Here is a 57,076-nt window from a genome sequence, read left to right on the forward strand (position 1 = left end):
GGCGCCGTGAGGGTCCCCGAGCCGAGCACCAGGGCGCTGCCCGGGTGGGCGACCGAGGTCATCACCGTCCCCGCCGGCTTGGGCGCGAAGAACTGGTTGATCGTGTTCTGCGCCCCGCCGATCTGGATCAGGTCGCCGCCGATCGGCGTCCCGCCGTAGCCCGCGGGGTTCGACAGGCCCAGGGGGCTGGCGAAGTTGGCCAGGGGCTGCCCCCCCGGGTCCCCCAGGGGCGCGAGATCGCCGCCGTCGAAGGTCAGGTCGATGCGGAAGGCCGCCAGCCCGAGGTTGTTGGCGTCGCACAGCTCGCCGACCAGGTCGAAGCTGACCTGCTGGCCGGGCGAGACGTTCAGGGTGTCGAGACCACCGGAGAGGATCTTGATCTCGAAGTCGCTGGCGGAGGCCGGGGCGACCGCGACGACGGCAGCGACGAGGGTCAGGCTGCGAAGCATGGGATCTGGGGGAGTGGGATGCCGGGGGAGGGTCGGCACCGGGAGACGCGGGGGCGTGGCCTCGGACGGGGACCGAGGCACCCGCCGATTGTGTGCGCTGTCCCCGGGGCCGCTACCGCTCACCTCAGAGCGGGCCTAGCAAGGCGCATTTGTCCGCTCCTGAACCCAGACACCCCGGGTGAATCGCCGCGGATGAACGCCCCGTCATCCCCTGCTCACGTCCCGAGCACGCCCGGGCCCTGGGCGCGCTCGCGACGCCAGCGCGAATGGGAGCGGGCCCGCCGAGTCGCCTCGGCGGGCCCGCTCCGGACTCGGCCGGCCCCTTGGCCGCCCGTGGGTCGCCTGGCTCAGTTCGTGCCCAGGAAGTCCACCTGCACGGCGTTGCTGGTGGTGAAGAGGGTCGGCATGCCGTTGGCGATCAGGAACTGCACCACGACCGTCCCCGCGGCGTTGGGACCGACCAGCGGCAGGTTCAACGCCCCGGTGAAGTCGGTCACGTAGACGTCCTGGAGCACCGGGGGGAAGGCCACCACCGTGTCCTGGATCACGTCGATGAAGATCGGGAAGGCCGAGAGCGAGACCAGCATCACCGCCGGCGAGCTCGCCGGCGCGCCGGACAGGCGCACCGTGGCCGGCTCGCCCGCGCCGAGCTTGCTGCCACAGACCTCGAGCAGCACCCCGGGCGCGCCGAAGCCCAGGTTGGTCTGGCAGTGCTCGATCCGGCGGTAGGCCTGGGTGCCGGCGTTGCGGCTGACGAGCAGGTCGTCGAGGCCGTCCCCGTCGATGTCGAACACCGCCACGTCGTGGGTGCCCTTCAGGTCGTTCTCGGTCAGGCCCACCGCGCCGATCCAGCCGCCGGCGCCGGACAACTCGCGCTCCTCGCGCAGGAGCGCCGCCGTCGACGGCGTGTTCCCGCGGTTGTGGTAGATGTGCAGACGCCGGTTGAAGCCCGAGATCTGCGGGTCCACGTCGGCGATCAGCACGTCGTTGCGGCTGTCCCCGTCCAGGTCGGCCACCAGGCTGTTGGAGGCGAAGGAGTCGTCGCCCCCGACCAGGAAGTCGAAGGCCTGCAGGGGCGACCAGATCACCTCACCGGCGCCGTCGTTGCCCGAGTTGTAGAGCACTCCGTCGTTGCCGTTCTCGCTGACGACGATGTCCAGGCGCCCGTCGCCGTTCAGGTCCCCGGCCGAGATGTTGTAGGCGGAGGCCACGTAGGCGGTCTGCAGGCTCGTGAAGGTCCCCACCGCGCTGTCGTCGTTGTAGCGGATCGTGACCGCCGCGCCGCCGGGCGCGCCGTTGGTCTGCTTGGCGATGTCGCCGTCCCCGTCGCCGTCGAAGTCGGCGATCACGGTGCTGTTGCAGAAGTTCGAGGCGATCATGCCCGGGGTCAACGAGGTCATCGTGGCGTCGGTGAAGAAGCCGTTGCCGTCGTTGATGAACAGCCGGTCGTCAGTGTCGAAGTTGGCCGGCTCGCCGCCGAAGGGGCTCGAGGACGAGGCGTCGTGGTCGCCGAAGGACAGGTCCGCGAAGCCGTCGCCGTTGACGTCACCGGCGGCCACCGCGTTGAAGCGCGCGGCCACGGGGTTGCCGGAGACGAAGTTGATCAGCACCGGGATGCGCGCCTCCTCGTAGCGCAGGCCCAGCCAATTGCCCGAGCCGTCGTCGCCCAGGTTGATGTAGACCCGCGGGTGCGAGAGGGCCTTGGCCTCGGCCACCAGGCCGAAGCCGACCGAGGTCACCACGTCCAGCCAGCCGTCGCCGTTGACGTCCACCACGACCACGTCGCGGTCGGCGGTGGGCGTGTCGAAGCCCGCGTCACCGGGCACGTCGGAGGCCGAGGCGTAGAGGGTCGTGCGGTCGGTCAGGACCCCGCCCTCGTTCATCAAGAGCAGGTTCGTGCGCTTGCCGCTGGCCATGATCGGCTGGACGCGGGCCACGACCAGGTCGGTCAGGCCGTTCTGGTCCAGGTCGCCCCAAGCCAGGTCGGTCTCGAGGGTCGCGTCGGAGATGACCGGCGAGGAGAGCAGCGACGGATCGGGGGCGTACTCGAGCCAGGTGTCGTTGAGCTGCGCGCTGGCGGGGAGCGCGGCGGCGGCCAGGATCAGGCCACTTGTGGGGAGGATCTGCATGGATTCACGTGTAGGGACGGACTTGGGAGACCAGCAATCCTAGCTGATTGCATTTGGGCCTGCCGGCCAGGCGGCGGGCCACCGGCCCGAGCGGGTAGTCTGGCGGGCTTCCGACCCTGGACGACGACATCGAAACCTGACCGGCGCATGACGACTCGCTCAACCACATGCCGCGCCGCAGCACTCGGCGCGGCGCTGCTGCTCGCCGCCCTCGCGAGCTGCGGCGAGGTGGCCGACAGCCCGCCGCCGGTGCCCTTTGCTGACTGGAGCGGCGTCGACGCCGCCGTCGAGCAGATGATCGTCGCGGGCGACCTACAGGGCGCGATCGAGCGCATCGAGCCCTTCGCCGGCCGGCCGCTCCCTCCGCACACGGAGCTGCTCTTCGCCACGGCGCTGCACGGGGCCAAGCGCTACGGCGCGGCCGAACCCCACTTCGCCCGCGCCCTGGCGGCCGAGCCGCCACTGCCCGAGCGCGCGGGCGGCCTGCACCTGCACGCCTGGTGCCTGTTCCAGCTCGGACGTCTCGACGAGGCCCGCGCGCGCTTCGAGGAGCACGCCCTGCTGGACCCCGAGGAGGGCGACACGCCGCTGGGTCTGGGTCGCATCGCCTTGGCCGAAGGGGACTTGGTCGGCGCGCGCCGTGAGCTGGAGCGCGCCGTGGCCCTGCACCGCGCGGCGTCGGAGTCCGGCCGCGCGGACCGGCGCGCCGAGGGCGCGCGGGCCCTGGCCTTCCTGGCCGACGTGGAGCTGGCCGAGGGCAACGCCCCCGCGGCGCGCCAGGCGCTCGAGGCCTCGGTCACCAGCTATCCCTTCCACTTGGGTGCGTGGTCGAAGCTGCACGAGGTGTGCGTCGAGTTGGGCGACGCGGCCGGCGCGGAGAAGGCGCTGGAGGGGCGCGCGCACTTCGAGGGCCTCTTGAACGCCCCGCCCGACGGAGAGGCGCAGTGAGAGCGCTCGCCGCAGCCGCCGCCATCGCGCTTGCGGGTTGCGGCGATTCGCCCCCGGGTGAGTCGGGTGCGCCGGACCTGTCGGGCGGGCCCGACGGCGCGCTCCTGGTCGACGTCGCCCGCGAGCGCGGCCTCGACTTCACCATCACCTCGGGTGCTTCCCCGCCCAGCGAGATTCTCGAGGTCAAGGGCGGTGGCCTGGCCCTGTTCGACTGGCGCGGCGACGGGGACTGGGATCTCTTCGTGCCGAACGGCGCGACGCTCGAGTCCCCCGAGCGCGGCCCCGGCGCGCGCCTGTTCGACATCGGCGAGGGGCTCGCGGTGCGCGACGCCACCGGAGCGGCGCGCGTCGACTTCGACCGCTGGGGCATGGGCGTCGCCGCCGGCGACCTCGACGGGGACGGGCTTTGCGACCTGTTGGTCGCCGCCTTCGGTCCCGACGCGGTGTTGGCGCAGGGCGCGGACGGCTCGCTGACCGAGGTCGCGGGCGCGCTCGAGGGTGACGACGAGCGCTGGTCCTGCGGCGTGGCCCTGGGCGACCTCGACGCGGACGGCGACCTCGACGCCTACGTGGCGCGCTACCTGGAGTTCGACCCCGGGGCGCCGCCTGCGCCGGCCTCGTTCCTGGGCGTCGACGTCTTCGGCGGCCCCATGGGCCTGGCGGCGGTGCCCGATCACCTGTGGGTGAACGACGGCCTCGGGCGTTTCGCCGAACGCTCGCGCGAGGCCGGTATGGCCGACGTCACGCCCTCTCACGGTCTGGGCGCGGCGATTCTCGACCTCGACGGCGACGGGCACCTCGACGTGTACGTCGGCAACGACTCCATGGCCGACTTCGCCTTCATGGGCCGCGGCGGTCTGCACTTCGACGAACGCGCCGCCGACCTGGGTCTGGCCACGAGCTCCGACGGCCGCACCCAGGCGACCATGGGCATCTGCGTGGCCGACGTGAACGCCGACGGCCTGCCGGACCTGTTCACCAGCAACTTCTCCCACGACACCAACACCCTGCGGACGTCTCGACCGAGCGGCCGCTGGCGCGACCAATCGACGACCTCGGGCCTGGGCGCCGTCAGCCGCCCTTTCTGTGGCTGGAGCGGCGCCTTCGCCGACCTCGACCTGGACGGCGCGCAGGAGCTGGTCGTGTTCAACGGCCACGTCTACGCCACCGGCGCAGCCGAGCGCGCCGGTTCGAGCCGCCTGCAGGCTCCGCTCTACTTCGAACGCGAGGGCGAGCGCTTCCGCCGCGTCGAGGGCGAGGGCTGGCTGGCGCAAGCCCACTGCGACCGCGGCGCCGCCCTCGGCGACCTGGACGGCGACGGCGACCAGGACCTCGTCGTGGTCGACCTCGAGGGCCCCCTGCGCCTGCTCGAGAACCGCACGGACTCCGGCGCATTCGTGGTCGTGACCCTGGCCGACACCCGCGACCTGGGCGCACGCGTCGAGCTCGCCGGCGACGGCTGGAGCCAGGTGCGCTGGATCGCATCCGGGCTCGGCTACCAGTCGGCCTCCGCCCCCGAGGCGGTCTTCGGGCTCGGCGAGGCCCAGGGCCCCTTCCGCCTCTTGGTGCAATGGCCCGACGGTTCGAGCATCGAGCAGACCGGGGTCGAACGCGGCTCCAAGCACCAGCTCTCGTCCGCCCGCTGAGGGCGCGGCGGGCCGCTACCCGCCGAGCAGCGCCTTCAGGGCCGCGGCTGCAAAACCCAGGGCCGTGAACAGGATCAGGAGGTAGGGGTTCTCGTCGAACGCCTCCTCGCGCAGGTAGACCGTCGGCAGGAGCGGGTCCCCCACCAGGGGCCGCAGGATCCAACCGAGCTTCACGGCGACGAACACGTAGGCCGCGAGCCAGCTCGCCCGGCCGATCCGGTGGCTACGGTCCGCCGCAACCAGCGGACCGTAGTGCCGCTCCAACGTCACCTGCCCCGCCAGGGACTCGACGCCGAAGGCCGCGATGGTCGCGTGCGACCCGCCCGCCAAGGGTGGTGCCCCGCTTCTCGACTCGAACAAGGCTGGTCAACTCGAGACCCATCGGTTCCGTTCTTCCTGTCGCTCGGGCGACCGAGGAAGCGCGGTGACGAATTTCGCCGGCCGATCGCAATCGATACGACCTGAGGTCGACGCCCACCTGCCCTCCCCCTCACGAGCAGCGAAGTCGAGGCACAACCCGTCGCCGCGGCCACGTGGCCGCTGCCCAGGGGTCAGCTGGCTCCGTTCAGCGTGGCACCTTGACGACCTCGCGAGGATCGAGGGCAATGGCGTGTATGGAGGAAAGATCCCAGGCGGTCTGCATGGCCGCATACCCGTTCCGACCGATCTTCCACAAGATCTTCGAATTCATCATCTCGCCCGCCGCCCGATCCGCTGGCTTGACGCCAACTCGTTCGAAGCTGGAGCTGGAGGCCGGCCCGATCACGGAGGATGTGCTCAGGAAGCTCCTAGCCGCCCGAGTCGTCGTAGCGGACGTAACTGGCGCCAATGCCAACGTCTTCTACGAAGTCGGTGTCGCCCATGCATTGGCCAAGCCCGTGGTGCTCATCCGCGACGTCACCCGCGAGGATGGGCCCTTGTCGCCCCATTCGACCGAACGCCCCTTCGACCTGGCCGAGTACTTCGCCATCGAGTATGACCGGAACGAATGGGCGTGGCGTGAAGAGCTGGCCGCAGCGCTCGAGGCATCCATCGTCGCGGCGATGAAGAGCCCGGCTTCCTCGATCCCCATCCCGTTTCGAGGTTCGGCGCCTCGCTCGGAGCAACAGCCGGCCCTGCTGTCCGAGCGATTGTCCGAGCTCGAGTTGAAGCTCGCCCGGCACATTCGAGAGGGCACAGCTCGAGGCGTCGATCCGCTGGCCTTCACGGACTCCGAGGAGATTGGCGCGACGAGGTTCGCCTTGTCCTCCGACAGCATCAGGCCTCGATTGGCACAGATTCGCGCACGCGATGCCCGCGCGGTCGAACACGAGCTCCAGAAGCTGGCGCGGTACTTCTCGAACTCGGAGGTCCCCAGCGGAGCACAGGACCGGCAACCCGACGAGAGGGCACAGATCCAGGAGTCCGTTTCACAGCTCTCCAACAGGGGTCTGACGAAATCGGAGCGGGAGGACGCCGTACTCGCAATCGTCCACAGCCTGCAGCACGCCGGGCGACTTTCCGCTGCCCGCGCGACGAGGATTGCAACCACAGTCGACGAGCTCCTATGGGGGCAGACGGAGACGAGCCCGAGGCGCGGCGAGCTGACCTGAGCACTCGGAGAGCCGAATTGCGACCTCGACCACCTGGCCAACCGGCGCCAGCGCGGCATCGCGCCTCAACCGGCCGCGATCGGCGGACCGTTCCGACGAGATCGGTCCTAGGCAGCCTTGACCCAGTCCGTCCTCGCCGCTCCCGCGGCGGTGCCGGAATGCGAGCGCACCACCATCCAGGCCCTTCAAGTGGTGCGCCGCTTGCCGCTCACCCGGAGCACACCCGTCGGCGGGGCCGTGCTCGGTGCGAGCAATGTCCGGGGACGGCTTCACCTGGAGCTCGACCACGACCCGGCGCCGCGCGGGGCCGGCGAGAAATGCCGGCCAGTTCGATCCAGCAGCGGCCGCCCGCCAGCCGATGGGGCCTCGGGGACGGCTGGCTCCGCGCGGGGCGCCGCCCCGCGCCCATGCACGATCAGGCCGACGAGCTCGTTCACGTCATCTACTCCAGCGCGGCTCGCGTCCCCTTCGAGGCCGCCGAGCTGACCGCACTGTTGGCCCGCTCCCGGCGGCGCAACGGCGAGCTGGGCGTGACCGGGATGCTGCTGCACGTGGACGGCAGCTTCTTCCAGATCCTCGAGGGGCCGCGGGAGTCGGTCCGCGAGCTCTTCGAGCGCATCGCGCGGGACCCGCGCCACGCGGAGGTCACCACGATCATCGACGAGCCCATCGCCGGCCGCGCGTTCGGGGACTGGACCATGGGGTTCGCGGACCTGGGCTCCCAAGACCTCGCGGAGCTGCCGGGTCTGAACGACTTCTTCCAGGCCTGCTCGTGCCTGGCCGAGATCGACTCGGGGCGCGCGCGCAAGCTCGCCCGCGCCTTCCAGCAGGGTCGCTGGCGTGCCGGCCCCACCCCGCTGGAGCCGCGCTGAGCCGGCCCCGCCCCACGCCCCCGACCAGACCGATGACGCTGCCTTCCATCTCCGTCGCGTTCCAACCGATCGTCGACATCGAGGAGCGTCGCATCGCCTCCTACGAGGCCCTGGTGCGTGGCCCGGCGGGAGAGCCGGCCGCCTGGGTCTTCGACCAGATCTCGGCCGAGGACGTCCACCGCTTGGACGACGCCTGTCGCGACGTCGCGATCGAGTGGGCTGCGAGGCTCGGCATCGAGTGTCAGCTCAACCTGAACTGCCTGCCGCGCAACCTGGTGTCGGTGCCGAGCGCCGTAGAACAGTCCCTGGCCCGCGCCGAGGCCCTGGGCCTCTTGACCTCTCAGCTCGTGCTCGAGGTCACCGAGGGCGAGGTGATCGAGGACCAGGTGAGCTTCGCCGAGGCCATCGGACGCTTCCGCAAGCGCGGCATCTCGATCGCCATCGACGACTTCGGCTCGGGCTACTCCGGCCTCAACCTGCTGGCCGACTTCCAGCCGGACACGATCAAGCTGGACCAGAACCTCTTGCGCGGGATCGAGGGCCGGGGGCCGCGCCAGGCGATCGTGCGGGCGGTGCTGTCAGCCTGCCTCGACCTCGGCATCGACGTGATCGCCGAGGGCGTCGAAACGCTCGAGGAGTTCCGCTGGTGTCAGGCGGCGGGGATCACCCAGTTCCAGGGTTACCTGCTGGGGCGGCCGGGGTTCGAGTGCCTGCCCGAGGTCCACTACCCGCCGTCGCTGGTGCGTGGAGACTCCTCCCGCCGCCGCACAGGTTGAGGGCCGCGCCCGTGGCGAAGCGCCGCGAGGTGGGCGCCTTGAATTGAAGCGAGCGCGGACGCCGCGAACGGCCCCCGCGCTCCATGGTCGCGAGCGGCCCTCTAAAGCGCCTTCAGCGCGTCCTGGATCGGCGCCCAGTCGCGCTCGTCGCCGGTGCTCTCCTGGATGCCGCAGAAGGCGACCTTGCCCTGCTTGTCGACGATCACCGTCGCGCGCTGGCTGATGAAGGGCACGGCCGGGTGCTCGAGGCCGAACTGCTTGGTGACCTGCAGCATCGGGTCGGCGAGCAGGTCGTGGCTGATCTTCTCGGCGTTCTTCCAGGCCTTGTGGGACCAGGTGGAGTCGCGGCTGATGCCGACCACGACCGTGTCGTCACCGGCGAGCACGGGCTCCGCGGAGATCTTGCAGTTCTCCTTGGTGCAGGTCGGGCTCCAGTCGAGGGGGTACCACAGGAGCACCACGTTCTTGCCGCGGTGGTCGGAGAGCTTCCACTCCTTTTCGTCCTGGGTCTTGAGGGTGAAGTCGGGGGCTTCGCTGCCGACGGCAATGGCCATGGGGGTTCCTTCGCGGGGGTCTGGGACGGGGTGGCGGGCCGCCGCCGGAGAGACCGACGGGCGAAAGAAGTTAGGCCGCGTCCCGTGCCCCGACAAGCGCCCGCGGGCCGGGGAGCTCCCCCGCGCCCGGCAGGGCCCGGTTCACCGGACCCGCTGGTCCGCTTCGCGCCGCAGGCCGGCGGGCGTGACGCGCCGCTCGACCAGGCCCAGGAGGCCGTCCACGGCCAGGGCCAGGGCCGCCGCCGGCAGAGCGCCGGCCAGGATCAGGCGCACGTCGTTGAGGTAGAGCCCGGTCACGATCGGTTCGCCCAGGCCCCCGGCGCCGATGAAGGCGGCCAGGGTCGCGACGCCGACGCTGATCACGGTGGCGGTCCGCAGGCCGGCCATGATCGCGGGCATGGCGATCGGCAGCTGGATCCTCACCAGCACCTGGCGCGGGGTCAGGCCCAGGCCGCGGGCCGCGTCGACCAGGTCCGCATCGACCGCGCGCAGGCCGCTGACCGTGTTGCGCAGGATCGGCAGCAGGGCGTAGAGGAACAGCGCCGCGATGGCCGAGCGCACGCTCAAGCCGAGGCCGGGCACCGCGATCATCACCGCCAGGAGTGCGATGCTCGGCACCGTCTGCAGGACTCCGGCCGCACCCAGTGCCAGGCGCGCCGCATGCTCGCGCGGCGCCAGGAGCAGTCCGCCGGGAATCGCAACCAGGGCGGCCAGCAGCACCGCCACGGCCGTCATCGCCAGGTGTTCGAGGGCCAGCGACACCGTGATCGGAAGGCGCGCGCGCACGAACTGCGCCAGGGACGGTCGCGCGGCGGCGGTCGCGCCGGCCGGGGCCAGATCGAGCGTGCGCAGGAAGTCCCGCGCCACCTGGGCGAAGTCGCGACCCTGCACCTCGACGGCATGGTTGAGCCCCATCACGGTCGCCTCGTCCAACTGGAACGCGACGCGCCCAAGGGCCGCGGCGAGCTCGGGATGCTCCGCCAGCAGCCCGGCGCGTAGGAGCGGCGCCGCGTGGTAGGGCGGGAAGAAGCCGAGGTCGTCCGCCAGCACGACCAGGTCGTAGTCGAGCAGCTTGCCGTCGGTGGCATAGGCGTCGATCAGGTCGAGCTCCCCGGCGGCCAGGGCCTCGTAGGCCAGGGAGTGTTCCATGGCGCGCGCATCGCCGAGCGCGAAGCCGTAGCGCTCGAGCAAGCCCGGCAGACCGTCGGCGCGCGAGCCGAACTCGACGCTGAAGCCGCCGCGCAGCTCGGCCGCGATGGGCGCAAGTTGCGAGATGCGCTCGATGCCGCGCTCGCGCGCGATGTCGCCGCGCAGGGCCAGGGCGTAGGTGTTGTCGAAGCCGAAGGGCGACAGGTACTCGAGCCCGAAGCGCTCCCGCAGACCGCCCTGCACCGCGAGGAACGTCTGCAGGGGATCGCCCGACGGCGCGTCCTGTTCGAGCAGCACGGCCCAGGCCGTTCCGCTGTACTCGGCGTACAGGTCGATGGCACCCGTTCGCAGGGCTGTGAAGGCGACCATGGTGCCGCCCAGGTCGAGCTTGCGCTCGACCTCGAGGTCGGTCTGCCCCTCGATCACTTGCGCCATCAACTCGGCCAGCACGCGAGACTCGGCGAAGTTCTTGGAGCCGACGGCGACGGTCCCCGCGGACGCGGCCGACGAATCCTGGCTGCCCCGCGCGCCCACCGCGACCAGACCCGCGGCCAAGGCCAGCCCCAGTGCGCTGCGGCCGAACTCAAACACCGCGCACCTCCGTCAGGAACGACTCCACGAACTCGTTCGCCGGTCGCGCTTGCAGCTCCTGGGGCGAGCCCAGTTGCACGATTCGACCGGCGGACATGACGCCCACCAGATCGGCCAATTCGAAGGCCTCGCGCACATCGTGGGTCACCAGCAACACGGTCTTGCCCAAGGTCCAATGCAACTGCGCGAACTCCCTGCGCACCTCGCGGCGGGTCAGGGGGTCGAGGGCGCCGAAGGGCTCGTCCATGAGGAGCACCGGCGGGTCCAGGGCCAGGGCCCGCGCCACGCCCACCCGTTGACGCTGGCCGCCGGAGAGCTCGTGGGGATAGCGCGCCGCGAACTCCCCCGGTTCGAGCTGCACGAGCGCCAGCAGCTCGTCGACCCGGCGCCGGATCCTGACCCGCGTCTGCCCCTCCAGCTCGCACAAGAGCCCCACGTTCCCAGCCACGGTCAGGTGCGGGAACAGCCCCCCCTCCTGAACGACGTAGCCCAAGCCGCGGCGCAACTGCACCGGATCGACCGCCCCCACCTCGCACCCGTCGACCGAAACGCGACCCCCGTCGGGGCGCTCCAGGGCGTTGATCAGCCGCAGGGTCGTGGTCTTGCCCGAACCGCTGGTGCCGAGCAGCGCGACGATCTGACCCTGCGCCACCTCCAGGTCCAGCCGATCGACGGCCTTGACCTGCGCGCCGTCGGGGCGCACGAAGCGCTTCGAGACCGATTCGAGTTTGATCACCGCTGGGCCTCCGTCGCCCGCGGACCATGGTGGCCCGGCCCCGACGGCGATGCGAGGGTCGGCTCGTCCCCCATCGCTGGCCGGGATCGAAGCCCCCCGCGCGCGACCGGGCGCATGGGCCCGTCGCGGATCTCGGCGACCGACGCGAGCCGCACCAGGGGCTCCTGGTCCCATGGCGCCGGGGTCAGTAGCATCGCCCCCCGAGGATGACGAGTCGGGTACGAGCGTGGGGGCGGACGCCGAGCCGATGTAGCCACTCGGTGGGCCGCAGAGCGACGGGGCCCCCGTGGATGCCCCTCGCCCTCGCCGCCCTGGCCTGGCTTGCACCCACTGCCGCGGCCCAGGACCTGGAGCTCGACGCCCTGCGCGCACGCTGGCGCGCCGAGATCGAGTGGCTCGATCCCGACGGCACGGACCAACTGCTGGTCGGCGGCCTGCACTACGACCTGCTCGACCCCTTCCAGCAGGTGCCCGGCATGTACGTCGGCATGGGCGGCTTCAGCGCCCTGGCCGGGGATCGCGGCGGCTTCCTGGTAGCCGGCGCGACGGTCGGCTGGCGCGCCGCCCTCGACCGCGACTGGACCCTCGACCTGGGGCAGTTCATCGGCGGTGGCGGAGGCGGACCCGGCGGACGCGAGCGCGACGGCGGCCTCTACCTGCGGCCGCACATCGCCTTCGAGCGGCGTTTCGGCCCCACCAGCCTGCGCCTCGAGGTCAGCCACGTCTCCATGCCGGACGGCGGCATCGACAGCACCCAGGTCGCCCTCGGCTTCCAAGGCTTCGACGAGCTGATCACAGCCGGCTACTCGATCGAGGACCTGGGCATGTTGCCCGCCAACGCCTTCGCCGCCGGGCGCATGCCCCTGGGCGGCTCCATCCGCCACATCAGTCCCTCGAGCCGCTCGCGTCGCCTCGACGGTTCGCCCCTGCGGCGGCGCATCCTGCTCTCGAGCCTGGCCGTGGAGCGCGGACTGGGTGAGCGCTGGTACGTGCCCATGGAGCTGTCGGGCGCCTTCGCGGGCGACGTCGCGGGCTACGCCCACTTCCTGACCGGCCTCGGCTACCGCAGCCCCCTGTTCGAGAACCTCGTCGACTGGCGCACCCAGGCCACCCTCGGTGGCGGTGGCGGCGGCGGCGTGGACACCGGCGGGGGCCTGCTCGCCAGCGCGCGGACGGGGCTCGAAGCCAGGGTCGGCAACGACTGGCGCGTGCACCTGATGGGCGGCTACCTGACTGCGGTCGACGGACACTTCGGCGGGCCGACGATCTCCTTGGGAGCCAGTTGGTCCCCGGTGCCCGTGGAGCTGCGCTCGAACTTCGACCGCTCGCGCCTGGCCGAGGAGGGCGTTTGGGCGGAGGACCTGCGCCTGGACCCCTGGACGGTGCAGGTGATGGCCAAGTACTACGACCTGCGCTCGTCGTCGACCCTGGCGAACGGCGATAAGGTCAAGGACCGCACCATCAGCCTGATGGGCGTCGGCACCGAGAAGAACATCGCCGAGAACGTGGACCTGTCCCTGCGCGCCTTCAGTGCCTACGAGGGCGACGTCGGCGGCTACCAGGAGGGCCAGCTCGGCCTGCGCTACACGATCCCGCTCAAGCAGCCGATCGAGGCCGGCGACTTCTACGTCCAGTACCACGCCGGCGCGGCGGGCGGCGGCGACCTCGATGTCGGCTCGGGCTTCATCCACGCCATCGCCATGGGGTGGCGCTGGAACCCGATCCGCGCCTTGCGGATCGGCGTCGAGGTGGGCCGGGTGGATTCGAAGCAGGGCAGCTTCGCGGCCGACAGCTTCGCGGTGACCTTGAGCTGGGGCGTGACGCGCCCGCTGCGGCCGAACTGAGCAGGCCGAGCCGAATCCGCCGCGCCGAACGGGAACGACCCCGACCGGCGGCTGCCGATCGGGGTCGTGAGGAGAGCTCGCTTCGATCGGCGCGAGCCGCCGCGGCTCAGCCGAAGACCAGCTCGAGGCCGCTGGTCAGGCCGATGCCGTCGGGCTTGGTGACGTCGATCAGCGCGCCCTGGGCGAACACCGATTGACCGACCAGGCCCGCATCGTTGGGCACCTGCAGCGAGAAGTTGACTGTGCCGCCGGCGGGCCAGGTCTTGGGCCCGACCTGGGCCACGGGGTTCGGCGGCAGGGCGCTGACCAGCAGCTCACCCGGAGCACCCGAGGCCAGGCCGAAGCCGGGCAGCAGGGTCCCGCCGGGGAAGGCCAGGTCGGGCGCCGTCGAGAAGAAGATCAGACCGACACCCGGACCGGCCGCGCCGTCGACGGTGTTCTCGAGCGTCAGGGTCAGGGAGCCACCGATCGCCGCGCCACCCGAGCTGACCCGCAGGCTGTTGACCGGGTTGATGGCGGTCCCGAAGGGCAGCACTTGACCGGCGGGCGCATTGACCGTGATCGTCCCGACCATGTTCGGCAGGTGCACCGGGCAGAAGTAGTCGTAGAGGTTGCCGGGCTTGGGGTTGGCCGCGAGGAAAGCCGCGTCGAAGGTCACTTCGAAGGGCGCAGTCGGGCCCGTGACCACCGGGCCGGAGTCGAAGATGCCGTCGGAGATCCCCGCGAGGCCGCTGGAGATCTTGTGCGGCCCGATCTGCCAGACCCAGCGCACCGTGTCGCCGGCTTCGATGGTGATGTTCTTGGGGCTGAAGCTGGCCGAGTTCAGGTTGACCTGGTGGGTCGTCTGAGCGAGCCCGGGGGCAGCCAGCAGGGCCAGGACGGAGAGGGAGCGGATCGCGAGTCGCATGGGGCTCGATGGGTGTACGGGACGCGGGAGAGCCGCGGGATGGCCGCGCAATAGCCGCGGAAGGGATGGGGATGAGCTGCGCGGGGGCCGACCCGCGCAGCTCTTCCTCGAAGCCTACCCCAACCGCGGGAGCCCCCTGTCGGGAGCTGATGCGAGTGGCGGCAGGCTCGGAGGACCGCCGGACGGGAGTCCCGCGGGGATGTCGTCTAGTTCACCTATCCCGGGGACGTCCAGCCGCATTCCGCCGGCAACACGTTCCCGTCACGTTGGACGGGACCGCGGACGCAAGCCCGGGTGAGGTCGCTCGTCAGCCCGAGCCGTTCAGCCGATGACCAGTTCGATGCCGTTGGTCAGGCCGATGCCGTCGGCCGTCGTCGTGTCGATCAGGGCGCCCTGGCAGTAGACCTTGACCCCGATCAGGGCGGGGTCGCCGGGGATCGGCAGGGACAGGGTCACCGTGCCCCCCTCGGCCCACAGGCCGGGTCCGAGGACCAGGAACGGATCGGGAGCCGCCAGGGAGACGACGATCTGACCGACCGGGCTGGGCGCGAGGCCGAAGCCGGGCAGGTTCGTACCACCGGGGAAGTTGACGTCGGGCGCGGTGGCCAGGAAGGCGATGCCGAGGCCGGGGCCAGCCAGGGCATCGACCGGGTTCGACAGCGAGAGCGTCAGGGTGTTGCCGATGGTCGCGTTGCCACCGTCCGCCACGAGGCTGCCGGTCGGGTTCAGGCCGTAGCCGTAGGAGCCGATGCTGCCGTCGCCGGTCTCGACCCGCACGCGCCCGACCATGCCGGGCAGGTGCACGATGCAGTAGTACGTGTAGACGTTGCCGGCGACCGGATTGGCGTCCAGGAAGGCCTGGTCGAAGGTCACCTCGAACATCGACGGCGGCGCAACCGGAGAGCCCGAGCTGAAGATCCCGTCGGGGATGCCGGTCATGCCGGCGTTGGTGCCGCTGACCACGTTGTGGAAGTTGGTGACCCACTCCCAGCGAACCGTGTCGCCGACCTGGATCGTCAGATCGTCGGGCAGGAAGACGTTGGAGTAGAGGTTGACGACGTGGGTCGTCTGTGCGGTCGCGGCGCTGGCGAGCCCGGCGACGGCGACGAGCGGGCCCAGGAATCGGCGAAGGTTCATCGTGGCGTAGGGAGAGTCGGGAGCGTGACTGTGCGCCTCGGGCGGGTCCGGGCAGCCCCGTCGAAGATATCCCGCCACGCGCTCCGCGGGGGATCGTGGAGGCGTCCTTGGCTCAATCGGCCGCGATCGCGCGCCAGGCTTGGACGGTCGAGCGGGCGCAGCGGTTCCACGTGAAGCGCCCCGCCAGGGCCCGCCGGCGCTCGCAGGCCGCGGGGTCCGAGGCGCTGGCCACGGCCTCCGCCAACTGGCCCGGAAGGGCTTTGCGATGTCGTAGGGAGGGGGGTGTGGGCACGTACCAGGCCTCCTCTCCCAGGGCCTCGCGCAGGGCCGGAAGATCGGACACGACGACCGGAGTCCCGACAGCCAGGGCCTCCAGGGGCGTGACCGGGGTCAGCTCGTTCGTGGCCAGGTGCACCAGGGCCGAGGCCCGCGCCACCAGCCCCGGCAGGTCCGCCTCGACCGGCTGGTCGATCCAGCGGATCCGCGAGCGCCCCGACGAGAAGGCCAGGCGCCGGCCCAGGTGCTGGGCCGCGTCGCCGAAGCGTCCGCAGAAGACCAGGCGGGCGTGGCCGAGTTCTTCGCACAGCCTGTCGAAGGCGTCCACGACGAGGTCGGGGAAGCGATCCGTGCGCACGGCGCCGAGCACCACCAGGGTCGGCGGGTCGTCGCGGGGCGGGGGCTCGGGCAGGGCGCGGGCCCAGTGCTCGGCGCCGACGGTGACCTGGAAGACGGACTCGGCGCGGCGGTCGAAGCGCTCGACCAGGGCCTCGGTCGCGGCGGTCGAGAAGGTCAGCCAGGCGCGCTCGGCGTCGAGGGTGGCGCGGAAGGCGGCCTCGTCCGGGGAGCCGGGCAGGGGCATCTCGGCCACGCCGCGGACGACCGGACTGCGCGAGACCGGTGGCGTGCCGGGCAAGGCGCGTTGGAAGAGGTCGGGGGCCCCGCAGATCCGATCGGCCCCCAGACCCACGCGGCCGGCGAGGCCGACCAAGCGCCGCGGCAGCCGCCGATCGATGCGCCGAATGCGCTCGATGCCCGCCAGGCCCAGGTGCGGCTCGCCGATCGTGCGCGCCTCGCCGCCGACTTCGAACAGGGTCAGGTTGGGGCGCTCGTCGAGCTGGGCCACCGCGCGCACCAACTCGCGCAGGTAGCGCCCGACGCCCGGCGCGTGGGTGGTGGCGGGGAGGTAGTCGAGGGCGACGTGCACGGCGCGCTCAGTGTGGAGGCCGCAGGCGACTCGATCGTCTAACCAAGCTCCAAAAACCGCTCGACCGCTTCACTGAAGCGATCGACCTCCCCCACCGTCGTGTAGACGTGGGGCGAGACCCGCAGGCCGCTGCAGCCCTCGAAGCCGATCGAGATGGTGTAGATGCGGTGCTCGCTCCACAGGTAGGCCTGCAGCTCGTGCGGCTCGGCTCCCTCGAGCGCCAGGTTGACGATGGAACCCGCCAGGCCCGGCGCCAGGTTCGTGTTCAGGCTCACCCGCGGGTGCTCGGTGAGCCGCGTCGTCCAGCGATCGCGCAGGTAGCACAGGCGCGCGAGCTTGCGCGCCCCGCCGATGGCCTCGTGCAGGTCGAGGGACTCGGTCAGGGCCAGGCGCCCGTCCTCGGGCCGCGTGCCGACCTGCTCGAACTTGCGGATGTCGTCGTCCAGGGTCTCGCTCGAGGCCTGCAGGGACCAGACGCTCGGGATGCGCTCGCGGCGCACGTAGAGCAGCCCTGTGCCGAGCGGCCCGCACAGCCACTTGTGGAGCGACGCGCCGTAGTAGTCCACGTCGAGTTCCGCCAAGCGGAAGTCCATGTGGAAGATCGCGTGGGCGCCGTCGACGATGACCGGGATGCCGCGCTCGCGTCCCAGGGCGGTGATGGCGGTGACCGGGAAGACCTGGCCAGTCAGGTAGACCATGTGGCTGACGAGGATCAGCTTGGTGCGCTCGGTGATGCGTTCTGCGTACATCCGCACGAGCTCGTCGGGGTCGGTCAGGGGCACCGGCGGGTCGAAGGTCACCAGCCGGATGCCCTCCCGCCGCCCGCGTTGAAGCACGGTGTCGAGCATGCGCGGGTAGTCGTGGCTCGTGCAGAGCACCTCATCGCCGCGCTTGAGGTCGTGGCCGAAGAGCAGCGTCATCAGGCTCTCCGACGCATTGCGCGTCAGCGCGACCTCCTCCGCGTCGACGCCGTGGTAGCGCGCCAGCCGCTCGCGCACCGTCTCGACCTGGGGCGACAGGACCCGCCACAGGTGGTGGGAGGGCGCCTCGTGGGTGTAGGCCAAGTGACGCAGCTGGGCCGCCTGGGCGTCCGCGGTGGCCGGACTGACACCGCCGTTGTTGAAGTTCACCATCGACGTGTCGACGGTGTAGCAGTCGCGCACCCAGGCCCAGAAGTCCTCGTCCTGCGCGGCGGCTGCCAGATCGTCGGCGGCTTCGGGCGGGCGCGCCTCGCGCAGGGCCGCGAGGGCGCGGCGCCGGATGGGCGGGCTCGCGAGGGCAGGCAGCGCGGAGGCAGCCGCGGCCGCGGCCGCACTGGCGATGAGGAGCTGGCGACGGTGGAACATGAGGTCGGCGATCGTAGCCGCGACCAGCGTGGGTGGTTAGGTTCGCGCGGATGGCTACGAACGGAGGATCCCCGGGATGGATGCTGGCGCTCGCCTGTTGGGCGGGGCTGTTCGGTGGTTGCGCCAGCACCGCGCCCGCAAGCGCGGGGCCCGATGCCACGACCCCCGAATCCCAAGCACCGCCGCGCCCGCGCTGGCAGGACTTCCTCGAACCCCTCGACGGCCGCCCCCGCACTTTGATCCTCGAACGCCTGCGCGAGGTCGACGGAACCTTCGAGGCGCGACCCGACTGTGTCATCGCCGCGCCCTCAGGCGGGCGGCTGGTCGTGGCCACGACGGGCTACAGCCCCGATGGAGACCCCTGGGACCGTACGGTGCAGGGCGCCGTGCAGACCCTCGACGCTCCGGGGGATCCGCTGCGTGTGCTCGCGCAGGACCTGATCGTCTCGTCGATCGAGCCGAGCCCCGATGGCTCTTATGTGGCACTGCTCGCCCGCGACCGCGACTCCGGCCACTCGACCTGGCGCATCCTCGACACGGATGCCGGCACGCAGATCGGCCCGCCGCTCGACGGCGTGGCGGGAGGCGGCTTCGCGTGGCTGCCCGACCTCTCGGGCGTCGTGCGGGCTACCGAGGTTGGCGCGGAGCTCAGCTTGGTGCGCCGCACCTTCGCGAGCGGTGAGGAGCAGCCCGTCTGGGCCGCTCCCGCGTCCATCACATCCATCGACCTGACTGCTTCCGACGATGGTTCCCAAGTGATCGCCGTGGGTCGCCGCGAGGACGGCAGCACCGGCGCCTGGCTCGTCGACCTCTTCGGCGGACCGAGCCTGGACCTCGCCGCCCAGTTCGCGGAGCAGCCGCGCGAGTGGCGCGCCGTCGGGGCGTCGGGGCCCCTGGCGTTCCTGCTCGCGATCCACGACGACGGGCGCTACGGCGGCCGCGTCGTCGCCGTCGACCGCCGAAGGCAGGGTGCACCGACGCTCGAGATCCTGCGCGTGGACGGGCACCGCATCGAGGACGCGACCCTCGCGGCCGGGCACATCGTCGTCGCGCGCACCGCTCCCTGGGACGGCGCGTCCTCGCTCGCGATCCATTCGGCCAGCGGCGCGGTCGAGCGCATCGTCGAGCTGCCGGGCGTGGTCCGACTGCGCGAGCTGCGGGGCTCGCCCCGCGGCGACCAGTTGGTCGCCCTCTGGAGCGAGACCTCGCGGCCAACGATCCCGATCGCGATCGATCCCCGGACGGGCGCCATGACCGAGGCCATCAGCGGTCGCCCCGCCCGCTTCGAGGTTCGAGCCTCGGTCGAGCGGGGCACGGACCACGGCCAGGCGCAGTTGATCGCCGACTGCTCGGCCGGCTACCCGGCGACCGCGCCGCGGGTCTCGGTGAACCCGCCCTCCGCCGACCGCACCCATCAACTCTGGGTCGCGCTGGGTGGCGCGATCCAGACCGACTCGACCCAGAGCGTCCTCGCCGGCCAATGGGGCGATTCGCTGGATCCCATGGCGGACGCGCTCGTGCGCGCGGACCTGATTCCCATGGCCGATGCCGCAGAACGCATCAACGAGCCCTGAGCTGGGTCCGCCCGCGCGCCGCGCCGACGCGGACCCGCGCCTGTTGAAACACCGATGTTCACGCCTCTGATTGCCCTCGCCCTCTGCGCCACGACGAATCCGGCCCAGGATGCGCCGCTCCCCCGCTGGCAACGCCTGCTCGAACCGCTCGCGGGGCGTCCGACTGCGTTGATTCGCGAGCGGTTGGCGGCGATCGAAGCGGGCCTTCCGGCGCCCCCGGAGGGTTGCGACGCCTTCGTCGCCGGGTCACTCGTGTACAGGCGCGCGCGCGGCGTCGGGCCAGGTGCCGAGGCTTCGCCGTGGAACGTCCTCGACACCGCCACGGGTGCGACCCACGGCGCCGAAGGCCCGACGCTTGGCGGTCCGCGAGTGGTGACAAGTCCGGATGGTCGGACTCTCGCGGTGCTTCACTCGCTGCCCGGGGGTGGTCTCGAATGGGAGCTCGTGGACAGCCGCTCGGCGGAGCGGATCGGCGAGGGCTTCGGGCGCGAGCACATCGAGGAGATCGTGACCCTCGACGTCGCAGTGTTGGCGGACGGCGCGGGCCTGGTCTACGAGGGGCGCGCCGATGGGTGCTCGACGCTCGTCGCACACGACGCATCGACGGGCCTCGACAGGCCCCTGTGGACGGTCCCGGGCGGGGACCCGAATCGACGGCCTGGCGGTCGACCGGTCCGGCGGACATGCCCTGGTCGTGAGTCGCAGCTCTTCCCTGCGCGGCACACCCTGGCTGGTCGACCTCGAACAGGGCGGTGGAATCGATCTGGCGCGGACGATGCTGGGCGAGGCCGACAACTGGCAACTGGTCGGGTCCCTCGGCGACGAGTTGATCCTGATCGAGCAATGGCGCGAGGTCGGCTCGCGACTGCTCGCGATCGTGCCTGGAGCCGATCGGCCGCGAGTGCGCATCGTCGCCTTCGCGGCCGAAGGACTGAGTAACGCTTGCATCGCCGACGGACGCATCGTCGCCCGCGTCGACATGGCCTCGACGAAGAACCCCGCTTTCAGGGTCTATTCGGCCGATGGCAGCCACCAGCGCGAGTTCGAGGCTCCTTCAGCGCGCTTCTTCCAGTGGCAGGGCGGCGAGTCGAATCGCTACGCGAGCTTCTGGCTCTGGAGCGCCGTGATGCCCTCGCGCCGGGTCCTGTTCGATCCACGCGAGGGTCGGCTGCTCGATCCGATGACGTTCGAGGAGCCGCGCTTCGAGATCGACTATTGGGTGCGGGAGCCGCGCAAGTCGTTCGAGGCCGGCCTCCTGGCGCGGCGGGGCGCGGGGGATCGGGAGGGTGCTCCCGTGCTCAGCTCCTTCGACCTGGGCAGTCCCTACTGGAGACTGTGGACGGCGCTCGGAGGCACGGTCCAGTGGCTCGAACCCTGCCGACCGGTGGGCCCCATCGACGAGAGCCTCGGAACCCTCGCCCAGCGCTTGGCCGAGTTGGACCTGATCCCCACCGAGGACGCGGCGGCCTGGATCGCGCGCGAGTAGGTCGCGGGCGTACGCCCGACCAGTGTCCTGGATCAGAAGATCAGCGTCACTTCCCGGGCTCCGATCGCCCCGCCTCGACCGCCAACATCGCGCGCTTGCGCTCGAGCCCCCAGCGGTAGCCCCCCAGCTCGCCGGTGCGTCGCAGGACGCGGTGACAGGGGATCAGCCACGACACGGGGTTGCGGCCGATCGCGCTCGCCACCGCCCGCGTCGCGTCGGGGCGCCCGGCCAGGCGCGCGACCTCGGTGTACGAGGTCACCGCGCCCGTGGGGATCGCGAGCAGCGCTTCCCAGACCTTGAGCTGCAAGTTCGTGCCGCGCAGGTCCAGGTGGAAGGGCCGGCGACGCGCGGGCCGGGGATCGAAGATCGCCGCCAGGTCGTCCGCCACCGCGGCGTGATCCTCGACCAACTCCGCCTCGGGAAAGCGCGCGGCGAGGTCCGCGCGCATCTCGCCCGCGTCGCCGAAGAACAGGGCGCAGATGCCGCGCTCGGTGCGCGCGAGCAGACACGCCCCGAAGGGCGTCGGGGCGACACCGAAGGTGACATGCACCCCGCCGGCGCGGCGCTTCCATTCGCCGGGGGTCACGCCCTCGACGGTGACGAACAGGTCGTGCAGCCGGCCGGGGCCGGAGAGTCCCGACCCGAGGGCGGCGCCCAGAACGCCTTCGCCTCCGGCGAGGGCACCGCGGGCGCGCTCGAGGGTCACGAGCTGCGCCAGGCGAGCGGGGCTCAGGCCGACGTGCTCGCGGAAGACGCGGTCGAGGCGCGCGCGCGACAGCCCCAGGTCCAGGGCGAGGCGGTCCAGGTCGAGGGGCTCGCCGCGCGCGGCGACGATGCGCTCGATGGCCGTGGCGAGTCGGTCGACGGAGGTGCCTGTGTCAGCCATGGCGATCTTCATCAGAGCGAGGATCGGCGCGCCCGGGGAGCCCGGCCACCCGGATCCCGGCGCGAACCCGCGCTCGGAGGATTCAACGGCCGCCGTCGCGGCGCTGCTCGAAGCCCTCCGCGCCGAGCGGCTCCGCATCGAAGCGCTCGAGGGCGTCGACCCGCGCCGAGGGCGGCCCCTTGGCCAGCCAGGCCAGCATCGAGTCCAGGGCCTGCGGCTCACCCTCCAGGTGCGCCTCCACGCGGCCGTCGATCAGGTTGCGTACCCAGCCGCGCACGCCGCGGCCCTTGGCCGCACGGGCGGTGGACCAGCGGAAGCCGACGCCCTGGACCCGCCCGCTGACCAGCACTCGACAACAGACCGTCGCCCCGCCGGCGCTCGGGCCGGAGCCTTGCGACCCTTCGTTCACTCCGGTCTCGGCTCTTCCACTTCGCGCACGAGGTCAGCCAGGGTCCCGTTCGCCTCCAGCTCCGCCGAGGCGGCGTCGAGGCCGCGCAGGGCCCGGCGCAGGCGCGCGTCCAGGAGCGTCGCGGTGGTGACGGCGCTGTTGCGGCCCGACTCGTCGCCCCCGCGCAGGGCACGGCGGGCGTCGAGCAGGTGCGTCTGGTTGGGATCGCGGCCACAGGTCCAACCCTCCAGCTCGCCCAACTCGGTGCGCGCCAGGAGGCCGGCGTCCGCCAGGCGGCTGAGGGTGTCGCGCAGTTGCTCCTCGGGCGTCATCAGCTCGACCACCAGGTCCTCGGTGGTCCAGGGCTTGCCGCCCTCGAGGAAGCGCTCGGTGATGCGGACCAGGGCGCGCATGCCGGTGGCCTCGACCTCGGCGGGGGTGGGCTCGCCGGCGAGCATGCGACGTCCAAAGGCGTTGTGGTTCTGGTCCGCGTAGGCGAACTCGGCGCCCAGCAGCACGACCATCCACGACAACCAGGTCCAGACCAGGAAGAGCGGAATGGCGGCGAAACCGGCGTAGAGCTCGTTGTAGGAGGCCACCCCCACCTGGGAGCCCACGTAGACGCGCTGGGCCACGACCCACAGCACCGCCGAGCAGAACCCGCCGATCGCCGCCGAGCGCAGGCGCACGCGGGTGTTGGGCAGCACCAGGAACAGCAGCGAGAAGAACAGCCACATGCTCGCCAGGGGCGCCAGGCCCATGGCCAGCTCGGTCGCCCGGCCCAGGTTCTGCTCCAGGAAACTCGGCACGCCCTCGGCCTCGCTGCCCTGGCCCAGGGCCGAGGCGGCCCCCAGGGATCCCACGCTGATCGCGAGGATCGGCGCCACGACGACGATCGAGGTGAAGTCGGAGAGCTTGCGAGTCAGGGTCCGCGCGCGGCGTACGCCCCAGATCTCGTTCAGGGCGTTCTCCACCTGGGACAGCAACTTGACCACCGTGAAGAGCACGATGGCGAGGCCCAGGGTGCCGAGGCTGGAAACATTGGTGCCCTCGACGAAGGCCAGCAGTTGATCGATCGCCCGGCGCAGGTCGGCCGTGCCGCCGGAGGCGGCGCCGACATCGCTAGTGGTGACCGCACGCGCACTGGCATCTGCTCCATTCGCCGCAGCGCCTTCCGCCGCAGTGCCCTGCGTGGACGCGACCATCGAGTCCTCGAGGGCGGCCAACTCGGACTCGGCGGCGCTCACCGAGTCGCCCGTGACCTGCGCCGATTCGGGCGACGACGGCTGAGCCTGGGACTCCCCGGCGCCGGACTGGCCTGCGCTCCCGGGCAACTCGATCCCGTTGGGCCCGACCAGCGCGGACTCGCCTGCCTCCAGGTCCATCGCGCCCGCGCCGCGGGCCGGCTCCTCGCCGAAGGTCGACTCGAGCATCGGCTCGACGACCTTGTTGATCAGCAGGTCGTAGGCCCCGAAGCCCTTGGCCACCGAGAAGGCGAAGGCCAGAAAGGGCACCAGCGAGAGGACCGTGTAGTAGGTCAGTCCCGCGGCCCGGAAGCCGTCCTTGTGGACGACGAACCCCCGCCCGGCGATCGAGACCAGGCGAAGCAGGTGCACGCCGAGGGCCGATAGCGTCGGCGCCTCGGTCCAGTCGCGGCGCCACAGGTCGCGGGTGAAGAACCCGATCACCCGCTCGACCGGACTGCGCTTCGGCTCGTCCTTCGATTCCCCGGCCGCGTCGGGCCGCTCAGTCGTCTCCCTGGGCACGGGCCTGAACGTACCCGATCCAGCGTGCTTCCAGATCTTCCAGCTTCATGTCCATGGCGTTCTGGAAGTGCGTTCCCGATCCCTTGCCTTCGAAGGTGCTGGCCACGAACGCGCGAAAGCCCTCGACGTAGGTGCCCTCGTCGGCCTGCAACAGGAACAGCACGAGCGTGAAGGCCTGGGCGTAGGCCAGCTCCGATCCGTCGACGGCGTGGAACTGGGCCTGGTCGAAGTTGAGCACGCGGCTCAACTCGTAGGGCTCTTCGGCCTGGGCGTGGATTCGCAGCCAGATCCGCGCGCGCTCGGTCTCCAGCAGACTGCTCAACCCGTGGGCCTCGACCTCGACCAACGCCGCCGCGATCTCGGCCAGGCCCTCGTCGAACCACCCGGGCGGGCTGCCGCGCCCGTCGTCGACCATCTGGTAGGCGTTCGACAGGAGCTGGTGCATCAGCTCGTGGGCCAGGGTGCTCAGCCCCTCCCACATGGAGCAGTCGCACACGACCCGGTTCTCGGCCGTGCGGAAGTAGGCCGCGCGCCGGTTCATGGGCGGGAAGGACTCCGTGTCCCCGTGCAGGTGGACCTCCATCACCTTCTGCGGGAAGGGCAGCTCGAACAGGCCGCCGAACTCCCGATAGAGCATGTCGAAGGTCAAGACCGTGGCGTCCACGGCGGCCAGGCTGTCCTCGAGCAGGCTGCTGGCCCGGATCTCGTGGAAGCTCAGGTCGATCTCGAACGGCGTGTCCCAGTCGACGATGCGCTCGAGGAACTTCTCACGGGTCAGCCACTTGCGGTCGATGCGCACGCGCCAACCCTCGCTGTTCGACTTGGAGCCCAGGGCCGTGTGGGCCTCCTCGTTGTCCCAGTTGAAGGCCAGCACCCGCCACCAGGCGTAGCGCGCCTCGGCCTCGAGGCCGACCTCCTGGGCCCACTTGGCGATCTGCACCGCGCCCTCGACGTCGCCCAGGGGCGCGCGGCGCAGGCGCTGGGCCAGCTCGTTGTAGAGCAGCGCCGGTGAGCGGACCTCCTCGACGTCCTCCACCTCCCAGATCCTGTCGCGCGTACCGACCCGGAAGATGATCTCGCGATCGCCCTGGTGGATCAGGTAGCCCTCCACTTCGCGTCCTTTCACGGGCACCAAGGTGTCCTCGGCGCGGTCGCGGTCGGCGGCGGGCAGGAGGGTCAAGAGGGCCAGGACGAGGCCGCTGGCAAGGGCGTGGAAGCGCGCGGGGGAAGGCTCGTGCGACATGGAATTCAGTCCGGGGAGACCGGGGGGCCGTGGACCTTAGCCCAGGGCAGGGCGGCGGTCTTGTGCCTGGCACCGTACGAACGCCTACTCCGCGCGCGCGGCGAGGGAACGCAGCCCCGGCTGGTCGGGCCCGAACTCCAGGCGCGCCGGGAGCACCGCCTCGAGGGGCCCGGCGAAGGCCCAGCGCCGCCCCACGCCGAAGGGCACCTCCAGGGCGTGGCGGGTGCCGGCGCCGTCGACCAGGACGCCGGTCCACGTCGCCCGGGGTTGGGGCACGGCGCGCTCGGTCGTGATCGGGCGCTCCAGGCGCAGCAGCAGTGCGGCGGCGCGCTCCTCGCCGCCGATCTCGAGCGGCGCGGCCAGGGCCTGGCCCTGCGGTGCTTCGAACCGCGCCTGCTCCGTCGCCGCGTTCCAGCGCCGCGCCTGCGCGATCTCGTCCTGGCCCAGTCCCAGGTGCGTCACGGCCACCGCGAACAACCGCTCGACCCGCGCCTGCACCACGATGTCCGGCGCCTCGCGCTCGACGAGCTCGACGTCGAAGCGCACGTAGGACTCCGAGACCATGCGGCTGAAGTGGTTGGCCATGAACTTCCAAAGCCACATGCCGAAGGAGTCGCGCAGGAAGACCGCGCGGGGCAGGCTGCGGTCCGTGTTCTCGATCACGCCGTCGACGCTGCCGCTGGGCGAGGGCCAGAACTCGATCGGCAACCACGCCACCTGGAACGTCGGCTCCAGGTCGACCGCCGTCTGGGTCACGAGGTCGCCCAGGTGCATCCGCACGGACCAGCTGTCGCCGGTCCAGTCCGGCGCGCGTTCGATGGGGTCGAAGCCGCGGTAGTTGCTGCGCTCGAGTACCGGCGTGCCCGGGTAGAGCTCGACCAACGCCCCCATCAACTCGCGGTAGGCCACGAAACCGCCCAGGTCGTTCCAGTGGGTCCCGAGCGGGTAGTAGATCTCCTCCGAGCGCGCCGCCTCGCGCAGGGCCGCTCGCGTGTCGACCACGCGCAGGCCCCGCTCGCGCATCGCGGCGATGACCTGGTCGGTGCGCGTGTACTGCACGTCGACCCGGGCCCAGGCGGGCAGGTGCTCGGGGTACACGCCCTGCTTCTCCGGCGCGATCAACAGCACGTACTCGGCGTCCCGCGCGGTGAGCCAGTCGCGCCAGTCCGCGTAGGTCTGCGCCCACTGCTCCACGCGCGCGGGGCCGAGCAGCTCGCCGCGGTGGATCGCGAAGGTGCCCTCACCCTGGTAATAGAGCCAATCGCCCTCGCCGCGCAGCATGCCCTCGGCGGCGGAGATGCCCAGCCCGAACCAGAGCACGGCCGAGTGGGCGCGGATCAACTCGTGGCGCAGGGGGAAGCGATCGGCGAACCAGGCGGCGGTGGCGCCGGGCAGCTCGCCGAGGGCCTCGCGCTCTAGCGCCACGTCCGGCGTCGGGGCGGCCGGTCGCTCTTCCAACTCGACGCTGGTGTCGACCTCGCCCGTGCCGAGCCACAGGGCCAGGGGCGCGAAGCAACCGACGACGAAGACGCCCGCCAGCCAGATGGACTGCAGCGGCGTCGGTCGGCGCAGGGCTTCGGGCAGGTCGCTCATCAGAAGCGGAAGTAGATGAAGGGCTTGTAGGTGTCGGCCGCGGTGAAGGCCATGGCCACGAACCACAGACCGGTCAGTGCCAACAGACCTCCGGCGTCGAGGGCCCAGCAGGCGGCTCGGGCGCGCCCCGCCGAGCGCGCGGCGTCGCGCCAGCGCGCCAGGGCCTCGACCCAGGGCGCCGAGCCGACCGCGCCCAGGACCAGGGCGCAGACCACGCGCGCGTCGACGATCTCGCCCATGCGCCAGACGGCGTCGGCTCCGCTGCCCAGCCCGACCAGCGCGCGCGAGTAGTCCGCGAGCTGCCCCAGGCTCTCCGCGCGGAAGATCAGCCAGCCGAGCATCACCGCCAGCAGGGTGTAGCCGTGGCGCAGCGGGCGCGGCAGAACCGCCACGCGCTGGCCCAGGCCGATGCGCTCGATCACCAGGAACAGCCCGTGGTAGGCGCCCCACAGGACGAAGGTCCAGGCGGCGCCGTGCCACAGACCGCACAGCAGGAACACCAAGGCCAGGTTGCGGTAGGTCCGCGCCGCGCCGCCGCGGTTGCCGCCCAGCGGAATGTAGAGGTAGTCGCGGAACCAGCTCGAGAGGCTGATGTGCCAGCGGCGCCAGAACTCGGTGATCGACTGGGCCACGTAGGGCCACTGGAAGTTCTCGCGCAGGCGGAAGCCGAACATCCGCGCGATGCCGATGGCCATGTCGGAGTAGCCCGAGAAGTCGAAGTAGATCTGGACCGTGTAGGCGGCCAGGCCGATCCAAGCCAGTGCCGCCGAGAGCTCTCCCGCCGGCAGGGCGAAGATGTCGTCGGCGCCGCGGGCGGCCCAGTCGGCGATCACGACCTTCTTGGACAGGCCGATCACGAAGCGCCGCACGCCGCTGGCGAACAGGGCCAGGTCCACGCGGCGCGAGGCGATCTGCGTCGCGACGTCGTGGTAGCGCACGATCGGCCCCGCGATCAGCTGCGGGAACAGGGCGATGTAGAGGCCGAAGGCCAGGGGGTCCTTCTGCACCGGCGCGTCGCCGCGGTGCACGTCGATCAGGTAGGAGAGGGCCTGGAAGGTGTAGAAGGAGATGCCGATCGGCAGGGCGATCTGCGCCCAACCGTCGATCCACGAGCCGACGAAGAAGTTGGCGTACTTGAACCAGCCGAGCAGGCCCAGGTTGAGCGCCACGCCGAGGGCCACGCCCGCCCGGCCCCGCGCCGCGTCGCCGCTCGCGCGCGCGCGGCCGATCACGAGGCCCAGGCCGTAGTTGGCGGCGATGCTGGCGACCATCCACGCCACCAGCTCCTGCTCGCCCCACCAATAGAAGAACAGGCTCGCGAGCAGCAGCCAGGCATTGCCGAAGCGATGGCGCAGGCTCCTGCCCGTGGCGCGGCCGGCAAGGTGCTCGGCGCCGGCCAGGAGCGCGTAGCCCAGGAGCACCAGCGGCAGGAAGCCGAAGAGGAAGATCGGGGTGCTGAAGAGCACGGTGTCAGCCCGCCGTGGGGGCGCCCGAGTGCATGCGCGGGGCGAAGTCGAGCCGGGCCAGCAGCTCGGCCTCGACCTCTTCGAGGGCCTCCGCGCGCTGGTCCACGCGCGCGCCGTCGAAGTGGGTCCGCGCCAGCTTGGGGAACAGGGCGGCGTGGCCACGCTCGGAGGGACCGAGGTCGGCGTAGAGGGCGCGCAGGCCGGCGTCGGGCGCGAGCACGGCCAGGAGCTCGAAGCGCTCCAGGCTGCGCGCCTCGATCAGGCCCGCGATCAGCAGGCGATCGAGCAGGGCGTCGTCGCGGTCGGTGCGCTCCCGACGCGAAGCGGCCAACAGGCCCTCGACGTAGGGACTCGGAGGCCCCGGTTGCAGCGTCCCGCCGCGCTCGTCGATCAGCGCCAGGACCTGGCGGAAGTGGCTCATCTCCTCGACCGCCACCGCGGCCAACCGATCGCACAGGTCGGTGCGGGCCGTGTGGCGGTTGATCAGCGCCTGGGACGAGGCGGCGGCGCGCAGCTCACAGTGGGCGTGGTCGCTGAGCAGGGCCAGGGGCTCGCGGCAGACGGCCTCGGCCCAGGCGGGGGGGGTGACGGATCGCAGGCGCAGCATCGGGGGGGCGACATGGTAGCGAGCCCGCCCGCGGGGCCATCCGCGCGCCCGCGCCGGCCGTCAGCTGTTCGCGCCGGGGCGCCAGAGCACGTCCGCCGTCTGGCCGTCCGGGCCCGCGCCGATGTTCGCCACCCGCGACATCACGAACAGCAGGTCCGACAGGCGGTTCAGGTAGCGAATCACCTCGGGATTCACCCGCTCGCGCTCGGCCGGCAGGTCGGCCAACTCGATCGCCATGCGCTCGGCGCGGCGGCAAACCGTGCGCGCCACGTGCAGGTGCGCGGCGACCAGGGTGCCGCCCTGGAGGATGAAGGACTCGAGCGGCCCGAGGTCGGCGTTGAGCCGATCGATGTGCTCCTCCAGCCGCGTCACGTAGGACTTCGGCACGCGCAGCTTCTCGCCGTCGGGGCCGGGCACGCACAGGTCCGAGCCCACGTCGAAGAGGTCGTTCTGCAGCTCCAGGATCAGCCCCGCCAGGGGGCCGTCGGGGCTGTGGGCCAGGGCCAGGCCCAGGGCCGCACCGGTCTCGTCCACCGTGCCGTAGGTGGCCACCCGCAGGTGGTGCTTCAGCACCCGGCTCCCGTCGCCGAGGCCAGTGGTGCCGTTGTCGCCGGAGCGGGTGTAGATGCGGTTGAGGTGGACGCCCATGGGGGGTTCATCGGCCGGCGAGGCAGCGCGGTCGAGCCGCAGAGCCTAGGAAGTTCCCTTCGCGGGGGTAAGACCCCCTCCGCCGGGCCAAGGCCAGGCCCGGGTCCTTCACACCGCTTCGTCCCGCATCGCCGCCACCATCGGCCAGGTGTCGGCGATCTGGTCGAAGCGCACGACGCGGCCATCCTCGACCTCGTAGACGTGGGCGAAGGCGGACCGCATGGCGCGCTTCGTCACGGCGTGGACCCCCGCGTAGTGGCCCAGGGCCACGACCCGGTGCCCGTCGGCGAGGAGCTCCTCCACGGGCGCGCCAAAGCCCTCCCAGGTCGACGACAGGCCGTGGAAGATCCCGGCCACCACGTCGTCGGCGCCGCGACGTCGGGCTCCGCCCGGCATGCCCGCGCACTGGTTCCAGATCACGTCCGGCGCCAGGACCGCGCGCAGGGCCGCCTCGTCGCGGATGCCGAAGGCCTCGTAGAGCGCACGCACCGTCTCGGTCGGAGTCGGCGCGGGGATGCGGGTGGTCTCGTCGTTCATCGTCGTAGTTCTCCCAAGCGCTCGACCAGACGCGCCAGGGCGGCCACGTCGCTCGGGTCGAGCGCTCCCGTCAGCTCGGCGTCGGCCTCGGCCACGGCGGCCTCGGTCCGCTTGGCGGTCGCGCGCCCGCGGCGGGTCAACTTGACCGCCACGGCGCGGCGGTCGCCCTTGGCCCGGGGACGGTCGACCAGCCCCTCGGACTCCATCCGTGACAAGAGCCCGGACATGGTCGCCACGTCCAGGTCGAGGGCGCGGGCGAGCTGGGTCACGCCCAGCTCGCGGTGCTCCAGGAGCAGCTCGAGCACGTAGACCCGCTGGGGGTTCAGGCCCTCCCCGAGGAAGTGCTTGTAGAAGGCCTGCACGCGGCGCCAACCCAGGTACAGGTTGAAGCAGGGCAGCTCGGCCAGGTCGCCACGCAGGTCGGACTCGTCCACGGCCTACTAACCTAGGACACCCTTTGTTAGCACGCTTACTACTTTTCGCGAATGGGCCGGAAGTAGCTCGGAGTCGACTTGCGGCGATCGACTAGGCTTGTGCTCATGCACCGACTCGCCGGAGTCGCCGTCGGCGGGATCTCGCTCGGGGGCATCGAGACCAGCATCGATCTGCCGGAGCACAAGCTGTGCTTCGACATCGGGCGCTGCCCGCGTTGGGCGGTGTCGCGGCCGCGGGTCTTGATCACCCACGCGCACATGGACCATCTCGGCGGCCTCGCCTACCACTGCGCCACGCGGGCGTTGATGGGCATGGGGCCGCCGGAGTACCTGGTGCCCAGGCAGAACGAAGCGGCCATCGGCGAGCTCTTCGCCACCTGGCGGCGGCTCGATCGCAGCGAGCTCGAGCACCGGCTCGTGCCCCTCGGGCCCGGCGACGAGCACCGCCTGGGGCGGGATCTGGTCGCCGTTCCCTTCCGCACGCCGCACGTGGTGCCCAGCCAGGGCTACGGCCTGTGGCGCGAGCGGCGGCAGCTGCGCGAGGAGTACCAGGGCCTGCCCCAGGAGGAGCTGCGGCGCCTGGCGGTGGACGAGGGGCTCGAGCTGTCGACCCTGGTGAGCTTCCCGGAGGTGGCCTTCACCGGCGACACCCGCGCGGAGGTGATCGAGCAGCAGGAAGTCGTCCGCAAGGCGCGCCTCTTGGTGATGGAGTGCACCTTCCTCGACGACCGCATCGACGTGGACCAGGCCCGGGAGACGGGGCACGTGCATCTGGATGACCTGCTCGAGCGGGTGCACCTGTTGGAGAACGAGGCGCTGCTCCTGACGCACTTCTCGGCCCGGTACTCACCGCGCGAGGTGCAGGCGATTCTCGATGCGCGCCTGCCGGCGGAGGTCCGCGCGCGGACGACGGCGCTGCTCGAGCGCGTGGGCTGATCGGGCGAGGTCTCGTCGCGGCTGAAGCCGGTGTCGGACGGGGGCCTGATGCGGCATGGCCATCGACGCGGAGCCTCGCGCCGAGGGACGACCGCCCCTCGAGTCGCACGCTTGCATTTGGCGCGTCGGTTCGTCGAGCGACGACGTCGACGGCCCTGACGAGTTCTCTCCTGTTGCCTGCGCCCCGCTGTCCCTGAGGACACGCTGGTGCTTGGGTGCGCACCGAGCCCGACACCGTGAAGCGCGTCGTTGCCACTTGAGACGCCGTTGCGCGGGTGACGCGACTTCGCGGCGCCAGGTTCCGTGCCGGATCCGCGCGCCGCGACCCGCTCGAGATGCGCGCCGTTCCAACGGGGGAACTGCAATCCGACTTCATTGCACCGGCACCTGCCGAGCTGCTATCGCGGGCGGACTGCCTGATTCGAGGACGGCCATCCGGCCGAAAGGAACCAACGATGCAACGACCCCCCCGAGTGAAGTCGCTCTTCACCATCGCGTGCCTCACCCTGTCCGCCTCGCCCCTGGTCGCCCAGGAGATTCCGACGCGCGCGTTCGTGCCGACCCAGGACGGCATCGCCGCGCCGGCGCGCGACTTGACCCTGTATCGACCCGGGCGCGTCTTGATCCAGGTCACGCGCGAGGCCGTCGCCGCCTCGCTGCTCGACCGCAGCTGGCGCGGCGGCGAGATGCAGCCCTTCGCCGGTAGCGGCCTGATCGACCTCGACGCCGAGCTCTTCGTGGCCGGCGCCAGCGGCATCACCCGCTCGCTGATCGACACCGCCGACGTGGAGCGCGGCCAAGAGCTCGGCATGGACCGCTGGTACGCGGTCGACGTGCCCGCAGGGACCGATATCGAAGCCCTTGCGGCGCGGCTGGTAGGCCTGGCCGTGATCGAGGACGCCTCGCCCGACTGGCGCGCCTTCCCGGCGGATGTGCCCAATGACCCGCTGCACGCCAGCCACTGGGGCCACAACAACACCGGCCAGATGCTGTCCTACTGCTGGGGTTGCGGCGGGCACGCGGGCGGGAGCCCGGTGGGCACGGCCGGCTTCGACACCAGCGCCGAAGCGGCCTGGGACGGGGCCCAGGGCTACGGCTCGGCCTCGGTGGTGATCGCTATCATCGACTCGGGCGTCGACGCCGGCCACCCGGACCTGCGTCAGGTCGCGGGCTGGGACTACGGCGACGGCGACTCCAACGCCGACGACAACTCGGCGGCCCCCGGCCACGGCACCGCCTGCGCGGGCGTCGCGGCGGCGATCAACGACAACAACCTCGGCACGGCGGGGATCGCCGGCGGCTGCTCGATCATGCCGCTCAAGGTCGCCAACAGCGCCGGCAGCATGTTCTTCTCGGCCATCGCCAACGCGGTCACCCACGCGGCCGACAACGGGGCGTCGGTGGCCTCGCTGAGCCTCGGCGCGGCGATCTCCAACGACTCCCAGACCTCGAGCGCGATCTCCTACGCGAACAGCCAGGGCGTCACGATCCTGGCGGCGACCGCCAACGGCAATCAGTCGTCCCTCGAGTACCCGGCCAACAACGCCCTGGTGATCGGCGTCGGCGCGGCCTCGCCCTGCGGCGAGCGCAAGCGGTCGTCGTCGAGCACCTCGGAGCTGAACCCCGGCGTGGCGGCGGACCCCAACGGCTACACCTGCGACGGTGAGCGCTGGTGGGGCTCGAACTACGGCACCAACACCCAGGACGCGGCGGGCGCCGTGGACGTGATCGCGCCGACGATCCTGCCGACGACCGACATCCAGGGCTCGGGCGGCTACGACTCCGGCAACTACAGCCAGTGGTTCAACGGGACCTCGTGCTCCACGCCCTACGCGGCGGGGGTCTGTGCGCTGATCCAGTCGGCCAACCCGAGCTTCACGCCGGTGCAGGTGCGGGCGCAGCTCGTGAGCACCTGTGACGACGTGACCAGCGTCGAGTCCGGCGCCGGCTGGGACCGCTACACCGGCTACGGCATGGTCAACGCCGCGGCGGCCGTGGGCAGCGGCGGCGGCGGCCCCGGGCCCGGCGCGACCTACGCGAGCCTGCCCTACTCGACCGGTTTCGAGGCCACGTCGCTCGACGCGAGCTGGACGACGGTGCTCGGCGCCGAAGGCCGCATTCAAGTCACGACCGCCAACGGCCCCTTCGCCGGCGCGCGACACCTGACCATGGACGACACCATCGACGCGGGGGCCTACTCCCTGAACGAGGCGCGTCTGCACCTGGACCTGTCCGGTGAGAGCCAGGTCGACCTGGACTTCCAGTGGAAGGAGTTCGGCGACGAGACCCATGCCGAGGACGGCGTGTACTTCTCGAGCAACGGCGGCTCGAGCTTCGTGAAGGTCCACGACCTGAACGGCGGCTCGACGACGGACAACACCTGGCAGGCGGTGTCCCTGGACCTCGACGCCTTGGCGGCGGGGGCGGGTTTGACGCTGACCTCGACCTTCGTGGTCAAGTTCCAGCAGTACGACAACTACGCCATCGCCACCGACGGGTTCGCGTTCGACGAGGTCTCGGTCGCGGCCGGTAGCACCGGCGGCGGGGGCGGCAGCTACGCCACCCTGCCCTACTCGACTGGCTTCGAATCGGGCGCCCTCGACTCCAACTGGGTCACCACCGAGGGCACCGAGGGTCGAATTCTGGTCACGACGGCCAACGCTCCGTACGCGGGCTCGTGGCACCTGACCATGGACGACTCGGTCGACGCGGGCGCCTACTCGCAGAACGAGGCATGGATGCGGCTCGACCTGTCGGGCGAGTCGCAGGTTGACCTGTCCTTCCGCTGGAAGGAGTTCGGCGACGAGACCCACGCCGAGGACGGCGTGTACTTCTCGAGCAACGGCGGCACGAGCTTCACCAAGGTGCACGACCTGAACGGCGGCTCGACCACCAACAACTCCTGGCAGCTCGTCTCCCTGGACCTCGACGCGCTCGCGGCGGGGGCGGGCTTGAGCCTGAGCTCGACCTTCGTGGTCAAGTTCCAGCAGTACGACAACTACGCGATCGCGACGGACGGCTTCGCCTTCGACGAGGTCTCGGTCACCGCGGGCTCCGGCGGCGGGGGCAACCCCAACCGGGCCCAGGTGGGCTACTCGACCGGCTTCGAGACCGGGGCTCTGGACTCGTTCTGGACCACGACCTCGAGCCCGGAGGGTCGCATCCTGGTGACGACGGCCAACGGCCCGTCGGCCGGGTCGTGGCACCTGACCATGGACGACTCCGTGGACGGCAGCCTGTACGGGCAGAACGAGGCTTGGCTCCTGTGTGACTTCACCGGGCAGAGCCAGGTGGGCCTGACCTTCCGCTGGAAGGACTTCGCCGACGAGACCCACACCCAGGACGGGGTGTTCCTGTCCGACGACGGCGGAGCGTCTTTCACGAAGGTCTACAACCTGAACGGCGGGTCGTTTGCAGACAACACCTGGCAGACGATCAACGTCGACATCGACGCGCTGGCCGGGAGCAACGGGCTGTCGCTGAACGGGAACTTCGTGATCAAGTTCCAGCAGTACGACAACTATGCGGCGACGACGGACGGCTTCGCGTTCGATGACATTGCGCTGAACTGAGCCGCGTGGGACGTACGGTGGCGGGACCATTCGTCCCAACCGCGCCAGCGATCTCGCGCTTCGCGAGATCGCCGGCGCGGTTGGGACGAATGGTCCCGCCACCGTACGTCCCACGCCACCGTACGAACGCCTACCGCCCCCCCGGTCAGACCTGCGTCATCCCACCATCGACGGTCAGCTCGACCCCGTTCACGAACGACGCCTCGCTCGAGGCCAGGAACAACGTCGCGTTCGCGATCTCCTCGGGCCGACCGAACCGCCCCAGCGGCACCTTGCCGACCAGGGCCTCCGCCATGGCGTCGAGCGCGCCCTTTTCCATCCCGGTCTTGCCGAAGATCGGCGTCTCGATCGGGCCCGGGCTGACCGCGTTGACGCGGATCCCGAGCGGGCTCAGCTCCGCCGCCAAGGTCCGCACCAGAGACCGCAGCGCTGCCTTGGTGGCGGAGTACACGCTCGCCCCCGCCATGCCGACGTTGCCGGCGACCGAGGTGTTGATCACCACCGACGAGCCCGCCGACATCAACGGCAGGGCCTGCTGCACGACGAAGTACACGCCGCCGAAGTTGATCCCGAACATGCGCTCGAGGCCCTCCTGGTCCTGCTCGGCGAAGGGCGCCATGGCGAAGACGCCGGCGTTGGCGAAGAGGATGTCGATGCGCCCGAAGCGCTCGCCGATGGTGGCGAAGAGCTGCTTGCGGTCCGCGGCGTCGGCCACGTCGCCGCGCACGCCGAGCGCGCGCTCGCCGAGCTCGGACAGGGCGGCGTCGAGGGTCTCTTGGTTGCGCCCGGTGATGACCACCTGGGCCCCCTCGTCGATCAGGCGCTTGGCGGTGGCCAGGCCGATGCCACTGGTTCCACCGGTGACGAGGGCGATCTTGTTGTCGAGCTGCTGCATGGTTGTCTCTGCCGTTGCCCCGTGGGGCGGTTCGTGGTTGGTTGTAGACCGATTGGTCAACTTTTAAACAAGAGCGCACCCGGAGGGGGCACGGTCGTTGTGTCGTCAGCCGGCCCTCAGGCCAGCACGGCGTCGATGGCGGAGCGCGCCAGGCGCCGCGCCTGGGTCGCCTCGAGCTTGCCCTTCGAGCGCGTCACCGCGCCGATCGCGAAGACCGCCAGGAACTCCGCCAGGTCCGAGGCGTCGCGGTCCGCGCGGAACACGCCGCTGGCCTGGCCCTCGGCGATGATCGCGGTGACCAGCTCGCGCACCTCGTCGAAGTGGTCCCCCACCACCTTGGCGATCTCCGGATCGTGGGGCCCCAGCTCGACCTCGACGTTGATCGCGTAGCAGCCGCGGTTGTCCGCTGCGTCGCAACTGCCCAGCATCGCGTTCATCCACGCGTCGAGCTTCGCCTCCGGCGTCGGCTCGCCCGCCAGGGTCGCCTCGATCTTCGCGTGCCCCCGCGCCAGGTAGCGCCGCAGGGTCGTCAGGAACAGGCTGCGCTTGTCGCCAAAGGCCTTGTAGAGGCTGCCCTTGTGGAGCCCAGTCGCCTCGATCAGGTCCGCCATCGAGGTCGCCTCGAAGCCCTTGCGCCAGAACGCATCGAGCGCCGCGTCGAGGACCTCGTCCTCGTCGAACTCACGCGGCCGCCCGAGGCGCCTAGGCGCGCTGTCGGGGGTGGCTGTGTGCCTGGCGCTCATGGGAGCCAAATATGGACCGCCTGGTTCCGAAGTGACACCCGGAATCGAAGATTTCAGTCTGCGGGGCCAACTGCGGGGTCCGGGTCGACCCCGATCCCGAAGTCCGAAGGCTTGGCACCGCTCCCGAGGGCCCGCATCGACTGGTGCCAGGCCCGCGCGTCCCGCCCCTCGAGGGGCGCCCGGGCGAAGACCCGGCGGGCCGACTCCTCGATGTCCTTGCGCGCGCCGGGCGTCCAGGCCTTGGCCCCGAGGGTGCGCGCCACGTTCTCGGTCAGGAACTCCCGGGCCTCCCCGGTCAGAGGGGTGGTGCGCGAGCGCCGCGCCGGCCGCTCGCCGGGCTGGAACAGGCTGAACAGGACCACGGCCACCGCCATGGAGAGGTTCAGCGAGGTGTGCTCGTCGCTGGTCTCGATGTAGACGAGTTCGTGGCAAGTGTCGGCCTCCTCCGCACGCATCCCGTCCTGCTCCGCGCCAAAGACCAGAGCGACCTGGGAGTCCTCGTCCGCCCACAGCTCGGCGAGATCACTGCGCCGCGCCGCGAAAGGCTGGATCGCCCGATGGTTGCGAACCTTGCCCGTGAATCCGATCGCATGGGTCCGATCCGCCAGGGCCTCCGCCAGCGAGTCGTGCACCACGATCCGAGCCGCCGCGTCCTCGACCCCATGGGCCATCTGCTCGAACTCCGGATGGATCAGAATCGCCGGCCGCTCGGGGCGCACGAGGTGCAACCCCGCCGGCCCGAAGTTGAGCACGGCGCGCAGCACGGACCCCACGTTGCGCGGGCCGGCAGGGCGGCAGAGGACGATGCGGTTCACGCGGGTGAGTCTACTCAGCCGAGTCGGCGGAATCCCCGCCGCCGGCGTCCTCGGGCTGACTCTGCAGCACTGCGAGAATGGGGCCGACGAGCTTGCTGTCGACCTCGCGTCCGAGCTCCTGCGCGGTCGACGAGTAGAGCTTGAACATCGCCACCGTTCGGGTACGGAATGCCGCTGGATGGGCAAGGAAAAAGGGCCGGTAGAGTCGAATCGCCTCACTGACCGACCCAAGAGCCTCCTCGTCCTGGTCGGCTCCGCGCAAGATGATTGCACGCTGGGCAAGCGAGCCCGCGAGGTCGGGCGTGAAGGCCTCGGGCCGTGTCTGCGCCAGCTGGCGGTAGAGCGCCACCGCCTCCTCGACCGTCTCGAGGGCCTCCTCCCGCCGCCCCAGCCCGTCGAGGTGGTTGCTCAAGTTGTTGAGCGAGGTTGCGAGGTCGGGCGTGAAGGCCTCGGGCCGCGTCTGCGCCAGCTGGCGGTAGAGCGCCACCGCCTCCTCGATCGTCTCGAGGGCCGACTCCCGCCGCCCCAGCCCGCCGAGCTGGTTGCTCAAGTTGTTGAGCGACATGGCGAGGTCGGGCGTGAAGGCCTCGGGCCGCGCCTGCGCCAGCTGGCGGTAGAGCGCCACCGCCTCCTCGATCGCCTCAAGGGCCGCCTCTCGCCGCCCCAGCCCGCCGAGGCGGTTGCTCAAGTTGTTGAGCGACATGGCGAGGTCGGGCATGAAGGCCTCGGGCCGCTCCATCGAAAGCGATCGAAGGTGGCCGATCGCCTCCTCCTGCAACTTGAGCCCCTCCGCCAAGCGACCTGCTTCAGCCAGGATGGCGGCCTCTCGGTTGAGCACGCCGACAAGACCGGGGAGATGGCGATCTCGGTCTTCCTCGACTAGCCTCCTCCCAATCGCAATCGCGTCGGAGCTGCGCGGTCTATCGTGAGGCGACGGGACCTGATCTGCGCAGATAACACCTTCGCCGCCATCGACCCAGCGGAGAACGTCGCTGTAGCCAGCTTCGAGCCGCGGCGCTTTGCCGACAAGTGCGTCCTGCTCATTGATCAGAACCGCGGATTCTTCGAACAGAACTAGTGGCGCGTCGAGCGAGAAGACCTCCGCGAGACGCGTCGTCTCCTGAGTCAGGGCATTTTTGACCGCGTTCCGCATGTCCTCTATTTGCGATGGCGGAGACCCGGCGGGCAGGCGCGAGAGGACGGCGCGTACGGGAATGGGATCCAGGCCATCGGTCGCCCGCGATGACGCCAGTGCCCGGAGTACGGCTCGAGTCCCGTACAAGCCCTCAGGGCTCGTCCCCATCAGCGCAACGACCTGATCCGACAGGAGTGCGAGCACTGCGCTTCCGAGGTCGGTGACACCGGTTCGAGAGTCGATCAGGAGGTGATCGGCGCCGGTCGCCGCCTCGATGGACTCGCGCAACCAGGCTGCGAACCGAGCACCGCCGGCCTCGGGTCCGAAGAAGAGGTCCTTCCACCTGACCTTGTTCAACTGCTGCCAGTAGCTGCCCGCCGGAGCGGGACCGGCCGAGAGAACCTTCAGGTGCTTGGTCCCGGAGACCGGGCGCAGCCAAGGCTCGATCGACTCCGGCGGGGACTCCCCACGTTGGAATCGGAGAAGTAGGTCGATGAGACCGGGTCCGAGGTCATCGCGATCGTCGAATCCGAGCTTGAACGGTAGGCCGGGCGCCTCTAGGTCCATGTCCAAGGCGACGACCTTGTGGCCGAGTTGGTCCAAGGCCCGCGCGGTCCAGGCGAGCAGCAGCGTTCTGCCCAGCCCCCCCTTGTAGGAATAGAAAGCTGTGGCCTTCACGGATCCCTAAGCGGCAGGCGTGAAGTTGAGGATGCTTTCACGCCTCGAGATCTCCCGGTCAATGCGATCGACCTCAGAGTCACGCCGGACCCCCCACGCGCTTTGTCGGCTCGCGAGGCCATGCCTGCCGTGCACCGGAGTTGCTAGCTCGGCCATGAGCAGGGCGGCCTCTCGCATCAACGCGGGATCGGCCAGCAGGGCTGGCGCGTCGAGCAGCGCTCGCAGGACCAGTTGCGCCTGACCCGTTCCGCTGGCGAGGGACGCCTCACGAAGACGAGCGAGATGGCCACGAATTTGGTCGGAAGTCGCCATCTTGAGGACCTCGAACGCCGCCCTTGCAGCAGCCTCGAGTCGGTCGGGGCCGAGGGCCTCCCGTCGCTCTCGAATGAGGGTCGCAACCAGCGAACTCCAGCTCTCGAACGGCATCTCCCTGACGAGGAACCCTCCATCACGGAAGACCCTCTCGAGGCCACTCGAGGTCAGAGTCTCTCTGTCGGCGGAGTCGTAGGGGGGCCGGAGGAGAGAGACCTCACCGTCGTCGGCACGTACGACTGCCCAACCGTCCGCCGGGGAGGATGCGATCAGGTTCAACATGGCGTCAGACCTCATTCCACTGGATTCCATGCAGATCAGCAAGCTCCCGGACCCGCCGGTGCTGCTCCAGGTCCAGGCCCGTCGACTCCGTCCCTCCTGAGAGCGCCGACTCGAACGCCAGGTTCTGGATCTCATCGGCCCTCTCCTTGGCCAGTCGAATCTCCTCGACTCCTTCCCGAGCTGTGGGCGTGATCGACACCCCTTCGATGTAGTCGTCCTTCGAGCAGATACGGATCGCAAGGGGGACGTTGCTTAGGCCGAGGTACGCGAGCTTGACCGCCGTCAGGTCTCCAGCTTGGTGTGTGGACGCAACCCACTCCGCAAGCCGCTCTTCGACGATGTCACCGCCCGCCGCTCGAAAGAGCTCGTTCGCACCTGTCAGGGAGTCCTCCCCAATCCATACGGGATCGGCTGGCACCCTGCCTTTGTTCGGCGAGATGGACTCGATGAAGCAGTAGTCCCCGTACTTGGAGGCTCCAGCTCCACCAACGTTCAGCGCGCCGTAGTAGAAGTGTCCGCCGCCGCAGTAGTTCGCCTCGAACTCCAGCCTGGGGCCGAAGTGCTCACCCAATGACACGCGCAAGATCTCGTCGACGGGTCGGTTGGTCCTGGTCGCTTCGCCTTCCGCCCAGGTGAACTTGTTCAGCCGCCTCCCCGTCTCGAGGAAGTCTTCGGCGGCAGAGGCCCGGAGGTTGAAGGCCAGCCGACCTTCGGCGTCGACAAGTTGTCTCACCTCCGAGGTCTGGTCGACCTCCGCCGCTCGCTTCGCAAGCCGTCCACCGTTCTCACGCGCGAGTGCGTGGAGGTGGGTGGGGTCTGATTGCTCTGCCACGATAGAAGCTCCTTCCACTTCGGTTCTCCCGCGATCGCAATCTACCTCGTTCCCTACTCGCGCGGCGTGTGCAGGCCCGCCTCGATCAGCTCGTCCGCCTCCGCGCGCAGGGCCTTGGTCCACAGCCAGCCTTCGTGGAGGTCGACGAAGATGTGGAGCAGGATCGAGGGCCAGATCGATCCCGACAGGACGTACAGGACCGACAGGCTCGAGCCGAAGACCACGACCTTCGCCGCTTCGCGCTTGCCTTGGTAGAGGTGCGACGCCCCGAAAGCCAGCGACACGAACACCGCCGCGGCCCAGGCGGCGGGTTGGTCGGGGCTGGGGGGGGCGAACTCGCCGGTGGCCCAGGCGAGGGCGTAGGCCAGAAGGAACCCGCGGAAGATGATCTCTTCGCAGAAGCCGGCGGTGATGGAGAGCCAGATCCAACCGGCTTCCTCGCGCGGAGTCCGCGGCAGGAACGGCGCGGCGGCGGCGCTCTGGGCGAGGGTGCGTTGGCGGCGCCAGGGGTCGGCGAGGATGAAGCGGCCGCGCAGGACCAGGACCAGTGCGGCGGCGAGCGCGATCAGGAAGGCGAAGGCGAGGCCGGGCTCGACGCCGCGGGGCGAGAGGCCCAGGGCGTTCGCGTCGGCGCCGCGCAGCCAGGTGGCGCCCAGGACCAGGCCCGTGACCAGCCACTGGGTCGCGGCCGACTGCTGCACCACGGCGCGGCGCAGCTCGGGGTCGGTGGCGAGGGCCATTCGCATCGCGGGGTCCGCGCCGCCCTTGGCCGAGAGGACGGGCAGGACGACGCCGACAGCGACGGCGAGCAGGTGGTCGGCGAGGGTGAACACGGGGGCGGCTCACTCCCCTTCCGGGAGCTGACGCAGGAAGCGGCGCTGCTCGGCGGTGATCGGCGGGCCGGAGGGGAAGGGCGGGGCAGGGCGCCAGAGGTTGACGCTGCCCGGGGCGACGTCGCCGATGGGCTCGGCGAAGGTGACCCGGCGCTCGAGCTCCAGGTCGTCGTAGCCGGGCAGCACGAGCACGAGCGCGGGGCCCAGGGCCGAGCGGCCGCGCAGGGCCATCTCCGACGCCGCGGCGAAGCGGCCGTCGACCTCGAGGGCCACGGCCAGGGATCGCCCGGCACCGACGCGAAGGGCTCCGTCCGCGGCCACGGTCGGCAGCTCGCCATCCTCGTCGGGGGGCCAGAAGGCCAGGTGCGCTGAAGACAGATCGGCGGCGCCGCCCTCGAGGGTCAGGCGGCCGTCGCCGGCGTCGACGAAGCGAAGCGGCGGACCGGGCTCGTCGCCGTCCTCGGGCTCCGCGAGCTCGGCGCCGCGCGCGTCCAACAGGCGCGGAACGGCCAGCTCCGCCAGCGGGCGCCCGCCCACGCGCACGTCGGCCTCGGGCACAGGCTGGCCGTCGCGACGCAGCTCGATCCACAGGGGCAGGCCACGGCGCGGCCCCTCGATCGCCACGAGGCGCGCGGACCCGTCGGCTTCGAGGTCCAGCTCCACGCGATCGCTGCGGCGCGCGGCTTCGAACGCGGCTGCCTCGTCGACGGTGGGCGCCGCCGGGCCGACACGCATGCCGCTGAAGCTGCCGTCGCCGGGACCGCGGACGGAGATTCGCCAGGCGTGGCCCGCACCCAGGGCCAGGTAGAGCGCCGCGTCGCCGCCCGCTCGCGTCGCCGCAAATCGGGCACGGGTGACGTTCTCGTCCGCCTTGCCTGCGTTGTTCCCACTCACCCGTAGGAGTATCGGCAGCACTTCGCCGAGCCCCATGGGTGCTTGACCGGGCCGGGACAGGCCGAAGAGGAACGACTCGTCGCTCCAGTCAGGGTGTCGATCCGCATCCGGCGGCAGGATCGCCAGGATCACCATCAAGTCTCTGCGCACGAGCATGCCGCTGAACAACCGCTCGAACTCCCGATCGATCTCCATCAACCACAGGTCGGCCAGGGCCTGGTCGAGGCACGCCGCCGCGCGCGAACCGCGCCGCCGGCCGACGCGCTCGAGCACGGCTTCGAGGTCGCCGGCGGCGGCGAGGTCGATCAACTCGGTGGCCTGCGCCTGGCCCAACTCGGCCGCCAACTCGGCGGCTGCGGCCCGCAGGGGCGCGGCGGCGACCTCCCCGTCGATGGTCGGCGGCAGGCCGGCCTCCCCCACCGGGGGCGCGGAGAACTGCACGAGCGCGAGCACCGGCTCGGGCACCGTCAATCGCCGCTCGATCGTCGCCAACGCCCGATCGACGACGGCCTGCGGCGTGGCCGTGCGGCGCGGGCTGCCGGTGCCCACCGACTCCCAGGCTTCGAAGCCGCTGCCGAACCCCGTCAGCGCCGCGTCCAGTTGCGGCATCGCCACGGTGGCGACGGGCGCGAAACCCAGGGCGCGCGCGTCGGCGATGGCCGCGGGCAGCTCGGCGCCGAGGCGGTGGAAGCCGAGCTCGCGTGCCGAGCGCAGGCCGTGTCCGTCGAAGCCGGACAGGAGCGTCGCCATGGCCGGCGTGACCGCGCTGGGGACGCCCTCCAGGGGCTGCCGCGCACTGTTGCCGGTGAACGAAGCGAGGTTGGGCGCGAGCGTCGCGAGACGCGGAGAATCGAACACGTCGGGCGGAATGCCCTCGAGCACGACCAACAGCGTGTCCGGCGGCGAGTCCTCGGGCAGCTCCGCCACCCCGGGCAGGCCCGGCGGGCCCGATCCCCCACAGGCCGCGAGCAGCGCGACCCCGAGCCACCCTCCGAGTCGGCCGAGCACACCCACCTCAACCCTCCCGGATCGAGGCGAGTTGCACGGGGTCGGCGTTGCCGCCGGAGACGATCGCGACGACGCGCAGGGGGTTCTCCCCATCGCGCCCTTCCAATAGCTCCGCGGGAATGCCGGCCAGCAGCACGAAGCCCACCGCCGCCGCGCCCGCGGGCTCGACGGTCAAGCCCGCTTCGCGCACGAGCCGCTTCTGGGCCGCGAGGATCTCCTCGTCGGTCAGGTCCGCCATGGCGGTGACGTGCTCCTGCGCGATGGCGCGGGGCAGCTCGCCGGCGTTGGGCGAGGTCAGGCCTTGGATCACCGAGCCGGTGGTGTCCAGTTGCACCGGGTGGCCGGCGTCGAGGGCGGCGGCCATGGTCGCGGCAGCGGCCGGCTCGACGCCGATCACCCACCGCTTCGGTCCACCGCGCGCGGCGTCGCCGGCGAAGGCCAGGGCGCAGCCGGCGAGCAGTCCGCCGCCGCCCACGGGCGAGACGAGCAGCTCGCACTCGGGCCATTGCTCGAGCACCTCCAGCGCCACCGTGCCCTGGCCTTCGAGGGTCCCCAGGGCGTCGTAGGGCGGCACGTAGTGCGCTCCCGCCGCCGCCAGCTCCGCGCGCACGGCCTCGGCCGCCACGCGGCCCTCGGCCAGGACCACCTCGGCCCCCTCGGCGCGCACGGCCTCGATCTTGTTCGGGTAGGCGTCCGCGGGCATCACGATCGTGGCCTTGATGCCCGCGCGCTTCGCGGCCCAGGCCAGGGCCCGGCCGTGGTTGCCGGAGCTGCAGGTCACCACGCCGGCCGCGCGCGCCGCGTCGTCGAGCAGGGCGATCTGGTTCAGGGCCCCGCGCGCCTTGAAGGCGCCGGTGACCTGCTCGCACTCGAGCTTCAGCCGCAGCTCGACCCGCACGTCGCCGCTGTCGAAGGGCACCAGGGGCGTGGTCTCGATCGTCCCCGCGAGGCGCGCGGCCGCCGCCCGCACCCCCAGGTCGAGGTCGGTCCCGGTCAGGCCCATGGCCTCCAGGTCGGTTGCGGGGCTCGTGGTTCGTTGGCTCATCGCTGGGCGTGTCGTCACGGACGGTGTCGGTCGGGCTCGGCGGCGCGTTACCCTCTCGGGTCCGAAGGGGCGGTCAGATCCATGCGCGGACGGGTGATCATAGTCGAGGACGAGAGCGACATCGCGGAGCTGGTGTCGTTGCACCTGGCCCGTGAGGGCTGGACGCCCACGATCCACAGCGACGGTACCGCTGGACTCGAGGCGATCCGCGCCGAGCCGCCGGCCCTGGTGATCCTGGACCTGATGCTGCCCGGCCGCGACGGCTTCGAGATCTGCCGCGAAATGCGGCGGGACGCGGAGCTGGAGCACGTGCCGATCCTGATGCTCTCCGCCCGCGGCGAGGAGACCGACAAGGTCGCAGGGCTCGAGCTCGGCGCCGACGACTACATGGAGAAGCCCTTCGCGCCGCGCGAGCTGGTGGCGCGGGCCAAGCGCCTGGTGGCGCGCGCCGCGCCGCGCGAGAAGGCCGGCGAGCAGATCGTCGCCGGCCCGATCACGATCGACCTCGAGCGCCACGAGATCCACGTGGAGGGCGAGCTGATCGGCGTCACGCGCACCGAATTCCGCATCCTCGAGCTGCTCTGCAAACGCCCCGGCCGCGTGCGCGATCGCGGCGAGATCCTCGAGTTCGTGTCCGAGGGCTCGGCCCTCGAGCGCACCGTCGACGTCCACATCGCCAGCCTGCGTCGCAAGCTGGGCGAGACCGGAGCCCTGGTCGAGACCGTGCGCGGCGTGGGCTACCGCATCAACCTGTGAGACTCGGCCATGCCTTCCTTCCTCGCTGATCCGGTCTGGCGCCAAGCTGCCCTCGCGGGCATGGGTGCGGCGCTGCTCGGCATCCTGGCCGCGCCCCTGGGGTCGGTCGCGGCGACGATCGCGGTGATCGTGGCCGGAGTGGTGCTGGCCAACTGGCTGGCCGCCGCGCTGGAGCCGATCCGCGCCGAGGTTCTGAGCCAAGGCGCGGCGCGCGATCCCCATCCCCGCCGCATGAACCTGCGGCGCCTCGCCGCGCACCTGGCCGACTCTCACGAACGCGAGGCTGGAGTGCAGGCGGACCTGCGCCAGGAGCGCGCCGACCTCGCCGCGCTCCTGCGCGGGACCACCGACGGCATCCTGGTGCTCGACGGCGAGCAGCGCGCGGTGCTGATCAACGAGGCCGCGCACCGCATCCTGGGCTCGCCGCCCGACGCCTTGGGTCGCAAGCTGCAGGAGCTCGTGCGCAGCGTCGAGCTGTACGAACTCGTCGACGGCTTGGCCGTGGAAGGCGCCCTGCCGGGGCCGGTGCGGATCTCGCTGACGCGCGGCGACACGCGGCGCTCGGTGCGCGTCACCGGCGCGCGCTTGGTCAGTCCCAACGGCCTGCGCTACCTGCTCGTGTTGCACGACATGACCGACCTGCAGCACCTGGAGCGCATCCGCACGGACTTCGTCACCAACGTGACCCACGAGATGCGTTCGCCCCTGTCGGCGATCCTGGGCTTCGCGGAGACCCTGGTGGACGACGCGGAGAACCTGAACGAGGAGGTCGTCGACGCGGCCGAGCGCATCCAGCGCAACGCGCGCCGGCTGGACGACATCGTGCGCGACCTGGTGCAGCTCTCGCGCCTCGAGCACGCGGTGGCGCCGGAGCCCCAGCCGACCGACCTGCGCGCGCTGGTCGCGGAGATCGTCGCCCGCTACCAGGACGCGATGCTGGCCAAGTCCCAGGACCTCCAGGTGCGGTTGGACGACCTCCCCGAGCGCCTCGAGGTCGACCCCCAGCTCGTGCGCCAAGCGCTGATGAACCTGGTCGAGAACGCGATCAAGTACACGGGCGACAGCGGCCATATCACCATCGCCGGCGAGGTCACGGCGGATCGCCTGCGCCTGTCCGTCGCCGACACGGGGCCCGGCATCCCGCTCGAGCACCAGGCGCGCATCTTCGAGCGCTTCTACCGCGTCGACACCGCGCGCTCGCGCCTGGTCGGCGGCACCGGCCTGGGGCTGGCGATCGTGAAGCACTCGGCGGCGCTGCACGGCGGCTCGGTGCACCTGGAGAGCCGCATGGGTCGCGGCAGTCGCTTCGAGCTGGTCCTGCCCCTGCCGCCCGAAGGCAGCCTGGGGCGGTGAGCGCTCCGCTGCCCTTCACGGGGCCCTACCTCCTGGCGCCCATGCAGGGCGTGACCGAGGCCTGCTTCCGCGACCTGGTCCTCGATCGCAACCCGCCCGAGCTCTTGGGCGGGGCGTTCACGGAGTTCGCGCGCGTCGTGGACCAGCCGATGCAGGAGCGGATCCTGCGCGCGCACCTGGGCCCACGCCGCCACACCGCGCCGGTCGGTCTGCAACTGATGGGCGCCGACCTGCCGAGCCTGGCGGCCACGACTCGCCGCGCGCTCGAGGTCGGCGCGCCCCTGGTCGACCTCAACTTCGGTTGCCCGTCGAAGGGCGCCCTGCGCGGCTGCGCCGGCTCCGCGCTGCTGGAGGATCCTCGGGCCCTGGAGTTGGTCGTGCGGGTCTGCGTCGATGCTGCCCGGGAGCACGCCGAGGCCGCGGGGCTGGACCGGCCCCTGCCGGTGACGGCCAAGATCCGCGCCGGCGGCGAGGACGACACGCTGCTCGAGGACCTGGCGGGCGCGGCCGAAGCCGGGGGAGCGACCCTGCTCACGGTCCACTGCCGCACGCGCGCCGAGGCCTACCGCGACACGGCGGACTGGGAGCGTCTGCGGCGCGCCGTCGGGGCGGTCTCGATCCCGGTCTGCGGCAACGGCGGGGTCTGGGGGCATGCGGATCTCTCGCGCCTGCTCGTGGAGACCGGTTGCACCTACGCCATGGTCGGCCGCGCCGCGCTCGCGGACCCCTGGGTCTTCGCCGGGGTCGAGGTCGACCGCGCGCGGGCGGCCGCCTTCCTGATCGAGTACGCCGCGCTACTGGCGGCCAGCGGCACCGCGAAGACGCCCAAGGGCGTCTGTGGGCGCTTGAAGCAGCTCCTGGTGCATTGGACCGCGGGCGACCTCGTGGGCGACGAGCGCACCGAATGGCTGCGGATCGTGGAGCTGGACGAGATGCTCGGCCGCCTGGAGGCCGCCGCGCAGGGGGCCGTCGCCGGCGCTGGCGAGCCAGTCTGAGGCCACGGCCGCGCGCCAGGCGTGGGCGCGGTGGCGGTCGAGAGCCCCTTAACCTCGGCGCTGCGCGGCACGCGACCCTATACTCCCGCCCCCTTGCGGCTCCTTCGCGCCGCCCAGCCCATGTCCAACTGGTCCTCCACCAAGAGCGAACGGCTCTACAACGTGCCCCAATGGGGCGGCGGGTACTTCCGCATCGCCGCCGACGGCAACGTCATCGCCCTCCCCGACGGCGGCGCGCGAGTCGATGAACCGCCGCCCGATGGCGGCATCGACCTGCACGACCTGGTCGGGCAGCTCAAACGCCGTGGCGTCGAGTTGCCGATCCTGCTGCGCTTCGACGGCATCCTGCGCGCGCGCGTGCGAGAGTTGTGGGCCGCGTTCGACCGGGCGCGCGAGGAGTACGAGTACGAAGCGCCCTTCCGCGGGGTGTTCCCGATCAAGGTCAACCAGCAGCGACACGTGGTCGAGGCGATGCTGGAGGAGGGCCGCGAGCAGGACATGGGACTGGAGGTCGGCAGCAAGCCCGAGCTGCTCGCCGTGCTGGCCCTGTTGGCCACGCGCAAGGCCCTGGTGATCTGCAACGGTTACAAGGATCGCGACTACATAGAGACCGCTCTTCTTGCCAGCAAGCTGGGGCTCGAGCCGGTGGTCGTGATCGAGAAGCTGAGCGAGATCGACACGATCCTCGACGCCTCAGACCGCCTCGGCATCCGTCCGCGCATCGGAGTCCGAAGCCGCCTCTCGTCGGTCGGCTCGGGGCGTTGGAAGGACTCCGCCGGGGACCGCTCGAAGTTCGGGCTGACCACGCGCCAGATCGTGATCGTGGTCGAGCGCCTGGCCGAGCGTGACATGCTCGACTGCCTGGTCCTCTTGCACTTCCACATCGGCAGCCAGATCACCAACATCCGCTCGGTCAAGACCGCCCTGCACGAGGCCACGCGACTGTTCACCGGCCTGCGCGAGATGGGCGCGGCGATGGAGTACTTCGACGTGGGCGGGGGCCTGGGAATCGACTACGACGGCTCCAGCACCAACTTCGACTCATCGGTCAACTACTCCATCCAAGAGTACGCCAACGACGTCGTCTACATCATCGGCGAGGCCTGCAGAGAGGCCGAGATCGAGCCGCCGACGATCGTCTCCGAGTCCGGGCGCGCCCTGACCGCGCACCACGCGGTGCTGGTCACCGAGGTGCTCGGCGTCAGCGACTTCTCCTCGGTCGGGATCCCCTCCGAGGCGCTCGAAGACGAGCCGCCGGTGATCCACGAGTTCGCCGAGGTCTGCGCCGCGGTCAGCGCGAAGAATTACCAGGAGTCCTACCACGACGCGATCGCCCTGCGGGAGCAGGGGCTGACCCTGTTCAACGTGGGCCAGCTCAGCCTGCCGGACCGCGCGCGGCTGGAGGAGTTCTACTGGCGCACCTGCGAGAAGATCCTGCGGATCACGCGGCAGCTCGACTACGTGCCCGACGACCTGGCCGGTCTCGAGCGGCAGATGGCCGACACGTACTTCCTGAACTTCTCGCTGTTCCAGTCCTGCCCCGACTCCTGGGCCATCGGGCAGTTGTTCCCGGTGATGCCGATCCACCGTCTGAACGAGCAGCCCACCCGGCGCGCGATCCTGGCCGACATCACCTGCGACTCGGACGGCAAGATCGATCGCTTCATCGACCTGCGCGACGTCAAGCGCACGCTCGAGCTGCACGCCCACGTGCCCGGTGAGCCCTACCTGATGGGCCTGTTCCTGATCGGCGCCTACCAGGAGATCCTGGGCGACATCCACAACCTGTTCGGCGACACCAACGCCGTCCACGTGGATCTCGACGAGAACCGTCGGGTCCAGATCAAGCACGTGGTCCGTGGGGACCGCGTCCAAGACGTCCTGGGCTACGTGGCCTACGACGAGCGCAACCTGCTCGCGCAGCTCCGCCGCAGCATCGAATCGGCCATCGGGGAGGACCGCCTCACCTTCGAGGAGTCCGCCCTCCTGCTCAAGCGCTATGAGCAGGGCCTCGCCGGCTACACCTACTTGAGGAACGAACCCTGACCACCCTGCACGTTCACGCCGGCGCCGAGGTGTCGGTGAACATCGCGATCTGCGACGAGCACGGCAAGACGCTCGAGCAAACCGAGGAAGGCCGCCCGCTGGTCTACAACCACGGTGACGGCGAGCTGCCCCCCGGCGTGGAGGCGGCCCTCGAGGGCGCGACCGTCGGCACCAAGCTGGACCTGATGCTCGAGGTCGAGGAGGCCTTCGGCCCCCACGATCCGGCCGAGGTCATCGCCATCCCGCGCGCGGAGCTGCCGGAGGACCTGGAGGTCGAGCCCGGCGACTGGCTGCCCCTGACGCTCGAGCCCGAGGACGGAGACGACGGCGAAGAAGAGGAGGTCGAGGTGATCGTGGTGGCCGTCGACGACGACGCCGTGACGATCGACCTGAACCACCCCTACGCCGGCCAGCGCCTGCGGTTCCAGGTCGAGGTCCTGGCGATCGAGCCGGCGCAGGACTGAGCCCTGGGGTAGCCGTTCGTACGGTGCCCGTTCGTACTGTGCCCGTTCGTACTGTGCCCGTTCGTACTGTGCCCGTTCGTACTGTGCCCGTTCGTACTGTGCCCGTTCGTACGGTGCCAGGCACAAGACCGCCACCTGAACCGAGAGCACCCACCGGCGCTTCGCGCCAGTGGGTGCTCTCGGTTCAGGCGGCGGTCTTGTGCCTGGCACAGTACGAACGGCTACGCCAGGGGCGCTCGCGCCGTGCCCGGCTTGCCCGGCAGGTTCAGCCAGCGCCAGACCAAGGCGCGGAACAGGTAGATCAACGGCGTGTCGAGCAGGGCCAACAGCACCTTGCAGAGGTACACCGCGATGATCACCTCGACGATTTGCTGCGGGGCCATCTTCAGACCCCAGTACAGGAAGATCCCGTTGACGATGATCGTGTCGACCAGCTGACTGACGATCGTCGAGCCGTTGTTGCGGACCCACATGTGCCCGCCGCCGGTCAGCTTCCACCAGAAGTGGTACAGGCGCACGTCGAACAGTTGGGCCACCAAGTAGGCCGTCATCGACGCGAACAGGAGCACCCCGGGGTAGTAGAAGCTCACCTCGAAGGCGGTCTGCATCGAGATGCCCTCATAGCCCTGCGGCGCGGTCCAGAAGGTGCTCGGCGGCAGGACCTTCGCGACCTGCACCAGCAGCAACATCACGCCGCTCATCATGAAGCCCAGCACGACCATCAGGTCCGCCCGGCGCCGGCCCCAGATCTCGCTGACCAGGTCCGTGAGCAGGAACGTGAAGGGGTAGGCGATGATGCCCGAGGTCAAGGTCACCGGCCCCGCGCCCGGCATCCAGGCGGGGCGCCCGTCGGGGAAGATCTGGAACAGCTTGACCCCGATCACGTTGGTCAGCACCAGCACCACGCAGAAGGTCGCCGCGCATAAGGTGTAGGCGGCGTCGCGGCGCGGAACTGCGGGGAGGGCGTCGCCGGGGGAAGCGACGGAGGGGGCGGGATTGGTCATCGATTGGGCCATGGCCTGCCCCCTGGGCCACGAGCGGGGCTCCGTCCAGGGGTGCCGAAGGATAGACTCTCCGCCCCCCCACGGACGACACGACCATGAACGCCACCCTCCACGCCCTGGCGGCGATGAGCGACGACCGCTTCCTCGCCATCTACGAATCCCTGCTCAACGAGGGCTTCGGTCCCCTGGACGGCGAGGTCGCCAAGGCCCTCAAGTTCCGGCCCCACGCGATCAAGAAGCTGCCGTTGGCGCAGCGCTCCAAACACGCCAAGCGGCTGATCGAGCGCGCCAACAACGTCGAGTTGGCCTACGAGCTGCTGGGTGGCTACCTGATGGACAAGTCGCCCGACCTCGTGACGGACTTCCTCGACGCCACCGGGGTCGAGCACGACCAGGGCATGATCGAGAACACCGGCGAGCAAGTCCCCGACGCCGCCAAGATCCCCGCCGCGGTCGAGCAACTCGACGGCAAGTACGACCCCCAGGACGTGAGCCTCTACCTGGCCCTGTCCACCATCACCTGGCCCCAGGTCGAAGCCTTCCAGACCCTGTGGGAATCGCGCGCCGGCGCGGCGAGCTGAGCCCCGCCGGGGGCCGCGGTCACCGATGGGATCGCGGGGAGCGGGGACCAGTGATCGATGCAGGCCACTGTCCTGGATCAGAAATTCGGCGTCACTTCCCGGGCTGCGATCGCCGCTGGCGTCGCCAGCGCCTCCTCCGAGTATCGCAGCGGATACGCGTCGTCGGCGCGCCTAGCCAGCATCGATCGGACCTCCGGGCAGTGACGCCGAATTTCTGATCCAGGACACTACGGCCGCTCCGGCGGAGCGGTCCGGCAGGCCCGAGCACTGTAGGTCTTGTAGCGCTGGGCGCCGTCGTAGCTGGCGTAGGTGCGAACGGCGACCGGGCTGTAGGGGTTGGTCAGGGAGGGCGCCGTGAAGTACTCCGCACCACCTCGAAAGCCGATCCCGGGTGCGCTCGTCGTGCCCTTGGGCCAGTCGGGATTCGTGGCGTCGCCGGTGACCGGGTCCAGGAGCCCGTCGCCGTGGGTGCCCCGAAACGACCGACCAACCGGGTGACCGGCACTGACGACCCGCTCCCACAGGCTCCCCGACAGGTCCCACACCGACCAGTAGGACAGGCCGAGCGCCTCGCGACGGCCTTCGCCATCGGCGTCGACGGCCGTCAGGTCGCGCGTCCTCTCTACCCTCCGGCGCAGCCCTTCGACGCTGTCGGTGCCCCAGGGGAAGTCGAGCGCGACCGAGCGGTGGGGCCCGCGCGCCGCCTTCTCGAACTCCAGCTCCGTCATGGGTCGCAGCCCGAGGAAGTCGAACAGCGCGCAGCTGTCGTCCCAGGTGACGAAGTTGCACGGCCGCGCCGGCGCACGGGCGACGAAGACGCCCTCGACCTCGACGATCGATGCCGTCTCGCGATCCTCGGCCTCGGCCGGCAGACGGTCGGGCCGGCGCCGCTCGCGCAGCGCCTGCGGCAAGGCGTTCAGGAAGCGCGCGTAGGTGCCCTGGGTCAGCTCGCGCTCCATCACGTAGAAGGCGCGCGTGCCCTTCGGGAAGGCCGCCGGGATCGGGCCCTCGCCATCGCCGCGGTACTGTGGTCGATCGCCGGGGTCGCTGGTCAGCGCGCCGGCACCCGTCCCGACCGGGAGCGCGGCCTCCGACTCGACGGTGAAGGGGCCCGCGGCACCGCTCTCGCCGTCAGCGGCGTAGAAGGCACCCAGGGCGCGAGCCTCAGGGGCGTCGTCGCCCAGCTCGAAGGGGCCGGCGGGCACACGGACCATCTCCATGGCCCACACCGTCGGCAGCTCGTCGGACTCTCCCGCGAGACGCAGGCTCAGCTCGAAGTCGAAGTCGCCGCGGCCCTCGCCCGCGAGCTGCAGGAAGGCGCCCACCCCGTCCTCGGCGACGATCAACTCGCCGCCGCCCTCGACCTCGTGCCCCCCTGGCGCCAGCAGCAGCGGACGGTCGGGCGCAGCTCGACCCGAGCGGAGCACCAGCCAGACCGCGTCGTGGTTCCTGGCGTTGCGGAACGCATCGGTCCAGCGCAGCTCGAGCTCGACCCTGTCGCTGTCGCCGGGCTGGGTCGCCGGGACCAGACCGACCGCGGAGACGGACACGTCCGCGCCGGCGGGCGCACCGGTCGCGCCCACGGCCAACGAGAGCCCGATCAATGCCCGCCCCGCGTTCATCTCACTTCTTCACCCGTTCGACGAAATGCCCGTCGCGGGTGTCGACGCGGATCTGCTCGCCCATCTCGATGTAGGAGGGCACCTGGACTTCGATCCCGGTCTCGACCACGGCCTTCTTGAGTTGGGCCTGGGCGGTGGCGCCCTTGATCGTCGGGTCGCACTCGATGACCGTCAGGTCGACCGTGTTGGGCAGTTCGATGGACACGATCGCGCCCTCGACCAGCATGGCGCGGATGCCCTCGAGGCCGTCCTTGAGGTAGCCCGCCAGGTCGCCGAGCGCCTCGCGCGACAGGGCGAACTGCTCGAAGGACTCGCCGTCCATGAAGTGGTAGTCGGTCCCGTCGCTGTAAAGGAACGACGAGGGGCGCCGCTCCATGTCCACGGGCTCGTACTTGCCGCCGGAGCGGACCGACTCGCTGATCAGTTGACCGCTGAGCAGGTTGCGGAACTTCGTCTTGGCGATGGTGGCCCCGCCGCGCGCCGTCGGAGTGGAGAAGGTCACTTCGACGATGGTCATGGGCGCATCCTTGTAGCGGATGCAAATGCCCTTCTTGAACTCGGAGACTTCGATCACGGCTGGAGGGGTGTGAGGGGTCAGGGGGCCAGCACGGCGGCGGTCTGATCGAGCGCAGCGACGGCTTGGGGGGAGGGAGGAGGGAAGGGCACGTCGTGGATCGAGTCGCTCGGGATCAGGTGCACGTGGACGTGGGGCACTTCCCAACCGACCACGTAGACCAGAATGCGCTTGGAACCGAGGGCCGCCTGCAACTTGGCCGCGACCTCGCGCACCGCTTCCCAGAGGGCGGCGTGCTCGTCGGCCGGCAGATCGAAGATGTAGTCGGTCGCGCGCTTGGGGATCACGAGGGTGTGCCCCACCGCGCGCGGCTGGATGTCGAGGAAGGCGAGATGCGTGTCGCTCTCCCACACCCGGTGGGAGGGGATTTCGCCAGCGACGATCTTCTCGAAGAGGGTGGTCATGGGGGCCCCGGGCCGGATCGACGGATTCGCGGGCGCGCATCATGGCCGCCGGCTCGCGCGCGGTCGAGGGCGCCGAACCGGGAGGTTTCCGGCGCGGACGTCCAGGTTCAACATGGAGCCCGGTCGGAGACGCGGCCCGCCAATCCCACGCAGCGCTCCGGCCCGCCCCCAAAGGAGGCCCCGATGCTCTCACTCGCCGCCGCGCTCGCCCTGGCCCCGACCCTGGCCCAGCTGTCCCCGCCCGAGCTGACCTGCTCCGCTCCCTGGCTGGGCGAGGCGCTCTGGGTCCGCCTGGACGGACTCCAGGTCGGGCAGCCCGCCACCATCTGGGCCGCGGCCCGGTCCGCTTCGGTCCCGACGCCGATCGGCACTTTGGAGCTCGACCTCGCGACGGCGCTGCCCCTGGTCACCGCCTATCCCCGGGGCGACGGCGGGTTCGAGGTGCCCTTCCTGCTGCCTCCGGATCCCGCGCTGGCCGAGGCCGAGTTGCACCTGCAGGCCCTGGCCCTGTCGACCCAGGTTGCCGAGGGCGCGCTGCTCTCGGAGGCCGTCCACCTGCGCCTGCTCGGCAGCCGCGTGGTGGTGGAGCAGGTTCGCCGTCTCGAGTTCGGCGGCCCCACCGAAAGGCGCCTCTCCGTGCGCTCGGCGGTGGATCTCCAGCCGACCTTCGAGCTGCCGATCGCGGGCACGCCGGTGATGGACCGTGGCCTGCACCTGTCCCCCGACGCACGCTTCGCCGCCTTCCGCTACGGCGACACCAAGGGGCACCCCGGGTACTACCCGGACTCGGGTGGCGTCGTGCGCTTCGACCACATGTTCGGCGCTTCGATGGCCGAGGACCCGCTGATGACCCGGGGCGAGTGGGTCGAGGCCCCCTGGGGCGAGGCGTGGCTGGTCTACGGCAACGACCCAGCGATCGGCGTGGGCTGGGACCTGTTCTCGCTGCCCTACGACCCGGCCCTGCCCCCGACGCCCCTGGGGATCGGCGGCGGCATCGGACCGATGGTGGCCGACCTGGCCGACGACGCGGCCTGGATCCCCGACACCCCGGCGGCCTCGGGCGCTCCGCGCATGAAGCGCGTCTCGCTCACGACTGGCGCGACCCTGACCAGCGTGGTCGCGGGTTCGCCCAATCAGACGGTGCTGGAGTGGGCGACCCAGGACGGCCAACGCCTGTTCGTGGCCTCGACGGCCGGCGTCTCCATGCCCGGCGAAGTCCACGGCGAGCTGGCCTGGGTCGACTGGGCCAGCTCGACCGCGCCCACCGGCGTGCTCGTCCTGGGCGACCAGGAGACCCGCTACGACGGACGGCTGTCGCTGACCGGCGACCTGCTCTTCTGGGGTTGGGGCAACCCCGGCTTCCCGGCCATCTTCCTGAACGGGTACCTACTGGACACGGCCAGCCCCAGCCTGCCCCTGGACGTGTCCAGTCAGCTGTACCTGCCGAACTCCCCCACCACCGTCGCCGACCTGGGCGCCACCGTCTGGCTGTTCGACGCTTGCTGCGACGACCCGCCCGACGGCGACGGCCCCGCGACCCTGTGGCTTCTGAACCCGCTGACGGGGACACTCATTCCGCCCGGGGGCCAGCCGTTCTCGATCTACACAGTCCAGAGCGGCACGTACGGCCAGTACGTGTCGATGGCGGCGATCGACGACTTCACCGGCGTGGAGCTGATCTTCGGCGGCTCGTCCCTGGCGTACATCCCCTTCAGCTTCGTGCCCGAAAACATCCTGCGCTACGACCCGTTCACGGGGGCCAAGCAGGAGGTCTCGACGGAGCTGTGGGCGAACCTCTGGATGGGTTCGGTCTCGGCGCCCTGAGGCGCGCGGGGTCGGGAGCGGCAGCCGGGCTCGGTCAGTCGCGACGAGCGCGTGGCACCGGTTGGCAGCGTCGGCACAGGTGCGTGCCGCGCTGGCCGACGACGATCTTCTCGATCGTGCGGCCGCAGGTCCTGCAGGGCAGCCCGTCGCGGCCGTAGACCAGGAACTGGTGCTGGTAGGAGCCCGGCTGGCCCTCGGGCGTCCGGTAGAAGGCGTCGAACGAGGACCCCTCCCGTTCGATGGCCTCGGCCAGGGTGGCGCGGATCTCACCGTGGAGCTGGGCCGCCTTGGCGCGCGGGACGCGGTCCGAGCGGCGCAGGGGGTGCAGCCCCGAGCGGTGCAGGGCCTCGTCCACGTAGATGTTCCCCAGCCCGGCGAGGAAAGACTGGTCCAGGAGCAGGGGCTTCAGCATCCGCCGGCGGCGGCGCAGCTCGGCGGCGAACCAGTCGACCGTGAACTCGTCTCCCATGGGTTCGGGACCCAGGGGCGCGAGCACGTCGGCGGGCTCCGCGCCCCAGACCAGCCGCCCGAACTTGCGCACGTCGATGAAGTGGAAGACGCGGCCATCGTCCAGGGGCAGGGCCACCTGGCCGTGGGCTCCCGCGTCCCAGGCCGGGTCTTCCACGTGCATGCGCCCGGTCATGCGGAGGTGGCCGACGATGCAACCGGCGGGTGCGCCCGCGCGCTCGAGGTCGAAGATCAGGTACTTGGCGCGGCGCCAGACGCGGGCGACGGTCGCGCCGGCCACCCGGCGACGAAAACGCGCCACGTCGCCGCCGACGGTCGGCTTCCAACGCACCCGCGCGCCCTCGATCCGACGCCCCTCGAGCTTGGGGCGGATCAGGCGCGCGACGGTTTCGACTTCGGGGAGTTCGGGCACGGTGGCGTTGGGAGAGGACGTGCGACGCCGACCGCCCCCGGTGGGGCGAATGATCCCGCCACCGTACGTCCCGCCGCCGCACGTC

At 71.0% G+C, this 57,076-nt stretch carries 51 protein-coding genes (1 of these 51 running past the window's edge); 17 read left to right on the forward strand and 34 right to left on the reverse strand.

Annotated features, from left to right (window positions below):
• Positions 1–449, reverse strand: partial view of a hypothetical protein gene (locus Pla133_RS21955; protein ID WP_145069279.1) — the 5' portion only. Its footprint begins 526 nt before the window's first position; the window shows 449 of its 975 coding nt (coding positions 1–449); its start codon is at positions 447–449; its stop codon lies off the left edge, out of view.
• A gap of 347 nt (positions 450–796) precedes the next feature.
• Positions 797–2,578: an FG-GAP repeat domain-containing protein gene (locus Pla133_RS21960; RefSeq protein ID WP_145069281.1), complete on the reverse strand. Its 1,782-nt coding sequence runs from the start codon at positions 2,576–2,578 to the stop codon at positions 797–799.
• A 147-nt stretch (positions 2,579–2,725) separates the two neighbouring features.
• Between Pla133_RS21960 and Pla133_RS21965 the strand changes: the two genes are divergently transcribed.
• Together Pla133_RS21965 and Pla133_RS21970 are read left to right on the forward strand one after the other, a co-directional pair.
• Positions 2,726–3,526: a tetratricopeptide repeat protein gene (locus tag Pla133_RS21965; RefSeq protein WP_145069283.1), complete on the forward strand. Its 801-nt coding sequence runs from the start codon at positions 2,726–2,728 to the stop codon at positions 3,524–3,526.
• A complete protein-coding gene (locus Pla133_RS21970) occupies positions 3,523–5,172 on the forward strand; it encodes a CRTAC1 family protein (protein ID WP_145069285.1) in 1,650 nt (549 codons plus the stop codon). The genes Pla133_RS21965 and Pla133_RS21970 overlap by 4 nt, the downstream gene beginning before the upstream one ends.
• A gap of 15 nt (positions 5,173–5,187) precedes the next feature.
• On the opposite strand, the gene Pla133_RS21975 is transcribed toward Pla133_RS21970, so the two are convergent.
• Positions 5,188–5,502 (reverse strand): hypothetical protein, encoded by a 315-nt coding sequence (locus Pla133_RS21975; RefSeq protein ID WP_145069287.1) that lies wholly within the window; start codon positions 5,500–5,502, stop codon positions 5,188–5,190.
• Positions 5,503–5,750: 248 nt separating this feature from the next.
• Here Pla133_RS21975 and Pla133_RS21980 point away from each other — a divergent pair, with 248 nt between their 5' ends.
• The 3 genes from Pla133_RS21980 to Pla133_RS21990 all read left to right on the forward strand — a co-directional run bounded on the left by Pla133_RS21980 (position 5,751) and on the right by Pla133_RS21990 (position 8,412).
• Positions 5,751–6,764 carry a hypothetical protein gene (locus Pla133_RS21980; protein WP_145069289.1) on the forward strand — a complete coding sequence of 338 codons (1,014 nt, stop codon included), beginning with the start codon at positions 5,751–5,753 and terminating at the stop codon, positions 6,762–6,764.
• Positions 6,765–7,171: 407 nt separating this feature from the next.
• Positions 7,172–7,636, forward strand: coding sequence for a BLUF domain-containing protein (locus Pla133_RS21985; RefSeq protein ID WP_145069291.1), 465 nt, complete (start codon positions 7,172–7,174; stop codon positions 7,634–7,636).
• 32 nt (positions 7,637–7,668) lie between these two features.
• On the forward strand, positions 7,669–8,412 hold the full coding sequence (locus Pla133_RS21990) for an EAL domain-containing protein (RefSeq protein WP_145069292.1): 744 nt from the start codon (positions 7,669–7,671) through the stop codon (positions 8,410–8,412).
• A 101-nt stretch (positions 8,413–8,513) separates the two neighbouring features.
• Here the strand turns inward: Pla133_RS21990 and Pla133_RS21995 are convergent, their stop codons facing one another.
• The 3 genes from Pla133_RS21995 to Pla133_RS22005 form a co-directional block, all read right to left on the reverse strand.
• The gene (locus tag Pla133_RS21995; RefSeq protein ID WP_145069294.1) at positions 8,514–8,966 is read right to left on the reverse strand and encodes a redoxin domain-containing protein; all 453 of its coding nucleotides are present in this window, start codon (positions 8,964–8,966) and stop codon (positions 8,514–8,516) included.
• Between the two features lie 141 nt (positions 8,967–9,107).
• The gene (locus tag Pla133_RS22000; protein WP_145069296.1) at positions 9,108–10,706 is read right to left on the reverse strand and encodes a glycine betaine ABC transporter substrate-binding protein; all 1,599 of its coding nucleotides are present in this window, start codon (positions 10,704–10,706) and stop codon (positions 9,108–9,110) included.
• On the reverse strand, positions 10,699–11,442 hold the full coding sequence (locus tag Pla133_RS22005; RefSeq protein WP_145069298.1) for an ATP-binding cassette domain-containing protein: 744 nt from the start codon (positions 11,440–11,442) through the stop codon (positions 10,699–10,701). Before Pla133_RS22005 ends, Pla133_RS22000 begins: the two co-directional genes overlap by 8 nt.
• Positions 11,443–11,732: 290 nt before the next feature.
• Here Pla133_RS22005 and Pla133_RS22010 point away from each other — a divergent pair, with 290 nt between their 5' ends.
• The gene (locus Pla133_RS22010; protein ID WP_145069300.1) at positions 11,733–13,286 is read left to right on the forward strand and encodes a hypothetical protein; all 1,554 of its coding nucleotides are present in this window, start codon (positions 11,733–11,735) and stop codon (positions 13,284–13,286) included.
• A gap of 106 nt (positions 13,287–13,392) precedes the next feature.
• On the opposite strand, the gene Pla133_RS22015 is transcribed toward Pla133_RS22010, so the two are convergent.
• The 4 genes from Pla133_RS22015 to Pla133_RS22030 form a co-directional block, all read right to left on the reverse strand.
• Complete coding sequence (locus tag Pla133_RS22015) at positions 13,393–14,193, reverse strand: cupredoxin domain-containing protein (RefSeq protein ID WP_145069302.1); 801 nt, start codon at positions 14,191–14,193, stop codon at positions 13,393–13,395.
• A gap of 321 nt (positions 14,194–14,514) precedes the next feature.
• Positions 14,515–15,330, reverse strand: a complete 816-nt coding sequence (locus Pla133_RS22020) for a cupredoxin domain-containing protein (protein WP_145069304.1) — start codon at positions 15,328–15,330, stop codon at positions 14,515–14,517.
• A gap of 112 nt (positions 15,331–15,442) precedes the next feature.
• Complete coding sequence (locus Pla133_RS22025) at positions 15,443–16,534, reverse strand: glycosyltransferase (RefSeq protein ID WP_145069306.1); 1,092 nt, start codon at positions 16,532–16,534, stop codon at positions 15,443–15,445.
• A gap of 38 nt (positions 16,535–16,572) precedes the next feature.
• The gene (locus Pla133_RS22030; RefSeq protein ID WP_145069308.1) at positions 16,573–17,880 is read right to left on the reverse strand and encodes an aminotransferase class V-fold PLP-dependent enzyme; all 1,308 of its coding nucleotides are present in this window, start codon (positions 17,878–17,880) and stop codon (positions 16,573–16,575) included.
• A gap of 80 nt (positions 17,881–17,960) precedes the next feature.
• On the opposite strand from Pla133_RS22030, the gene Pla133_RS22035 reads away from it, so the two are divergent.
• The gene (locus tag Pla133_RS22035) at positions 17,961–19,454 is read left to right on the forward strand and encodes a beta-propeller domain-containing protein (protein WP_419191840.1); all 1,494 of its coding nucleotides are present in this window, start codon (positions 17,961–17,963) and stop codon (positions 19,452–19,454) included.
• Positions 19,455–20,148: 694 nt separating this feature from the next.
• Complete coding sequence (locus Pla133_RS22040) at positions 20,149–20,940, forward strand: hypothetical protein (RefSeq protein WP_145069312.1); 792 nt, start codon at positions 20,149–20,151, stop codon at positions 20,938–20,940.
• A gap of 46 nt (positions 20,941–20,986) precedes the next feature.
• On the opposite strand, the gene Pla133_RS22045 is transcribed toward Pla133_RS22040, so the two are convergent.
• The 10 genes from Pla133_RS22045 to Pla133_RS22090 all read right to left on the reverse strand — a co-directional run bounded on the left by Pla133_RS22045 (position 20,987) and on the right by Pla133_RS22090 (position 30,508).
• The gene (locus tag Pla133_RS22045) at positions 20,987–21,838 is read right to left on the reverse strand and encodes a methylated-DNA--[protein]-cysteine S-methyltransferase (protein ID WP_145069314.1); all 852 of its coding nucleotides are present in this window, start codon (positions 21,836–21,838) and stop codon (positions 20,987–20,989) included.
• A 70-nt stretch (positions 21,839–21,908) separates the two neighbouring features.
• Entirely contained in the window at positions 21,909–22,172 is a 264-nt protein-coding gene (locus tag Pla133_RS22050) for an acylphosphatase (protein WP_145071034.1), read from the reverse strand.
• 59 nt (positions 22,173–22,231) lie between these two features.
• The gene (locus Pla133_RS22055; protein WP_145069316.1) at positions 22,232–23,980 is read right to left on the reverse strand and encodes a YhjD/YihY/BrkB family envelope integrity protein; all 1,749 of its coding nucleotides are present in this window, start codon (positions 23,978–23,980) and stop codon (positions 22,232–22,234) included.
• Positions 23,961–25,223, reverse strand: coding sequence for a DUF1570 domain-containing protein (locus tag Pla133_RS22060; protein ID WP_145069318.1), 1,263 nt, complete (start codon positions 25,221–25,223; stop codon positions 23,961–23,963). Before Pla133_RS22060 ends, Pla133_RS22055 begins: the two co-directional genes overlap by 20 nt.
• 84 nt (positions 25,224–25,307) lie before the next feature.
• Positions 25,308–26,816, reverse strand: coding sequence for an alginate O-acetyltransferase AlgX-related protein (locus Pla133_RS22065; protein ID WP_145069320.1), 1,509 nt, complete (start codon positions 26,814–26,816; stop codon positions 25,308–25,310).
• Positions 26,816–28,282: an MBOAT family O-acyltransferase gene (locus Pla133_RS22070; protein WP_145069321.1), complete on the reverse strand. Its 1,467-nt coding sequence runs from the start codon at positions 28,280–28,282 to the stop codon at positions 26,816–26,818. Before Pla133_RS22070 ends, Pla133_RS22065 begins: the two co-directional genes overlap by 1 nt.
• 4 nt (positions 28,283–28,286) lie before the next feature.
• Entirely contained in the window at positions 28,287–28,889 is a 603-nt protein-coding gene (miaE, locus tag Pla133_RS22075) for a tRNA isopentenyl-2-thiomethyl-A-37 hydroxylase MiaE (RefSeq protein WP_145069323.1), read from the reverse strand.
• Positions 28,890–28,949: 60 nt separating this feature from the next.
• Positions 28,950–29,537: a cob(I)yrinic acid a,c-diamide adenosyltransferase gene (locus Pla133_RS22080; RefSeq protein ID WP_145069326.1), complete on the reverse strand. Its 588-nt coding sequence runs from the start codon at positions 29,535–29,537 to the stop codon at positions 28,950–28,952.
• A gap of 108 nt (positions 29,538–29,645) precedes the next feature.
• Positions 29,646–30,074 (reverse strand): nuclear transport factor 2 family protein, encoded by a 429-nt coding sequence (locus tag Pla133_RS22085; protein WP_145069328.1) that lies wholly within the window; start codon positions 30,072–30,074, stop codon positions 29,646–29,648.
• A complete protein-coding gene (locus Pla133_RS22090) occupies positions 30,071–30,508 on the reverse strand; it encodes a MarR family winged helix-turn-helix transcriptional regulator (protein ID WP_145069331.1) in 438 nt (145 codons plus the stop codon). Before Pla133_RS22090 ends, Pla133_RS22085 begins: the two co-directional genes overlap by 4 nt.
• A gap of 105 nt (positions 30,509–30,613) precedes the next feature.
• Here Pla133_RS22090 and Pla133_RS22095 point away from each other — a divergent pair, with 105 nt between their 5' ends.
• Entirely contained in the window at positions 30,614–31,444 is an 831-nt protein-coding gene (locus tag Pla133_RS22095; protein ID WP_145069333.1) for an MBL fold metallo-hydrolase, read from the forward strand.
• Between the two features lie 455 nt (positions 31,445–31,899).
• Positions 31,900–35,016, forward strand: a complete 3,117-nt coding sequence (locus tag Pla133_RS22100) for a S8 family serine peptidase (protein ID WP_145069335.1) — start codon at positions 31,900–31,902, stop codon at positions 35,014–35,016.
• Between the two features lie 145 nt (positions 35,017–35,161).
• On the opposite strand, the gene Pla133_RS22105 is transcribed toward Pla133_RS22100, so the two are convergent.
• From Pla133_RS22105 to Pla133_RS22145, 9 genes are all read right to left on the reverse strand, one after another.
• Entirely contained in the window at positions 35,162–35,911 is a 750-nt protein-coding gene (locus Pla133_RS22105; protein WP_145069337.1) for a glucose 1-dehydrogenase, read from the reverse strand.
• 116 nt (positions 35,912–36,027) lie between these two features.
• Positions 36,028–36,654 (reverse strand): TetR/AcrR family transcriptional regulator, encoded by a 627-nt coding sequence (locus Pla133_RS22110; protein WP_145069340.1) that lies wholly within the window; start codon positions 36,652–36,654, stop codon positions 36,028–36,030.
• Between the two features lie 53 nt (positions 36,655–36,707).
• Positions 36,708–37,469 (reverse strand): TrmH family RNA methyltransferase, encoded by a 762-nt coding sequence (locus tag Pla133_RS22115; RefSeq protein ID WP_419191841.1) that lies wholly within the window; start codon positions 37,467–37,469, stop codon positions 36,708–36,710.
• 10 nt (positions 37,470–37,479) lie between these two features.
• Positions 37,480–39,282, reverse strand: a complete 1,803-nt coding sequence (locus Pla133_RS22120) for a KGGVGR-motif variant AAA ATPase (RefSeq protein ID WP_419191842.1) — start codon at positions 39,280–39,282, stop codon at positions 37,480–37,482.
• Between the two features lie 6 nt (positions 39,283–39,288).
• A complete protein-coding gene (locus Pla133_RS22125) occupies positions 39,289–39,876 on the reverse strand; it encodes a hypothetical protein (protein ID WP_145069344.1) in 588 nt (195 codons plus the stop codon).
• Positions 39,877–39,880: 4 nt separating this feature from the next.
• Positions 39,881–40,708, reverse strand: coding sequence for a hypothetical protein (locus Pla133_RS22130; protein ID WP_145069346.1), 828 nt, complete (start codon positions 40,706–40,708; stop codon positions 39,881–39,883).
• Between the two features lie 53 nt (positions 40,709–40,761).
• Positions 40,762–41,541, reverse strand: coding sequence for a CPBP family intramembrane glutamic endopeptidase (locus tag Pla133_RS22135; RefSeq protein ID WP_145069348.1), 780 nt, complete (start codon positions 41,539–41,541; stop codon positions 40,762–40,764).
• A 9-nt stretch (positions 41,542–41,550) separates the two neighbouring features.
• Positions 41,551–43,443, reverse strand: coding sequence for a hypothetical protein (locus tag Pla133_RS22140; RefSeq protein ID WP_145069350.1), 1,893 nt, complete (start codon positions 43,441–43,443; stop codon positions 41,551–41,553).
• Between the two features lie 7 nt (positions 43,444–43,450).
• The gene (locus Pla133_RS22145) at positions 43,451–44,488 is read right to left on the reverse strand and encodes a threonine ammonia-lyase (RefSeq protein ID WP_145069352.1); all 1,038 of its coding nucleotides are present in this window, start codon (positions 44,486–44,488) and stop codon (positions 43,451–43,453) included.
• Between the two features lie 93 nt (positions 44,489–44,581).
• Between Pla133_RS22145 and Pla133_RS22150 the strand changes: the two genes are divergently transcribed.
• The 5 genes from Pla133_RS22150 to Pla133_RS22170 all read left to right on the forward strand — a co-directional run bounded on the left by Pla133_RS22150 (position 44,582) and on the right by Pla133_RS22170 (position 50,102).
• Entirely contained in the window at positions 44,582–45,244 is a 663-nt protein-coding gene (locus Pla133_RS22150) for a response regulator transcription factor (protein ID WP_419191843.1), read from the forward strand.
• Between the two features lie 9 nt (positions 45,245–45,253).
• Entirely contained in the window at positions 45,254–46,597 is a 1,344-nt protein-coding gene (locus Pla133_RS22155) for a sensor histidine kinase (protein WP_145069356.1), read from the forward strand.
• On the forward strand, positions 46,594–47,592 hold the full coding sequence (locus tag Pla133_RS22160; protein WP_145069358.1) for a tRNA-dihydrouridine synthase family protein: 999 nt from the start codon (positions 46,594–46,596) through the stop codon (positions 47,590–47,592). The genes Pla133_RS22155 and Pla133_RS22160 overlap by 4 nt, the downstream gene beginning before the upstream one ends.
• A gap of 93 nt (positions 47,593–47,685) precedes the next feature.
• Positions 47,686–49,638 (forward strand): biosynthetic arginine decarboxylase, encoded by a 1,953-nt coding sequence (speA, locus tag Pla133_RS22165; protein ID WP_419191844.1) that lies wholly within the window; start codon positions 47,686–47,688, stop codon positions 49,636–49,638.
• 5 nt (positions 49,639–49,643) lie between these two features.
• Positions 49,644–50,102, forward strand: coding sequence for an FKBP-type peptidyl-prolyl cis-trans isomerase (locus tag Pla133_RS22170; RefSeq protein ID WP_419192459.1), 459 nt, complete (start codon positions 49,644–49,646; stop codon positions 50,100–50,102).
• Positions 50,103–50,323: 221 nt separating this feature from the next.
• Here the strand turns inward: Pla133_RS22170 and Pla133_RS22175 are convergent, their stop codons facing one another.
• Positions 50,324–51,106, reverse strand: coding sequence for a queuosine precursor transporter (locus tag Pla133_RS22175; protein ID WP_419191845.1), 783 nt, complete (start codon positions 51,104–51,106; stop codon positions 50,324–50,326).
• Between the two features lie 95 nt (positions 51,107–51,201).
• Here Pla133_RS22175 and Pla133_RS22180 point away from each other — a divergent pair, with 95 nt between their 5' ends.
• Positions 51,202–51,687 (forward strand): hypothetical protein, encoded by a 486-nt coding sequence (locus Pla133_RS22180; RefSeq protein ID WP_145069364.1) that lies wholly within the window; start codon positions 51,202–51,204, stop codon positions 51,685–51,687.
• A gap of 227 nt (positions 51,688–51,914) precedes the next feature.
• Here the strand turns inward: Pla133_RS22180 and Pla133_RS22185 are convergent, their stop codons facing one another.
• The 3 genes from Pla133_RS22185 to Pla133_RS22195 are packed head-to-tail and all read right to left on the reverse strand — an operon-like array spanning position 51,915 to position 54,287.
• On the reverse strand, positions 51,915–53,309 hold the full coding sequence (locus Pla133_RS22185) for an SUMF1/EgtB/PvdO family nonheme iron enzyme (protein ID WP_145069366.1): 1,395 nt from the start codon (positions 53,307–53,309) through the stop codon (positions 51,915–51,917).
• A 1-nt stretch (position 53,310) separates the two neighbouring features.
• On the reverse strand, positions 53,311–53,883 hold the full coding sequence (gene efp / locus Pla133_RS22190) for an elongation factor P (RefSeq protein WP_419191846.1): 573 nt from the start codon (positions 53,881–53,883) through the stop codon (positions 53,311–53,313).
• Positions 53,884–53,903: 20 nt separating this feature from the next.
• Positions 53,904–54,287, reverse strand: coding sequence for an HIT family protein (locus tag Pla133_RS22195; RefSeq protein ID WP_145069370.1), 384 nt, complete (start codon positions 54,285–54,287; stop codon positions 53,904–53,906).
• Positions 54,288–54,470: 183 nt separating this feature from the next.
• Here Pla133_RS22195 and Pla133_RS22200 point away from each other — a divergent pair, with 183 nt between their 5' ends.
• Complete coding sequence (locus Pla133_RS22200; protein ID WP_145069372.1) at positions 54,471–56,111, forward strand: hypothetical protein; 1,641 nt, start codon at positions 54,471–54,473, stop codon at positions 56,109–56,111.
• A gap of 34 nt (positions 56,112–56,145) precedes the next feature.
• On the opposite strand, the gene mutM is transcribed toward Pla133_RS22200, so the two are convergent.
• On the reverse strand, positions 56,146–56,991 hold the full coding sequence (gene mutM / locus Pla133_RS22205) for a bifunctional DNA-formamidopyrimidine glycosylase/DNA-(apurinic or apyrimidinic site) lyase (protein WP_145069374.1): 846 nt from the start codon (positions 56,989–56,991) through the stop codon (positions 56,146–56,148).
• Positions 56,992–57,076 lie beyond the last annotated feature (85 nt).

The organism is Engelhardtia mirabilis, from assembly GCF_007748095.1.
Taxonomy (GTDB): domain Bacteria; phylum Planctomycetota; class UBA1135; order UBA1135.

What these genes read in the sequence shown, in the direction of transcription:
- Pla133_RS21960 (WP_145069281.1), bottom strand. Translation starts at nt 2,578, where the DNA reads ATGCAGATCCTCCCCACAAGTGGCCTGATCCTGGCCGCCGCCGCGCTC.
- Pla133_RS21965 (WP_145069283.1), top strand. Translation starts at nt 2,726, where the DNA reads ATGACGACTCGCTCAACCACATGCCGCGCCGCAGCACTCGGCGCGGCG.
- Pla133_RS21985 (WP_145069291.1), top strand. Translation starts at nt 7,172, where the DNA reads ATGCACGATCAGGCCGACGAGCTCGTTCACGTCATCTACTCCAGCGCG.
- Pla133_RS21990 (WP_145069292.1), top strand. Translation starts at nt 7,669, where the DNA reads ATGACGCTGCCTTCCATCTCCGTCGCGTTCCAACCGATCGTCGACATC.
- Pla133_RS21995 (WP_145069294.1), bottom strand. Translation starts at nt 8,966, where the DNA reads ATGGCCATTGCCGTCGGCAGCGAAGCCCCCGACTTCACCCTCAAGACC.
- Pla133_RS22010 (WP_145069300.1), top strand. Translation starts at nt 11,733, where the DNA reads ATGCCCCTCGCCCTCGCCGCCCTGGCCTGGCTTGCACCCACTGCCGCG.
- Pla133_RS22015 (WP_145069302.1), bottom strand. Translation starts at nt 14,193, where the DNA reads ATGCGACTCGCGATCCGCTCCCTCTCCGTCCTGGCCCTGCTGGCTGCC.
- Pla133_RS22020 (WP_145069304.1), bottom strand. Translation starts at nt 15,330, where the DNA reads ATGAACCTTCGCCGATTCCTGGGCCCGCTCGTCGCCGTCGCCGGGCTC.
- Pla133_RS22030 (WP_145069308.1), bottom strand. Translation starts at nt 17,880, where the DNA reads ATGTTCCACCGTCGCCAGCTCCTCATCGCCAGTGCGGCCGCGGCCGCG.
- Pla133_RS22035 (WP_419191840.1), top strand. Translation starts at nt 17,961, where the DNA reads ATGCTGGCGCTCGCCTGTTGGGCGGGGCTGTTCGGTGGTTGCGCCAGC.
- Pla133_RS22045 (WP_145069314.1), bottom strand. Translation starts at nt 21,838, where the DNA reads ATGAAGATCGCCATGGCTGACACAGGCACCTCCGTCGACCGACTCGCC.
- Pla133_RS22060 (WP_145069318.1), bottom strand. Translation starts at nt 25,223, where the DNA reads ATGTCGCACGAGCCTTCCCCCGCGCGCTTCCACGCCCTTGCCAGCGGC.
- Pla133_RS22065 (WP_145069320.1), bottom strand. Translation starts at nt 26,816, where the DNA reads ATGAGCGACCTGCCCGAAGCCCTGCGCCGACCGACGCCGCTGCAGTCC.
- miaE (WP_145069323.1), bottom strand. Translation starts at nt 28,889, where the DNA reads ATGCTGCGCCTGCGATCCGTCACCCCCCCCGCCTGGGCCGAGGCCGTC.
- Pla133_RS22080 (WP_145069326.1), bottom strand. Translation starts at nt 29,537, where the DNA reads ATGGGCGTCCACCTCAACCGCATCTACACCCGCTCCGGCGACAACGGC.
- Pla133_RS22085 (WP_145069328.1), bottom strand. Translation starts at nt 30,074, where the DNA reads ATGAACGACGAGACCACCCGCATCCCCGCGCCGACTCCGACCGAGACG.
- Pla133_RS22095 (WP_145069333.1), top strand. Translation starts at nt 30,614, where the DNA reads ATGCACCGACTCGCCGGAGTCGCCGTCGGCGGGATCTCGCTCGGGGGC.
- Pla133_RS22100 (WP_145069335.1), top strand. Translation starts at nt 31,900, where the DNA reads ATGCAACGACCCCCCCGAGTGAAGTCGCTCTTCACCATCGCGTGCCTC.
- Pla133_RS22105 (WP_145069337.1), bottom strand. Translation starts at nt 35,911, where the DNA reads ATGCAGCAGCTCGACAACAAGATCGCCCTCGTCACCGGTGGAACCAGT.
- Pla133_RS22110 (WP_145069340.1), bottom strand. Translation starts at nt 36,654, where the DNA reads ATGAGCGCCAGGCACACAGCCACCCCCGACAGCGCGCCTAGGCGCCTC.
- Pla133_RS22125 (WP_145069344.1), bottom strand. Translation starts at nt 39,876, where the DNA reads ATGTTGAACCTGATCGCATCCTCCCCGGCGGACGGTTGGGCAGTCGTA.
- Pla133_RS22145 (WP_145069352.1), bottom strand. Translation starts at nt 44,488, where the DNA reads ATGAGCCAACGAACCACGAGCCCCGCAACCGACCTGGAGGCCATGGGC.
- Pla133_RS22155 (WP_145069356.1), top strand. Translation starts at nt 45,254, where the DNA reads ATGCCTTCCTTCCTCGCTGATCCGGTCTGGCGCCAAGCTGCCCTCGCG.
- Pla133_RS22175 (WP_419191845.1), bottom strand. Translation starts at nt 51,106, where the DNA reads ATGACCAATCCCGCCCCCTCCGTCGCTTCCCCCGGCGACGCCCTCCCC.
- Pla133_RS22180 (WP_145069364.1), top strand. Translation starts at nt 51,202, where the DNA reads ATGAACGCCACCCTCCACGCCCTGGCGGCGATGAGCGACGACCGCTTC.
- Pla133_RS22185 (WP_145069366.1), bottom strand. Translation starts at nt 53,309, where the DNA reads ATGAACGCGGGGCGGGCATTGATCGGGCTCTCGTTGGCCGTGGGCGCG.
- Pla133_RS22195 (WP_145069370.1), bottom strand. Translation starts at nt 54,287, where the DNA reads ATGACCACCCTCTTCGAGAAGATCGTCGCTGGCGAAATCCCCTCCCAC.
- Pla133_RS22200 (WP_145069372.1), top strand. Translation starts at nt 54,471, where the DNA reads ATGCTCTCACTCGCCGCCGCGCTCGCCCTGGCCCCGACCCTGGCCCAG.